Genomic DNA, 55270 nt, shown 5'->3' on the forward strand with positions numbered 1-55270 from the left:
CGCAAGGGCTGCGGGACAGCCTGCCCGTCGTGGTCGCGGCCGCGCCGTTCGGCGTTCTGTTCGGGGCGCTGGCGGCCGACAACGGGTTGACCGCCTTCGAAGCCATGCTGATGAGCGCCACGATCTTCGCCGGCGCCAGCCAGATGGTCGGCATCGAGCTGTTTGGTCAGAAGGTCGCGCCGTGGCTGATCGTCGTTTCGATCTTCGCTGTCAATTTCCGCCATGTGCTCTATTCAGCCACACTGGGACGGAAGATCACCCATTGGAGCCCGGTGCAGCGGCTTCTCGGCTTTTTTCTGCTGGTCGACCCCATGTTCGCGGAAGCGGAGCGCCGCGGGGAGCAGGGCAAGCGCATCTCCTTCCTGTGGTATCTGGGGGCGGCCCTGCCGGTCTATGTGACATGGGTGGCCGAGGCATGGGTCGGCGCCCTGTTCGGGCGAATGATGCCCGACACACATGCGCTGGGTATCGACTTTCTGCTGCCGATCTACTTCCTCGGCCTGGTGATGGGATTCCACAAGCGTCCGCTGTGGCTGCCCGTCGTTGCCGTCAGCGCCGTCGCCTCGATCATCGCCTACAAGACGGTCGGCTCTCCCTGGCATGTCTCGATCGGTGCGTTCGCCGGGGTGCTCCTGGCGGCGGTGATGGCGCCGACCTCGGGCGGGCAGGAGGAGCAGCCATGAGCACTACCGTATGGATCATCCTGGCTGCTGCGGTCATGACCTACCTGACACGCATCGGCGGCCACATGATCCTGTCACGCTTCGAGCGCATTCATCCGCGCGTCGAAGCGGGCCTCAATGCCGTGCCGGCGGCGGTTCTGACGACGCTGGTGGCGCCTGCCGCCATGAGCGGCGGCGTGGCGGAGCTCGCCGCGCTGGCGACGGGCGCTGCCGTCGCCTTCCTCGTCGGCGGCATGATGCCGATGTTCCTCACATCGGCAGCCGTGCTGATCCTGCTGCGCCACCTGATCGGCTGATCGTTTGGACCCGTTCAACGTTTCACAGAAGCGCTGAACGTGTCTGTCTCGTTGTTTTTCCGTGCTTATGTGAGCGTCAGGTGTTTCCACCTGACCGCAAAACGCTATAGCGGTCGGGTTGCCTGTTCCAGCCAGGCCGCGACCTCGCCGTCGACCAGCGGAGCGATCTCGTCGCGCACACGGGCATGATAGGCGTCGAGCCAGGCCCGCTCGCCGTCTTCCAGAAGCGTGACGTCGATCAGGCGCCGGTCGAACGGTACGAGCGTCAGCGTTTCGAAACCATGCATCTCGATCTCGCCGCCGTCGATGGGCGAGGGCGGTTCGACGACGATCAGGTTCTCGTGGCGGATGCCATAGCTGCCGGTCCTGTAGTAGCCCGGCTCGTTCGAGAGGATCATGCCCGCTTCCAGCTTCTGCGTGCCCGTCCGGGCGATGCGTTGCGGGCCTTCATGCACGGCAAGATAGGAGCCGACCCCGTGGCCGGTGCCATGGGCGTAGTCGAGGCCCGCCTGCCAGAGGGCGTGGCGGGCGAAGGGATCGATGTCCATGCCGCGCGTGCCGGGCGGGAAGCGCAGCCGCGATAGCGCCACGAGGCCCTTGAGGACGCGCGTGGAGCGCACGCGCATCTCCCGGTCGGCTTCGCCGATGACGATTGTGCGGGTGATGTCCGTGGTGCCGTCCTCATACTGCGCGCCGGAATCGATGAGGTACAGCTCGTTCCTGCCGAGCACGCGGTTGGTCTTCGTGTTGGCCCGGTAGTGGACGATGGCGCCGTTGGGGCCGGCGCCGGAGATCGTGTCGAACGAGATGTCGCGGAGCGGCATCTGCATGTCCTCGCCCGTTTGTGCGCGACAGGCTTCAAGCTTGCGCGCCACACTGATCTCGTCCAGCGTTCCCGCTTCCTGCGCGTCGAGCCAGCACAGGAAGCGCGCCATGGCGGCGCCGTCCCGCTTGTGCGCTGCACGCGCGCCGCGCAGTTCCGCAGCGTTCTTGATGGCGCGGGGCAGGCGGGCCGGGTCGGCAAGGTCGACGCTCTTGCCGCCGGCCTTCTCGACCAGCAGGCGCAATTGTTCGGCGGCAAGAGCCGGGTCCAGAGCAAGGCTCGCTCCGGACCGCCCGATGCGCGCGATTTCATCATCGAGCGCTGCCGGCGGATGCAGGTCGGCGAGCTGCGTCAGATAGGCTTCTGTCTCGCGGTCGAGCTTGCGCCTGTCGAGGAAGAGCAGCGGACGGCCTTCAGCCCTGATCAGCGCGAAGCCCAGCGGCAGCGGCGTGTGCGGCACGTCCCTGCCGCGAATGTTGAACGCCCAGGCAAGGGAAGAGGGGTCCGTCAGCACCGTGCAGTCGGCATTGGCCGAGGCGATCACCATGGCGAGGCGGGCAAGCTTCTCGAGGGCGGGCTCGCCCGCGTAGTCGAGAGGCTGGATACGGGTCGGCTCCAGCGGCGGGGCGGGCCGGTCCGCCCAGATGGCGTCGACCAGGTTCGCCTCGACCGGCACCAGTTCGGCGCCGCACCCCTCCAGCGAGGCCGCAAGTGCCCGGACGTCGCCGATCGTGTGCAGCCATGGATCGAAGCCGATGCGCGCGCCCTTGTGCAGATGGGTGGCCATCCAGTCCTTCGGCGGGTTGTCGATCAGGCTCTCGATGGTGAATGTCGAGGGATCGGTCTGTTCCGGCGCCTGCAGCGTGTAGCGGCCGTCGACGAAGAGCACCGCCCGCGTCCGCAGGATCAGCGCGACGCCGGCCGATCCGGTGAAGCCGGTCAGCCAGGACAGGCGCTCCGAGGCGGCGGCGACATACTCGCCCTGGTGCTCGTCCGCGCGGGGCACCAGATAGCCGTCGAGCCCGGTTTCGACGAGAAGCCGGCGGAGTTCGGCGACGCGGCCGATGCCCTGCGCGGGCTCGGATATCACCTCGAAAGATTGAAACATGGCGGTCCTGAACCTTCATTCTGATCCGCCCGGACCCTACAGCACAGGTCGGGGGAGCGAAATCTGTTTCACCGGGGAATGCTGATTTTGATGCAATGCACCATTTCTGCTGCGATGCAAAATAAGATGGTAGCCATGCGCAAACGGCTCTGGTTGAGCGGCGGAGGCAGGCTTATCTTCAGCGCCATGGAGGACGGACGGCCCGTCCCCGCACAAGGAGAACTCAAATGGCCCAATCCGCAGGAAAGCGCGGCTTTTTCCGTGGCGCATTCGATGCGCTGATCGAGGCACGTCAGAAGCAGGTCAGAAGCTACGTCAACGGCGCGCTTCTCATGCTCGACGATGAGACCTTGCGCGCCCACGGCTACAATCGTGACGAACTGAAGCGTAGCCGCAGCGTTTCCCACATGTTCTGATCGCGTTCATCGCGAGCGTTCCCAGAATAAAGCCCCGGAGACCGATGCTGGTTTCCGGGGTTTTTCTTTGCCGGGCCCGTGGCGGGTCAGCGCTTCATGTGGATCGTCACCCAGCCCTCGCGCGCATCGGTCCGGATGTGGCGGAAGCCCTGGCCGTTATAGGCGGCAATGACCGAGCGGCGCTGCCGCTCCAGTATGCCGGACAGGATCAGCGAGCCGCCGGGCGCCAGATGCCGCGCCATGCCCGGCGCCAATCCCATCAGCGGGCGCGCCAGGATGTTGGCGACGATCAGGTCGAACGGCCGCCATTCGGAGAAGACCCGGTGATGGAAGCCGGTGGCCGTGTGCGCGTCGATGAGGCTCTCGACCTCGTTCAGCCGTACATTCTGCTTCGCCACATCCACCGCGACGGGGTCGATGTCGGTGGCAAGGACAGGGATGCGCGCGGCCCTGGCGATGGCGATGGCAAGCACGGCGCTGCCGGCGCCGAGATCGAGCGCCAGGCGGGGCGCCTCGCTCTGCAGGACGCGGGCGATCGCCTGCAGGCAACCGGCCGTCGTGCCATGGTGCCCCGTGCCGAAGGCAAGGCCGGCCTCGATCTCGATGGCGATGTCGCCGGGCCGGCGCAACTGCCGGTCATGGCTTCCATGGACCAGAAAGCGGCCGACCCGCACCGGCGTCAGCCCGGCCAGCGAATGGCTGACCCAGTCGATCTCTGGAACAGGCTCCAGGGTCAGTGCCGGCGCAGTACCCAGGGCAGCCAGCGTTTCGCGAACCTGCGTGGCGACCGTCTCGACATCGTCTTCGGCGTAGAGCGACACTTCGAACAGGCCGCGCTCCTCGTCCGTCTCGAAGATGCTGATCGGCAGGCCCTGGTCGTCGAAACGGGCGTCGAGAAGCTTGAAGATCGCTTCCGCGTCGGCGCGCGGCGCGGTCAGGAAAAGGCGTGTCTGGCCCATGAGGATCCGTGCGGTCAGGTTTCGTTCGCCAGGCGCTTCAGCTTGGCCAGGGCGGTGTCGGGATTTTCCTCATAGGCGATGGTGCCGAAAAAGTCTCCGGCGCTGTCCAGAAGAATGATCGAGGCGGTGTGGTCCATCGTGTAGTCGCCGCCTTCCAGATCGACCTTGCGCGCGTAGATGGAGAAGCCTTTCGCCATCTCCGCGATCTGCTCGGGTGTGCCGGTGATGCCGGTGATGCGGTCGGAGAAATTGCCGAGATAGGCCTTCATCACTTCCGGCGTGTCGCGCTCGGGATCGACGGACACGAAATAGGCCTTGATGTCCTCGCCTTCGCTGCCCATCTGGTCGAGCCAGCCATCCAGTTCAAACAGGGTGGTCGGGCAGACCTCCGGGCAGTGGGTGAAGCCGAAGAAGACGGCGGTGGGGCCGCCCTTGAAGGCGGCCTCGGTGATCGTCTGTCCGTTCTGGTCGACAAGCGCGAAGGGCACGCCGAAGGATCTGGGCGTGTTCTGCTGCTGGTACCACTGGAACGTCAGGAAGCCGATACCGACCGCCATGACAGCGAGAATGCCGACAAGAATGGAGCGCATCATTGCAACGAACCTAAGCTGATTGGGATGGATCAAGCCAGAGCATCGGGCCGAGAATTGGCCTCCGGTTTTCGGTTGTACCGATGCTCCATCAATGGGTTGGATCGTCCATTGTGCGTCCGGATGGACGCATGGCGATCTAGAAGCACCAGGCGAGGCCGGATTGCGCCATGGCGATGAATATGCCGGCGCCGTTCTCCAGCCACATGGCAAACCCAACCCCGGTCAATGCCGCAGCGACAAATACTGCCGCGCTTGCCTTGAGCCATGCGTTCGCCTGCCAAGTCTGCTGTCTCTTCATGGTTCACGATAGCGCGGAAGCGCCCCACAATGCAAAGCTGCATCTTGTCGCAACGGGCGGGTATGGCCGACCCGGCGGACTCCCGCCAGTCGTGACTGGCGGGGGGGGGGGGGCAGGGGAATTGCTGGAGGCAATTGCGTGGACTATACGTCCACAAGGGCACGATATGGCAACATTATCCCCAAATCGTTATCGCACTATACGCTTATAGCGTGTATCAGGTTGTGTGCGTTTCGAAACGATTCTGGGTATTGCCTTTTTAAAACAAAAGCATATTCCGTTCGTGGATTCGCCTTATGGGTGAGTGGTTCATTCTTTTCCGGTTGAATAGATTTTTCCGGGCGTTCTTGTAGTTCTGCAATTATCGCGTGTATGCAGGATGATGTGGACTGTGGGAGATACGCGGCGCGTTTAGCATATACTCGATGTCCGCGGCACTTGACTTCCTGTTCACTTCTATAGAGATATGTATCCAGCCAGCTGGTTTATACATGTCTTCCGGCAGGTTTTGGGGCGAAGTGAATGATCAAGGAATTCGACAAGCTGAAGCAGCAGCTCATCGAGCTTTCGGAGGCGGTAAACAAGTTCGAGTCCGAAGCCGTGCAACTGCGCGTCGTGGAACTCGTTCTCGACCACAATCTGGGCCGGGGGCACAATTTTTCCGAGAGCGGGATCGAGCGCTATATCGCCGGCCCGGGCCTGTCGGAGATCGTTCACGGCGCACGGTCGGGGCGCAGGAAGAAGACGACGGACAGCGCGAGGGGCGCCGTGGCGGCGCTGAACGAGCTGATCGGCAGCGATTTCTTCGCCGCACCGCGCACCATCAGCGATATCGTCAGCCATTGCGAGGAGAGTTTTGGCGCGCGCTACAAGTCGAACGCCTTCTCCGGCCCGCTGTCGCGCCATGCGCGCACCGGCGTCCTGGCGCGCGAGAAGAACGAAGACGGAAAGTTCGTTTACTTCAAACCCTGATCCCGGGGCGACTGACCGTTTCCGGGGAGTGCGGCGTTGTTCCATCCCCCGCGTTTACGTGGACGTGGGTTAGAGGACGCGGGCGGGTCGTCCACTCAGACGCGCTCGACAAAGCCATCCAGGACGCGCTTCTGGCCGGCCTTGTCGAAGTCGATGGTCAGTTTGTTGCCGTCGACCGAGGCGACATTGCCATTGCCGAACTTCAGGTGGAACACGCGGTCGCCGATCCGGAAGGCGGAGGGCGTTTCCGACACCGATTTCGCCACCAGCTCGCCCTCGATGACGCGTCCCTTCACCGAGCCGCGGCCGGCGCCGTAGCCCGAATCGGCCTCGCCATAGCCGATGCGCTCCACCTGGTGGCCGGAGCGCGTCCCCCAGTTGCGGCTGGTCGCCTCGGTGCGGTTCTTCTGCGCCCGCTGCCAGCCGGGGGTGGCGTAGGTGTTGGAGAAGGCTTCTGCATCGTCGAAGCGTGATTTGCCATAGGGATTGGGCCGGCCAACACCCCCGCCGGCACCATAGCCGCCGTAGCCGCTGCCGCCGTCCTCAGCCACGTCGACATGCGCTTCGGGCAATTCGTCGAGGAAGCGGGAAGGGATGGTGGACTGCCACAGGCCGTGAATGCGCCGGTTGGACGTGAACCACAGATGCAGGTTCTTCTTGGCGCGCGTCAGGCCGACATAGGCGAGGCGGCGCTCCTCCTCCAGGCCGGAGCGGCCACCCTCGTCGAGGGCGCGCTGATGCGGAAACAGGCCTTCCTCCCAGCCGGGCAGGAACACGGTCTCGAATTCGAGGCCCTTGGCCGAATGCAGGGTCATCAGGCTGACGGCATCAAGATCCTCGTGCCGCTCGGCATCCATGACCAGCGCCACATGTTCCAGGAAGCCGCGCAGGCTTTCGTAGTCCTCCATGGAGCGGATCAGCTCCTTCAGGTTTTCCAGCCGTCCCGGCGCTTCCGCCGAACGATCGTTCTTCCACATGTCGGTGTAGCCGGACTCCTCGAGGATCGTCTGGGCCAGTTCCGTATGCGGCGTGTTGTCCAGCATGCCCTGCCAGCGCTCGATGCTCTCCGCCAGGTTGCGCAGGGCGGCGCGCGGCTTCGGCTTCATCTCCTCGGTGCCGACCAGATCGCGGGCGGCCTGCAGCAGGGTGATCTCGCGCATGCGGGCCACGTCGTGGATCTGGCGGACGCTGGCTTCGCCCAGCCCGCGCTTGGGCACGTTGACGATGCGCTCGAAGGCGAGATCGTCGGCTGCCTGGGCGACGATGCGGAAATAGGCGAGGGCGTCGCGCACCTCCATCCGCTCGTAGAAGCGCGGACCGCCGATGACGCGATAGTTCAGGCCGAGCGTGACGAAGCGGTCCTCGAATTCGCGCATCTGGAAGGAGGCGCGCACCAGGATCGCCATGTCGTTCAGCGCGTGCTTCCTGGTCTGAAGGGCCTCGATCTCCTCGCCGATGGCGCGGGCCTCCTCCTCGGAATCCCAGGCGGCGTGGACGCGCACCTTGTCGTCGTCGGGATCGGCATGGTCGGTGAAAAGCGTCTTGCCGAGCCGGCCTTCATTGTGGGCGATCAGGTGCGAAGCCGCGCCAAGAATATGCGCGGTGGAGCGGTAGTTGCGCTCCAGCCGGATGACCGCGGCGCCCGGAAAATCCTTCTCGAAGCGCAGGATGTTGTCGACCTCCGCGCCGCGCCAGCCATAGATCGACTGATCGTCGTCGCCGACGCAGCAGATGTTGACCCTGCCGTCGCTTCCCGCCGCCCTTGGCCGCTGGGCGAGCAGGCGCAGCCACATATACTGCGCGGTGTTGGTGTCCTGATACTCGTCGACGAGGATGTATTTGAACTTGCGGTGGTAATCGGCGAGCACGTCGGGATTGTCGCGCAGGATGCGGATCGGCAGGCACAGGAGGTCGCCGAAATCGGTGGCGTTGAGCGTCTTCAGGCGCTCCTGATAGGCTGCGTAGAGCTCGCGGCCCTTGCCGCCGGCGAAGGCGCGGGCGTCGCCCTCGGGAATTTCCTTCGGCGCCAGGCCCTTGTTCTTCCAGCCGTCGATCATCTGGGCGAACTGGCGCGGCGGCCAGCGCTTGTCGTCCAGGCCCTCGGCCTGGATGATCTGCTTGATCAGGCGGATCTGGTCATCCGTGTCGAGGATGGTGAAGGAGGATTTGAGGCCGGCAAGCTCGGCATGACGGCGCAGGATCTTGACGCCGATGGAGTGGAAGGTGCCGAGCCAGGGCATGCCCTCGATGGCTTCGCCGACCAGCGTGCCGATGCGCGTCTTCATCTCGCGCGCGGCCTTGTTGGTGAAGGTGACGGCGAGGATCTGCGACGGGTAGGCGCGGCCGGTCGCCAGGATATGGGCAATGCGGGTGGTGAGAACGCGCGTCTTGCCGGTGCCGGCGCCGGCCAGGACGAGGACCGGCCCTTCGGTTGTCTCGACCGCCAGGCGCTGCTCGGGGTTCAGCGCATCGAGATAACGCGCCGGGGCGGCCCGCGCCGCCATGGCGCGCGCGGCGATGCCCGATGGCTTTGGCACAGCCGGCGCATCGCGGGCGGGCTCGTCCTCGTCGAAGAATGGAATATCGTCAGGAAATCCGGACATCGCTTCTGCATATGGTGATTCGGGCTCCAAAGCCCAAGGATGTTTTCCATTTGTACCGGTTTGCGAGAGCGGAACCAAGGGGGCGTTGCCGGCCGGCGCTTCGGCAGGCGGAACCGGGAGTATTGACGGCGGAGATGAAATCGCCGACTTTCCCGACCGGCCGGGCGCAGCCGGCAGTCCGCACTCCCTCGGGGAGCATGGCGAATGCGCCCTCATTCCTTTCCAAGGCTCCTTTCATGGGCGGCGAAGGCATCGGCAACGCGGACACTGATCGTTTCTTTTGCCGCGAAGAGGAACCTGGAACATGCGTACATTCATGGATTCCAAGGCGATGGCGAAAGCCATGCGCACGGCTCTGGCCGAGCGGGACGTCACCGTCACCCAGAGCGAGGCCCTGGAGATCGTAGCCCGGCAATTCGGCTTCGACACCTGGAACATTCTCGCCGCGAAACTGAAGGCGGCGGACGATGCGGCCATGTCGTTTGAGGCGGCCATCCCGATCTTTCGCATCTTCGACGAGGCCAAGGCACGGGAATTCTATCTGGATTTTCTGGGTTGCAAGGTCGACTGGGAGCACCGCTTCGGCCCCAACGCACCGCTCTACATGCAGGTCTCGCGCGGCGATCTCGTGCTGCATCTGAGCGAGCATTCCGGCGATGCGACGCCGGGTGCCAATGCCGTTGTCTTCATGCAAGGCATCGAGGCGCTGCACCAGGAACTCGCCGCGCGCAACTACAAGTACAACCGCCCCGGGCTGGAGAAGCAGGAATGGGGACTGGAACTCGGCGTCATCGACCCGTTCGGCAACCGCCTGCGCTTTATCCAGCGGTCCCGGAAATAGGCCTTCGTTAGCGTCCTGCTGGCAGGCGGAACCACCTGACGCCCGCATCAGCGCTTCGGTGAACGGGTCGAGAGCATCGGACCGGAAACGGGATCCGGTCTTCGGTTGTTCCGATGTTCCGTCAATGATCGAGATCGCCGGGCGTCCGAGAGGACGCCCGGCGATCTAATGCTCGCTTTCGCAGAGCGAGTGATCAGAGAGCGCCCGCAGCACGTAGCAGTCGCAGATCGCATCGCCGTTGCAGTTGTCGGCGATGCGTTCGAGTTCGTGTTCGAGCCGCTTCAGGCGGGCGATGCGCGCGCGCACCTCGACCAGATGCTCGCGCGCGATGCGATCGGCGCTCTCGCAAGGTTTCTCCGGGTGGCCGCTGAGGTCGATCAGCTCGCGGATCGCCTCGATGCCCAGGCCAAGGTCGCGGGCGTGGCGGATGAAGCCCAGCCGCTCCAGCGCATCCCTGCCATATCGGCGCTGATTGCCGGCGGAACGCTCGGGGGGCTCTATCAACCCTGTCTGCTCGTAATAGCGGATGGTGGGAACCTTCACCCCCACGCGCTCCGACAGTTCTCCAATCGACCACATGATGCCAACCATCGACGTTTCCGTTGTTACCGATATAGGCCGGATCGCCCCAAATGATAAGCCACGGGCGGTCGCGAACCGGTTTCACGAGGCTGTGAATGGACGTCCGTGCCTCATGCCTTACCTTGCCTTGCGGCGGGAACCTACAACCGCAATGGGAGTGTTCGCGATGCAGGGGAAGCTGGAGAAGAAACCGATAATCACCCAGGCGATGATCGACGCCTATGACGAATACACGCATCTGACGCTGGATCGGCGGGCCTTCATGAACCGGCTGACGATGCTGGCCGGGTCCGGCGCGGCAGCCGCGGTCATCGCGCCGATGCTGGCGGCGAGCTCCGCGCAGGCGGCGATGGTCGCCGAGGACGACGAACGGCTGACGGCCGAGGATGTCACCTATCGCGGCGACGGTGGCGACATGACGGGTTATCTGGCGCGGCCCGCGGGCGCCTCGGACAAGCTCCCCGCCGTGATCGTCATCCACGAGAACCGCGGCCTCAATGCGCATATTCGCGACGTCGCCCGGCGCATGGCGCTGGAAGGCTTTCTCGCGCTGGCCCCCGACTTCCTGTCGCCGGACGGCGGCACACCCGCCGACGAGGACAAGGCGCGCGAGATGATCGGCGGTCTCGACGCGGCGCAGACGGTGCGCAACGGCGTGGCGAGCGAGGCGTTCCTCGCCGGTCACGAGGCAGGCAACGGCAATGTCGGCGCCATCGGCTTCTGCTGGGGCGGCGGCATGGTGAACCAGCTTGCCGTCAACGCAGAAGGGCTGGACGCGGGCGTCGCCTATTACGGGCGGCAGGCGGACGCGGCCGATGTGCCGAAAATCCAGGCGCCCCTGATGCTGCACTATGCCGGTCTCGACGAGCGCATCAATGCCGGCATCGACGCCTATCGCAGCGCGCTGGAGGCGGCTGGCAAGACATTCACCATCCATGTCTATGAGGGCGTCAACCATGCCTTCAACAACGACACGTCGGAGGCACGCTACGACAAGGATGCGGCGGATCTCGCCTGGCAGCGGACGGTGGATTTCCTGAAGGAGACCCTCGCTTAGGCCGCCATGCGCCCATTCGGGGGTGCAAGGACGATAGACCATTGACGGAGCATCGGGCTGGGGCGCGGCCGGCGCCTCAGTATGCCCCGTAAGGGTAGGGATCGTAGCCGGAGAAGATGCGCTGCTGGCGTGCGCTGCGGACGATGGCGCGGATGAAGATCAGGTCGATCGGGATCGGCTCCCGCTTCCGCTCGAGGCTGTAGAGTTCGTCGTCGAGCGATTTCAGCGCCCGCCAGAAATCATAGTCGCTTATCTCGGCCGACCGGGCGAGCGTCTCCGACAATTCCCTGGCTTCCGCGTTCAACACTGCCTTCCTCGCGCCGACGAATCGAATTCATCCTTCGCGAAAATCGTCGGCCCGGGGCAGGCCGCCTTCAAGCAGGGGGCATGGTTAAAGTTGTGCAAACACCGCCATGGTTAACGCGCCGTTACGCCGCGAGGCACCGATCAAGTCATTGATCAGGCAAGCTTAACGGTGCTCTTCCTCGCTGAGCTCGACCAGCGCCTTGTTGAAAGAGCGCAGGGCGCGGACATGGCTGGCAAAGGCGATGACCCGGGTGTTATCGGCGGGATCGACGACCGGCAGCCGGTCGTGTCCGCCCTTGTCGAAGGCGCGCAGCGCGGCTTCCAGCGTATCGGTCGGTTTCAGGGCCTGCGCTCCGGTTTCCGGATCGTGGGTCACCGGTTCGGCATCGTCGTCGAGCACCTCCATGAAGTCCATCACGCGGGTCACCTGGCCGAGCGCCCGGTGCGGGCCTTCGACCAGGAACAGGCCGCGCATTTCGAGCTGCCACTGGAACCAGGAGTGCCCGTGGGTGGCCTGGTTGATGCCGTGCGCCACCGCCACGGTCAGGAGGAGGGCGATCGACAGTTCGTACCCGCCTGTCAGTTCGAAGACGATCACTGTGGTGGAGATCGGCGCGCCGAGGACGGCGCCGGCGACCGCGCCCATGCCGAGGATCGCGTAGAGCCCCTGGCTGGAGGCCATGGTGGGAAAGACCGAGGCGGCGATGATGCCGAAAGCGCCGCCCGTCAGCGCGCCGAGCAATAGCGCCGGAGAGAAGATGCCGCCGCCGAAGCGCATGGCGAGCGTGATCGCCGTCGCGACGGTCTTGACGACGATCAGCGCCAGCATGATCGCGAGGGGAAGCTGGTTCCACAGCGCCATGTCGGTGATTTCGTAGCCGACGCCGAGCACCTGCGGAAAGACGACGGCGATGCCGCCGACGAGGATGCCGCCCGCCAGCGGCCGCGTCCACAGGGGGATGTGGATGGCGCGTGCTGCATATTCGGCGGCGAACAGCGCAAACTGGAACAGGATCGCGACCACGGCCGCCGTGACGCCGAGGAGCGCGAAGGCCGGGAACTCCCAGAACGAGGTGATCTGGTGCGTCGGCACCAGGAAGGCGGCGGCGCTGCCGAACCAGAGCCGCGAGACCACTGCGCCCGCGGCGGAGGCGATGACGATCGGCACGAAGGAGCGCATCGCATAGTGGCCGAGAATGACCTCATGGGCGAAGAGAACACCCGCGATAGGGGCGTTGAAGGAGGCGGAGATGGCGGTGGCGACGCCGGCGCCGAGCAGGGTGCGGCGGCCCCATTCGGGAAGGCTGGCGCGCCATGCGATGGCGGTGGCCAGAACGGCCCCCAGATGCACCACCGGCCCCTCGCGGCCGGCGCTGGCGCCGGAGCCGAGCGACAGGGCGGTGACGAAGGCCGACAGCAGGCCCTGGCGCAGCGACAGCTTGCGGCCGGACAGGGCGCGCGCCTCGATGACGTCGGCCACCGCGCCGGTGCGGCGTGCCTCCAGCCGGGTCAGCAGGAGGCCGACCAGCAGGCCGCCGACCGTCGGGCCGGCCATGATCCAGTACCAGGGAAGCGACTGGGCGGCGGAGAAGACCAGCTCGGAACTGGTGCCCAGCCAGAACAGCTGGAAGATGCCGATCAACTCGCGAAACACGATCGCCGCCACGGCGACGCCGAGGCCGAGCAGCAGCGACAGCAGCCAGATCAGCGGCAGCCTTGCCTCAAGGAAGGCGTTGAGATTCGGTTCGACCCAGGTCCAGACCACCCGCGGCAGGCGCTGGATCAGCCGGAATGCTGCCTCTATACGCGCTGTGAGCACGGCTAGGCCCGCCGCCGGCTGATGCCGATGATACTGCCGGCCTGTTCCGGGCGGGGCAGCGCCGCGTGCGATGCGCGCATCGTCTCGATGCGCTCGAGAACGTCGCCGGGGAAGGGAGCGGCCCGGGGGCCGTTCATGTCGACATGCAGGGTCAGGGTCTCGCAGGTGGCCGCCAGCCAGCCATCATCGGCATGGCGGAGTTCCTGAAAACTGTGCAGGCGCTTTGCGTCATTGTCGAGAAGCTGGAACGTGGCGCGCAGCCGGTCATCCAGATGGAGCTCGCGCAGATAGCAGACGTGGATCTCGACCGTGTAGGTCGTCAGCCGGCGGGCCGCGGCATATTGCGGTCCCATGCCGAGCGTGGCCCAGACCGAATCCACGGCCCGGTCGAACAGCACCGTATAGTAGGCCATGTTGAGATGGCCGTTATAGTCGATCCAGTCCCGCTCGATGGAGAGCTGGTCCGAGACATGTGGCGCGCGATCAGGCATTTCCTTATTCCGCTTAGGGTCCTGGCCGTCGCCGGTTCTGGGCCTGGCGGACAGCAAAGCGTTCCTAAACCAGAATGCGGCTTCATTGAACCGTTATCCTGGCCTATCTTTTTGTTTCACCGTGATCTTTTCCGGAAAATTCCGGCTTCCGGCATTTCCGGTCATGCATAAGGGCAGCGGTTTCGGGTAGAAGTGAGCGGCGATGCCGGCACGCGACGGGCCGGACGGACCGTACTGGAGGACATTCATGGCGCTGGCCGAACTTGAACAGGTTGCCCGCAATGGCGAAGGCATCGACGCGGTGCTCGGGATTCTGCGCCAGCGTTATGGCGAACGACTGATGACCGGCCATTCGATCCGCGAGCAGCATGCGCATACGACGAGCTACATTCCGGCGCAATTGCCGGATGGCGTCTTCGCGCCGGCCAATGTGGAGGAGATTCAGGACGTGGTGCGGATCTGTTCCGAGCACCGCGTTCCCATCATTCCGTTCGGTACAGGCACCTCGCTGGAAGGGCATGTGAATGCGCCCGGCGGCGGCATCTCGCTCGACCTGATGGGCATGAACCGCATCCTGTCGGTCAATGCCGAGGATCTCGACTGCACGGTGGAGCCGGGCGTGACGCGCGAGGACCTGAACCGGCACCTGCGCGATACGGGGCTGTTCTTCCCGATCGACCCCGGGGCCAATGCCAGTCTCGGCGGCATGGCCTCGACGCGCGCCTCGGGCACCAATGCGGTGCGCTACGGCACGATGCGCGAAAATGTTCTCGGACTGACGGCGGTCATGCCGGACGGGCGGGCGATCACCACGGCGCGCCGCGCCAAGAAGACCTCGGCGGGCTACGACCTGACCCGGCTGATGATCGGCGCCGAAGGCACGCTCGGCATCATCACCTCGATGACGCTGAAGCTGCAGGGCATTCCGCAGGCGATCTCGGGCGGCGTCTGCTCGTTTCCCGATGTGGAGCGGGCTTGCGAGGCGGTTATCGCCACCATCCAGATGGGGGTTCCCGTGGCGCGCATCGAGTTCGTCAATGCGCTGGCGATGAAGGCGATCAACGCCTACGCACAGCTCAGCTACCCCGAAAGCCCGTGCCTGTTCCTCGAGTTCCACGGCAGCGAGGCGGGAGTCAGGGAGCAGGCCGAGACCTTCGGAGAGATCGCCGGTGAGTTCGGCGGGGGACCGTTCCAATGGACCAGCGTGGCGGAGGAGCGGAGCAAACTGTGGAAGGCGCGGCACGATGCCTACTGGGCGTGCCTGACGCTCAGGCCCGGCACGCGCGGTCTGTCGACCGATGTCTGCGTGCCGATATCGCGGCTTGCCGAATGCATCGTCGAAACGGAGGCGGATATCGCGGAGAGCGGATTGCTGGCGACGGTGCTCGGCCATGTCGGAGACGGCAATTTTCATGTTCTGGTCCTAATGGACATGCATGATCCCCGGGAGATCGCGCAGGCGGAGGCTTTCGTCGCGCGGCTCAACAGAAGGGCGCTGTCGATGGACGGCACCTGCACCGGCGAGCATGGGATAGGGCAGGGCAAGATGCGTTTTCTCGAAGAGGAACTGGGCGGCGCGGTCGATGTCATGCGCGCGATCAAGCAGGCGATCGACCCGCTCAACATCATGAATCCCGGCAAGATCCTCGGCGCAAGGCGCTCATAAGCCGAATGTGTGCGATGATGGGCCTCGATGCCCGCCGGATATCGGCGAGACTTTAGGAGCAGCAACTGGCACGTCTGTTTGTTTTCTTCGGTGGACTGGTGGTCTTGGCGCTGACGGCGGCGCTGGTGGCGCCCTATTTCATCGACTGGAACCATTACCGCTCCGCGTTCGAGCGCGAGGCGGAGCGGGTGCTCGGCCGCGAGGTCAGCGTCGAGGGGACGGCGCGCGCGCGGCTGCTGCCGTTTCCCTCGCTCACTTTCACCGATGTGGTGGTGGCGGGCGAGACGCCCGAGGCTCCGGGCATGACCGTGGAGGAATTCTCCATGGACGCCGAACTCGCGCCGTTCCTGCGGGGCGAGGTGCTGATCTTCGACATGCGCCTCGTCCGGCCGTTCGCGCGACTGTCGGTGGCGGAGGACGGCGGTATCGACTGGGCCGTGCGCCCGTCCGGCCCGTTCGATCCGCGCCAGGTGACGCTCGAGAAAGTCAACATCGTCGATGGATCGGTGGCGCTGCATCACGCGGCGAGCGGGCGGGCGCACCGGCTGACCGGCATCAACGCCAACCTCTCCGCCCGGACGCTGGCCGGTCCCTGGCGCATCGACGGGACGCTGGCGGTCGACGACATCCCCATGGCGCTTTCGGTGTCCACCGGCGGGGCCGATGCCGATGGGACCATGCGCGTCCGCCTGGAGGCGCTGCCCGACGAACTGCCGGTCAGGATATCGACAGACGGGCAGGCCCGTCTGGAAGACGGCGTCGCGCATTACAGCGGCGGTTTCCTGTTCGACACGTTCGGCGAGGCGGAGATCGCCAGGCTGCGCGGCGATCAGGGCGCCACCTTCGCGCTGCGCGACACGGTGGCGACCAATCGCCTGTCCGGCCGCTTCGACCTCCGGCATGACCGCCTGTCCATCGAGGAGTTCCGCTTCGAAACGGGGCCGGCCGACGCGCCCTACCATGCGGAGGGTCAGGCAAGCGTGGAGCTGGGCGGCACGCCGCGCTTCTCGATCACGGCGGACGGCGCGCAATTGCGGTTCGATCCGGAGGAGGGCGCGCAGGGCGCGATCGCCGGCATCGACCTGCAGAAGCGCTTCGATGCCTTCGCAAAAGCCGTCGCCGCGCTGCCGGCTCCGACCATCCCCGGGCGGGTCTCGATCAATCTGCCGGCCATCGTCGCCGGGGACACCACCATCCGCAACATCCAGCTCAGGGCGGAACCCGCCGATGGCGGCTGGCAGGTCGGCTCTGTGGCCGCCACCCTGCCGGGGCGCACCCGCTTCGAGGCAAGCGGGCTCCTGACGACACGCGGCAAGCTCGCCTTCGACGGCTCCGTGCTGCTGGCGATCGCGCAGCCCTCGGGTTTTGCCGCATGGATCGCGCGCGACGTGGACGATGCGATCCGCCGCCTGCCCGCGGCGGGCTTCAGCGCCGATGTGGCCCTGTCTGACACGGCGCAGCGCTTCGACGCGCTGGAGCTCATCCTCGGCGATGCGCGCTTCAACGGCAGTCTGGAGCGCCGGCAGCCCGAGAATGCGCGACCGTCTCTTGCCCTGACGCTCGACGGCGATGCGCTCGATCTCGACGGCATCCGTGCCTTCATCTCGCTGTTCGTCAGCGATGCGGGAACCAACAGGCTGGCCGGGCATGATGTCGATCTCAACGTGAAGGCAGGTCCCGTGACGGCGGCTGGCCTGGCGGCGCAGACGCTCGACAGCGCGCTCCGGCTGCGCGACGGCGTGCTGGAGATCGACCGATTGACCCTCGGCGGGCTGGCCGGGGCACAGATCAGCGCGACGGGGCAGGTGAGGGATTTTGCCGGCGGGCCAACCGGAAAGATCGACGCCACCATCCTTTCGCCGGACCTGTCGGGCCTCGCAGGCGTCATGGCCGAGCGGTTTCCGGAGAACCCGATCCTGGCGGGTCTCGCGCGGCGAACGGCGGCCTTTCCCGGACTGCTCGCGGATGCGGAGATCAACCTCGTCGCGAGCGCCGCGGACAATGGCGACGATACGGTCGGGCTGGCCATCAGTGCCGAGGGCGCCGCGGGCGGCACGGATCTCAGCTTTTCCCTGTCCGACAGGAGCCCGCGTGCCGATCCGTTTGCGGGCGACTTCAAGATGTCGGTGACGGCGCGCAATGACGATGCGGCGGCGCTTTACGGCCTTGCCGGCCTGCCGGCCCTGCCGCTCGGCCTCGCCGGCGAGGCGCGGCTGGAACTGTCCGCCGCCGGCTCGCTCGCCGGCAGCGTCGCGACGCAGGCGAACGTGACCGGCGATGGGCTGCAGGCGGGCTTCGAGGGGACCATGCGCCTGGCCGAGGGCGAACCATCGCTGACCGGCAGGACGAGCCTGAAAAGCGATGATCTGGAACCCTGGCTCGCGGTTGCCGGGGTGGTGCTGCCCGGTTTCGGCCTCGGCATGCCGGTCGACCTTTCCACGGAACTCGAATGGAGCGAAGCGCTCGCCGTTCTTTCCGGCCTGACAGGGATGGTGTCCGGCAGCGACGTATCGGGCGACCTGACGGTTTCCCTCGATGGCGAGAAACCGCGTTTCGAAGGGGCGCTCGAACTGTCCCGCCTTGATCTGGCGCCGTTCGCCGAACTCGTTCTGGGCAGCGGTGTCTTCTCCGGCGAGGATGGCGCCGTCTGGCCGGAAGTCCCCTTCAGCCAGGATGTCCAGATCCCGTTCTCGGCAAATCTGGACCTGCGCGCGGAAACCCTGTGGGCGGGATTCTGGGCCGGAGCGGAGAAGGGCGCGATGAAACTGCGGCTGGATGCCGAGGGACTGGCGCTTTCCGACCTTCGGGCCGAGATCTACGGTGGCACGGTCGATGGGTTCGCCACCTTGCGCAACAATGAGGGTACGGGCCTTCTGTCGGCACAGCTCGGCCTCGACGGGGCGGCGCTCGACGCGCTGCTGCCCCAAGCCGGGCTTTCCGGGCGCATCACCTCGCGGGCCAGCGTCAGCGCCAGCGGCAAGACGGTGAACGGCATGGCGGCGGCGCTTTCGGGTTCCGGCTCGGCTGGGCTGAACGGCCTGGTGATCGACGGGCTCGATCCCGGCGCGCTGGCGGCGATCCTGCAACGGGCCGACGAGGCCGGCAATGCCATCGACGCGGAGCGCACCGCGGCGTTCGCCCCGTCGCTGGTTCGCGACGGAGCGTTTGCCGTAGGCGACACGGAAGTTGCCTACACGATCGCCGGCGGGGTGGCGCGTACGCCGCCCGTGCGCCTGACGGGCGACGGCGCGACGCTCACGGCGGAAGCCTCCGCCGATCTGCGGATGATGGGGTTCGAGGCAAGCGGGACGCTTGCTTTCGATCCGGGAACCGAGGCGGTCATCGGCTCGGAGCCGGCCGTCGGCTTCGAAACCAGCGGAGGGTTCGACGCGCCGCGGACGCAGATCGTCACCGCTCCCTTGGCGCAGTTTCTCACCCAGCGCGCGCTGGAGCGGGAGCAGGCGCGTGTCGAGCGCATGCAGTCCGTGCTGCTCGAGCAGCAGCGCCTGCGCCGGGAGGCGCGTTACTTCGTTGCGCTCGCCGATGCGCGCGAGGCGGCCGAGGCGGAGCGGCTGCGGCTCGAACGGGAGATGGAACTGCAGAGGGAGCGGGAGCAGCGGGCGCGGGCCGAGGAGGAGGAGGCGCAGCGCAGGGCGGCGGAGCAGGAGCGCGCGGAACGCCAGCGCGCCGAGGGAACGCGCGAAGCTGTCGAGCGGGCGCCACTTTCCGCGCCGAACACCGCCGGGCAGCCGAAAGAGGCGCCCTCGGACGGAGCCAATTCACGCGACGCGGTATCGGAGTTCTTCCGTGCGAAAAACCTGTCGAGCGACCGCCTGCTGGAGCTTCTGGGGCAGGGCGAGTGACGGGCTCCGCCATGGCGACCGGGGCAATCAGCAGAAAGGGCGCGTCGCGCGGCGACAAGGCTCCGTCAGTCTCCGGCGCGCTTCTTGACCTGTTCGAGGACGAAGAGCCTGAGCGCGGAGGACAGGTTGGTGTCGTCATCGCGCGCATTGTCGATCATGGCGATCACGGCCGCGACCGTCTGGCCCCGCGCGCCGGCAATGCGTTCCAGCTCCTGAAAGAAGGGCGGTTCCAGCGACACGCTGGTTCGGTGGCCGCGGATGCTGACGGAGTGCTTGTGAACGGGCGTCATGGGCTGTCGGCGCCATCGGGGGGCACCCGGCGGTGCGCCTCGATCTGCGCTGCCGAAGCGGCCTTGCGGGCGGCCTCAAGGTTCTTTTCGGCTTTGCTGCGGCCATGCAGCAGGCGGTTTTCGGCGGCGCGGCTCTCTTTGTCCTCGCGCGCTTTTTGCTTGCGTCGCTGGCGAAGGTTGATCAGGTCGCCCATCGTCACCTTCCTTGGCCTTGTCGCGGGACCGGTGCGAAACTTCATGGAAACGCCGCCCGGTTCGCCTTCACTCTCCTGTCGCAGGTCTGCCCGAATCCCTGCGGATGCCGGATGCGATCACCCCGTCGCTAGACGCCTCACTTCTTGCGGAAGGCGTCGAGGGAAACAACCTCCGCGCCCTTGCCGTCGGGCTTGTCGTCCGCCTCGTCCTTCTTGTCCGCGGTGACCCTGGTGCTCTTCTTCTTTTTCGCCGCGGCGACAGGCTTGTCCTTGGCGCCGGCTTCTTCCGTCACGGCGGTGGAAGCCTCGGGAACCGCTTCCAGGTTCGCGGGCAGCACCTCCTCGTCGGGCTTGACGTCGAACTCCAGCTCGAAATTGACCGAGGGATCATAGAAGCCGCGCACGGCGGAGAAGGGGACGCTGAGCATTTCCGGCACGTCGGCAAAGGACAGGCCGACCTCGAACCCGGTCTCGCTGACCTTCAGGTCCCAGTACTGGTACTGCAACACGATCGTCATCTGCTCGGGATAACGTTCGCGCAGCCGGCTGGAAACGCGTACGCCGGGCGCCGTGGTCAGGAAGGTGATGAAGAAATGGTGTTCGCCCGGCAGGCCGGTGCGCGCCACCTCGGCCAGCACCTTGCGCATGACGCCGCGCAAGGCGTCCTGGGCGAGAATGTCATATCTGATGCGGTCTTCGGCCATTACTCGAACCGGTTGGAGTCACGATATCCTACCTCTAATCAAGGACCGTGCTCAGGTAAACCGGCAAAAGGCGCTGCGGGTTCCGCTTATGCGCGCGAGCGCGTCATCCGGGCGTCTCGCCACCCGCTTCCCGGCGACCATAGGCGCGCAGGAAGGTGACGACGGCGATGCGTGCGGAACGGGCCACCTCCTTGTCGCTCAGCACCTCCCCGAACAGCGCGGGAATCTGCAGATCGGTAAAGATCAGGGAGAAGAACTGCCGCGCGGCGACGTCCGGATCGTCGATGTCGAGAAAGCCGGCGAAGGCGAGGCGGGCAAAGCGCGCCGCGAGCGCCGACCAGACTTTTCCGGGGCCGCCGACCCGCCAGCTGGCGAACAGCTCGGGGTGGCGTTCGCCCTCCATGTGGATCAGCTTGCGGAGGAACTTTCCGTCGCGATCGCAGATGCAGTTGCGGATGAAGCGGATCGCGAAATCCGTCAGATCGGTCTCAAGGTGTTTCGGGTGGTCGGGAAACGTGCCGAGCACCGCGAAGGCGCCCGCGGTGCAGCGATCGGTGATCTCGCCCACCACGGCGGCGAACAGTTTCTCCTTGTCGCCGAAATTGTTGTAGACGGTCTGCCGCGAGACGCCGGCTTCCGCGGCGATCAGGTCGATGTTGGCGCCGGCAAAACCCTCGCTGCAGAAGACGCGTGCGCCGGCGTCGAGCATGGACAGGCGCTTGGCCATCTGGCCGCGTGGCGGGAGGATGTCAGGAACAGTCTGTGGCTTCATGGAAAAATTTATAGTTCTGATTGACGAATTGGACAAGGCTGTCTAAAAAAATTGCCGGACATGGGGTCAGGCCCGGCACGGGGGATGTCGGTTCGTCTGTTTCCCGCTCGTCCTTGGATCGGCGCTCCGCGTCGCGACATTTTCTTGAAAGAGCAAACCATGACTACCAGCTTCCTCCGCATCGCGGTCGTGCTCGGCCTCCTGACCGCCGTCGGTCCCTTCGCGATCGACATGTACCTCCCGGCCCTGCCGACCATCGGCGAAGACCTGAATGCCGGCACCGTGCCGGTTCAGATGTCCCTGCTCGTGTTCTTCCTGTCGATGGGCTTCGCGCAGATCATCGTCGGGCCGATCTCGGACATGGTCGGACGCAAGGCGCCGCTCTACATGGGGCTGGGGCTTTTCATCATCGGCAGCATCGGTTCGGCGCTGGCCGGCAGCATCGAGACGCTGATCGCCTTCCGCTTCCTGCAGGGGCTCGGCGCCTCCGCCGGCATGGTCGTGCCGCGCGCCGTGGTGCGCGACCTGCATACGGGAACCGAAGCCGCGCGGCTGATGTCCATGCTGATGCTGGTGTTCTCGATATCGCCCATTCTGGCGCCGCTGACGGGCAGCCTGATCATCGAGGCGCTGGGCTGGCGCTCCGTGTTCTGGTCGGTGACCGTTGCCGCGCTCCTGGCGGTCTTCCTGCTGGCCACGTCCCTGAAGGAGACAAGGCCGGTGGAGGAGCGGCGGGGCAGTTCGCTGCGCAGCGCGCTCGCCGGCTATCGCTTCCTGATGGGCGACCGCAAGTTCCTCGGCCTCACGCTGATCGGCGGGTTCGGCATTTCGAGCTTCTTCGTCTACCTGTCGAACTCGTCCTTCGTCCTGATCAATCACTACGGTCTTTCGCCGTCGCTCTACAGCGTCTTCTTCTCCCTGAATGCGGTGGCGTTCTTCGCGATGTCCCAGCTGACGGGCGTTCTGACGGAGCGTTTCGGGCTGCGCCGCGTGGTGCGGGTCGCGGTGGCGTCCTACGCGACCGTGATGGTGGCGATGCTCGCCGTGATGATGGCCGGGCAGCAGTCGCTGTGGGTCCTGGCGTCGTTCCTGTTCGTCGGCTACGGCTTCTTGGGCCTGGTGATCCCGACGACTTCGGTGCTGGCGATGGACGATCACGGCACGATCGCCGGAACCGCATCGGCGCTGATGGGCACGCTGCATTTCGCCACGGGCGCAACGGCGATGGCCGTCTCCGGGCTGTTCTTCGACGGCAGGCCGCTGCCGATGGTGATCAGCATCGCGACCTGTGCCGTCCTGGCGCTGGCGCTGACCCAGCTGACGCTGGGGCGGGCAGGCGACGCCGAGCGGGCGCCGGCCGAATAACACCTAGCGAACAGAAGCTGGGATTTGAAAAGGGGCGGTTATCCGCCCCTTCTTCCTGCCGCCGCTTCTCCTCGAAGCCGCCGCGGCAGGCCAGATCATTGACTGGGCATCGGAACAACTGAAAGCCGGATTCCACTTTCCGGTCGGCTGTTCAAGGACCGGCGGCATGGATGGTGACGGAAAATCGGAGAGAAGTGGAGGCTTCTGTTGCCAGGTGCCTCCGAACCCCGCTTAGACCTGCGACGGCCTAAGGCTTGATTTGAAGCTATCGCACTGCATTAAGCAGCGAGACGTGCTTCCGCATAGTTGTCGTTGGCAACTATAAAGATAGCCCGATAACGGTGGTACAATGCCGAGCGAAAGTCCGATCTTTACACCCTCGTCGATCCTGTTTCGCCCCCATCAGAAGCCGCCCTTTCCATCTAAGCAGCCTGCGGTTTCTGGTGGAGGCGCCGGGCACTGCCCCCGGGTCCGAATGGTTTATTGCACCGGCAGTTTATCGCCATAGTCGGTCGAGCCGACGCGTCGAATATAGTGAGCGCGCGAAGGCAAGAAAAGGGGCATTCGGGGGAAAAGGGAATTCGGGATTGACTTGACGTCAAGCATTGCGGAATGTCGATATCCAGTATGGCGACGTTCCGGCAAGCGCAGGTTGTATTGCTGCTTGCAGGGCGCCGGGGCGAGCCGCGATCCTTAACGAGGGGAGAAATCATGGCCGACTATCTCGCAGATGTGCGCAAGTATGATGCAACCGCCGATGAAGGTGCCGTCAACAAGATCGTGAAGCATCTCGGTATCGCCTTGCGCAACCGCGATTCATCTCTGGTATCCTGCAGCGACCAGAGCGAGCTCGACCGCGTCCGCGAGAAATGGTGCATGAAGAAATTCGGCGAAACCGATGCGGCCAAATGCGATTCGGTGATCGAGAAGGTTTGCCAGAGCATGTCGGGCGACAATTCGAAGAGCCGCGTGACCTTCTACTATCTGGTGGCCAAGCATCTGGGCAAACTCTCCGCCCTCTGATCTCCCCTCATCCGACGACGGAAAAGCTCCTGCCGCCCGGCGGGAGCTTTTTTCGTCCTGGACCCGACGGTGCAATAGCTCCGGCAGACGTTTTTCGCCAGGCTGCGCTGGACTATGATAGGGCCACCCCGACAGTCTGAAGCGATTCGCCATGCGCCAGTATCTCGACCTTCTCTCCCACGTGCTGGAAAACGGCGTCGACCGTGACGACCGGACCGGAACGGGGACGCGCGGGGTGTTCGGCTACCAGATGCGGTTCGATCTGGGGCAGGGCTTTCCCGTCCTGACCACCAAGAAGCTCCATCTGAAGTCGATCATCCACGAGCTTCTGTGGTTCCTGAAAGGCGATACCAACATCGCCTATCTGAAAGAAAACGGCGTCTCCATCTGGGATGAATGGGCGGATGAGAATGGCGATCTCGGCCCCGTCTACGGCGCGCAGTGGCGTTCCTGGCCGGCGCCGGACGGACGGCGGATCGACCAGATCGCGAATCTTCTGAACGCCTTGCGCGCCAATCCTCACTCGCGGCGCCATGTGGTTTCAGCGTGGAACCCGGCGGAGGTCGATCATATGGCCCTGCCGCCCTGCCATTGCCTGTTCCAGTTCCACGTGGCCGATGGCCGGCTCTCCTGCCAGCTCTACCAGCGGTCCGCCGACATTTTCCTCGGCGTGCCGTTCAACATCGCTTCCTACGCGCTGCTGACGGCGATGATGGCGCAGGTGATTGGGCTCAAGCCCGGCGATTTTGTCCACACGCTGGGCGATGCGCATCTTTATGCAAATCATTTCGAGCAGGCGCGGGAGCAGCTTCTGCGGACGCCCAAGCCGCTGCCGACGCTCTGGATCAACCCCGAAATCGATGACCTGTTCGCGTTCCGGTTCGAGGATTTCCGGCTGGACGGCTATGTCGCCGATCCGACCATCCGCGCGCCGATCGCGGTCTAGGTTCGGGCGGTCCCGCAGTGCAGGAAGGAACACGATGAGCGTCGCACTGGTGGTGGCCATTGCCGAAAACGGGGTTATCGGTCGGGAAGGGGGGCTGCCTTGGCGTCTCTCTACCGACCTCAAGCGCTTCAAGGCGGTGACGATGGGCAAGCCCGTCATCATGGGCCGCAAGACCTGGGAGAGCATCGGCAGGCCCCTTCCGGGCCGCCGCAACGTGGTCATCACGCGGAACGCCGGTTTCGTCGCGGAGGGTGCCGAATGCGCGCCCTCGCTCGATGCGGCGCTGACGCTGACCGGAGCCCGGCAACCGGGTGTGGAGGTCTGCGTGGTCGGCGGCGGGGAGATCTATCGCGAGGCGCTGCCCCTGGCGGACATCCTCCATGTCACCCATGTCCATGCCGCGCTCGACGGCGATGCGTTTTTCCCGCCGATCGACCCCGAACGATGGGCCGAGGTTTCCCGCGAGGCGGTTCCCGCCGGCGAAAAGGACGTTTACGCCACCAGCTATGTGGTCTACCAACGGCGTTAGGCATGTTGGGCGATTGCCCTAATTTGGCAGAAAACAACGGGAAAGCGGCACGCTGCCGCGTTGAAAGCCGTCCTGCCGCTACCTATAACTGACCGGATGGGAGAACTGGCCCGCCCAAGGGTCTGACCCGGATCGAGAAAAGGAACAATAATGCCCTGGAATAATCAAAGTGGCGGAGGCGGCCCTTGGGGTGGCGGCAATAACGGTGGTCCCTGGGACCAGGGGCCGCGCGGACCGAGCGGACCGCAGGGGACGCCGCCCGATCTGGAAGAGATCATCCGGCGCGGCCAGGATCGCCTGAAGAACGCCCTTCCGGGCGGCGGTCGGGCCAGTCCGGCGATGATCGCCGTGGTGCTTGTGGCGCTGGCGGGCCTCTGGCTGTTCAAGGCCGTCTACACGGTTCAGCCGGACGAGCTTGCCGTCGAACTGCGGTTCGGCAAGCCGAAGCCGGAGCTTTCCGAACCGGGCCTGCATTTTCACTGGTGGCCCGTCGAGACCGTCGAGAAGGCCTCCGTGGCCGAACGGCTGGTCGATATCGGTGCGGTCAGGGGCGGCGCCTCGAGCGGCTTGATGCTGTCCGGCGACCAGAACATCGTCGACGTGAAATTCTCCGTCGCTTATCAGGTCGCCGACCCTTCGGCCTATCTGTTTAACGTGGCCAATCCCGACGAGACGCTGCGCCAGGTGGCGGAAAGCGCCATGCGCGAAGTGGTCGGCCGCAGGCCCGCTCAGGATATTTTCCGCGACGACCGTCAAGGCATCGCGGAGGGCGTCCGGGCGACGATCCAGACGGCGCTCGACGACTACGGCACCGGCCTGACGGTCAACGCCCTGTCGATCGAGGATGCGGCGCCGCCACGCGAAGTGGCCGACGCGTTCGACGAAGTGCAGCGCGCGGAGCAGGACGAGGACCGGTTCGTCGAAGAATCGAACCAGTACTCCAACCAGAAGCTGGGCCAGGCACGCGGTGAGGCAGCGGGGCTGCGCGAAGAAGCGGCCGCCTACAAGAACCGCGTCGTGCAGGAAGCCGAAGGTGAGGCGCAGCGCTTCATCTCCGTCTACGACGAATATGCCAAGGCTCCCGACGTGACGCGCAAGCGCCTGTTCCTCGAAACCATGGAAAACGTCCTGCGCGGCTCCAACAAGATCATCGTGGAGCAGAATGGCGGCACGGGCGTGGTTCCCTACCTGCCGCTGCCTGAACTGAGACCGCAACCGCAGCCGAACCAGAGCGCTGGCCAGAACGCGGGAGGGAGCAACTGATGTCCAACCGACTTCCCATTCTCGCCTTTATCGGCGCGGTACTGCTGTTCCTGCTCTACTCGGCGATCTTCGTCGTCAACGAGCGGCAGCAGGCGATCGTCCTTCGCTTCGGTGAGATCGTCGATGTGAAGACCGAACCCGGCCTCTACTTCAAGATGCCGTTCGCCTTCCTGGAAGCGGACAATGTCCAGATCATCGAGGACCGCATCCTGCGCTTCGACCTGGACGATATCCGCGTGCAGGTTTCGGGCGGCAAGTTCTACGAGGTGGATGCGTTCATCGCCTATTCGATCAGCGATCCGCGGGTGTTCCGCCAGGCGGTTTCCGGTAGCGTTCAGCTTGCCGAGCAGCGCCTGAGGACGCGTCTCGACGCGGCTCTCCGCCGTGTCTACGGTCTGCGCGGCTTCGAGGCGGCGCTCTCGGAAGAGCGTGCATCGATGATGCGCGAAGTGGCCGAGGACCTGCGTCCTGCCGCCGCTTCTCTCGGGCTCGAGATCAAGGATGTGCGCATTCGCCGGACCGACCTGACGGCCGAGGTTTCGCAACAGACCTACGACCGCATGAAGGCCGAGCGTCTTGCCGAGGCGGAGCGCCTGAGGGCGCGTGGCCGCGAGGCGGCCGCCCGCATTCGCGCGCGCGCTGATCGTGAGGTGGTCGAGATTACCGCGGCCGCTCAGCGGGAAGCCGAGATCCTGCGCGGTGAGGGTGAAGGTGAGCGCAACGCTATCTTCGCCGAGGCTTTCTCGCGCGACGCGGACTTCTTCGAGTTCTATCGCTCGATGGCCGCTTATCGCGAAGCGCTCAACGCGTCGGGCACGACCATGCTGCTGTCGCCGGATTCGGAGTTCTTCCGCTTCTTCAACGATGCGCAGGGTACGGCGCCTTCCGGGGCGGCATCGCAAGGCGGAGCCGCCAACCAGTAGGGGGCGCGTCGCATGAGCGATTTCATTGCCGCCCTCGGCCTGGTTCTGGTCGTCGAGGGGCTGGTCTATGGCGGTATGCCCCGCTTGGCCAAGCGCCTCGCCGAACAGGTGATCGAGATGCCGGAGAGCACGCTGCGCGGCGCCGGCATCGGCGCCATGATCGCGGGGGTCCTGATCGTCTGGCTCGTTCGAGGATGATCGAAATCATGCGGCCCGCCGGGGAATGCCCGGCGGGCCGCAAACACGCCGCATTCACACCGGATCATGCAGAAGTGAAGCGCGTTCTCGTGGAAACCGCGCCTTCCACAGCCTAAGATGATCCGCATGCGCCTTCGCGAAACGACACGCCACCTGGAGAATTGCCCTCAATGACGCCGCTGAAGATTTTACGCGCCACGCGGGTGGCTCCGATGGCCCTGATGCTCGCCGTAGGAACGCTGGGCACGGCACCCGTCCTGTGGCCCCGCCCGGCGATGGCCGAGGGGCCCGCATCGGTCGCCGATCTCGCCGAGCGCCTTGCCGGCGCTGTGGTGAACATCTCGACATCGCGCTCGGCGGCGGGTTCCGGCTCCGGCCGGGTGCCCATGCCCAAGTTGCCCGAGGGGTCGCCCCTCCAGGATTTCTTCGACGACTTCTTCCAGGAACAGCCCGAGGAGGAGCGGACGCCGCGACCGGCCCAGTCGCTCGGCTCAGGCTTCGTCATCGATGCCGAGGAAGGCATCGTCGTCACCAACAACCACGTGATCTCCGGGGCTGACGAGATCGTCGTCAACTTCTCCGACGGCGGCAAGCTCGACGCCGAGCTTCTCGGCGTGGACACGAAGACGGATATTGCCGTTCTTAAGGTCGACGCCAGCAAGCGCACGCTGCAGGAGGTGCCGTTCGGCAATTCCGATGCGATGCGCATCGGCGACTGGGTGATGGCGATCGGCAATCCGTTCGGCCTCGGCGGAACGGTCACGGTCGGCATCGTCTCGGCTCGCAACCGCGAAATCGGCTCGGGTCCCTATGACGACTTCATCCAGACGGACGCCGCGATCAACCGCGGCAATTCCGGCGGTCCGCTGTTCAACATGAACGGCGAGGTGATCGGCATCAACACAGCGATCATTTCGCCGACCGGCGGCTCGATCGGCATCGGCTTCTCGATCCCTTCGACGCTGGCCGTCAACGTGGTCGACCAGTTGCGCGAGTTCGGCGAGACGCGGCGCGGCTGGCTCGGCGTCCGCATTCAGGAGGTCACCGACGAGATCGCGGAGAGCCTCGGCATGCAGAAGGCCGCCGGCGCGATGGTCAGCGGCGTCATCGAGGGCGGGCCGATCGACAATGGGTCGATCATGCCCGGCGACGTCATCATCCGTTTCGACGGCAAGGATATCGAGCACATGCGCGACCTGCCGCGCATCGTGGCCGAAAGCCCCGTCGGCAAGGATGTGGCGGTGACGATCGTCCGCAAGGGCGAGGAGCAGACCGTGCAGGTCAAGCTCGGGCGTCTGGAGGACAGCGAGAAGCTGGCCTCGGCCGAAACCAAGGACGATGCTGCCGAAGGAGAGGAGGGGCCGGTCTCGTCTGCCTCCGTTCTGGGCATGCATCTCGCGGCGCTGGATGACGAGGCGCGCGATCGCTTCGAGATTTCCGCCGATGTTTCGGGCGTGGTGATCAACGAGATCGATGCGGATTCGGTCGCTGCCGAGAAGGGCGTCGCGCCCGGCGACGTGATCGTGGAGATCGCGCAGGCGACGGTTTCAACGCCGAAGGAAGCGCTCGACCGGCTTGAGGAACTCAAAAGCCAGGGGCGCCGCAACGCCCTGCTGATGCTCGCTTCCAAGACCGGCGAGCTGCGTTTCGTCACGCTGCGGATGGATTGATCCGTCCGATTTGACCGCAGGGCCGGTCAGGTGGCCGGCCAGTTCCGCCGCGACAGGCGGTACAGCACATGCGGCTTCAGATGCGGGTGGCTGTCGGGCACGGAAGGGTGGCTGAAATCGCCCTCCGCGTCGCGGGTCATGCCGATGCGGCGCATGACGGCGATGGAGCGCCTGTTGTGCGCAACCGCGAAGCTGACGATCTCGTCCAGTCCGAGGGTCTTGAACCCGTATTCCAGCCAGGCCGCCGCCGCTTCGGTGACATAGCCCTTGCCCCAGTATTCCGGCGCGAGCCGCCAGCCGATCTCGATAACGCCTGGTCCGAGGGCAGGCAGGTCTCCCGTGGCGTGCAGGCCGACGAAGCCGATGGTCTCGCCGGTGGCGCGGATCTCGGCCGCGGCAAAGCCGAAGCCGCGCTCGGCGATGCCGTCGCGCAGGCGGTCCATCAGGGCATCCGCTTCCGCCCGGCTGCGGCGAAACGGAAAAAACTCCATCACCGTTTCATCGGCGTTGATGCGGTGGAACAGCGCCCGGTCGCCTTCCTGCCAGTTGCGCAGGATCAGGCGTTTCGTTTCGATGGTCGTCATCGGACGAATTCCCGTTCGCGGTAGCCCTGGAGGTAGAGGAGCGCGGTCAGGTCGCCATGATCGATGCGCACGCGCGCCTCGGCGGCAACGGCAGGCTTGGCGTGCAACGCAACGCCGAGGCCAGCCATCGCCAGCATGTCCAGATCGTTCGCGCCGTCGCCGACGGCGATCACCTGGCTCGCGTCGAGCGAACGGGCCTCGGCGAAAGCATGCAGGGCTTCCGCCTTGGCGGCACGGCCGAGGATCGGCTTGGCGACCATGCCCGTCAGCTTGCCATCGGCCACCAGAAGGCGGTTGGCCTGCTGCGTCTGGAAGCCGAGCCGGGCTGCAATCGGCCCGGTGAAATGTTCGAAGCCGCCCGAGACGAGCGCCGTGAAGGCCCCGTCGGTATTCATGGTGGCGACCAGCGCAGCCCCGCCGGAGGCGAGGGTGATGCGGCGCTCGATGACGGTGCCGATCACCTCGGTCGTCAACCCGGCAAGCAGGGCGACACGTTCTTCGAGCGCTGGTTCGAAGGCGATCTCGCCATTCATGGCGCGGCGCGTGATGGCCGCGACCTGATCCTTCAGGCCGAGTTCGGCGGCCAGTTCGTCGATGCATTCCTGATCGATCATGGTGGAGTCCATGTCGGCGATCAGCATTTTCTTGCGCCTGCCGGCAGTCTCCTGAACGGCGAGATCGACCGGCTTTCCCTTCAGCACCCGGCGCGCGGTCTCTTCTGCAGCGCCGGCGTCTTTCCCATCGGGGAGATGAATGTCGCAGGCCACGCCTTCGCACAGCCAGTCCAAGCCGCTTGCATCGAGCGCTTCCATGACCATAGTCGCAACCGATGCGCTGACGGCGCGTGTCGACGGGTGAGAAATGAGGGTCGCGACGAGGGACATGAGCGTTTCCGGAGCAGAGAACAGGAACGGGAGGCTGAAGGATGCGATCCTGATAGCCGGGCCGACCGCCAGCGGCAAGTCCGCGCTGGCGCTGGCGCTGGCGCGGGAGATGGACGGCGTGATCATCAACACCGATTCCATGCAGGTCTATTCGGTGCTCAGGGTGCTGACCGCGCGGCCGGGGCCGGAAGATCTGCGGCAGGCGCCGCACCAGCTCTACGGCCATGTGCATCCCGGCGAGGCCTATTCGACGGGCAGGTGGCTCGGCGAGGTGTCGGCGCTGATCGACGAGGGCGTTCTCGCGGGGCGCCGGGCGATCTTCGTCGGCGGCACCGGGCTTTACTTCCGTGCACTGACGGAGGGGCTTTCGCCAATGCCGAGCGTCCCCGTGCCGATCCGCGATCACTGGCGCGCGCGGCTGGCGGAGGAAGGGCCTGCGACGCTGCACGCCTTGCTCAGGGAACGCGATCCCGCGACCGCCTCCGCCCTTCAGCCGGCGGACGGCCAGCGCATCGTCCGTGCGCTGGAGGTGCTGGAAGCGTCCGGACGGCCGCTCAGCGCCTGGCAGGGGGAGGCGTCGGGCGGGTCGCTGGTCGATCCGGCATCGTGTCGCTGCCTGGTGCTCGAACCGGCCCGCCCGCTCGTGACCCGGCGCATTGAAGCGCGTTTCGAGGCGATGGTCGAGCAGGGAGGGCTCGACGAGGTCCGCGCGCTTCTGGCCCTCGATCTGCCGCCCGACCTGCCGGCGATGAAGGCCATCGGCGTGCGTGAACTCGCCGCGTTCCTGGCCGGAACCCAGTCGCGTGACGAGGCGATCACCCAGGCGAAGGCGGCGACGCGGCGCTATGCCAAACGGCAGATGACCTGGTTCCGCAACCAGTTCGGAGCGGCCTGGCGGCGGGTAGCTTTCGACGATGGCGAGGCGCCGTTGAATTCTGTTCGGGACATGCTCGGTCTCGCCCCTTGAAAGCCGGGTGATAGGGCCATTCAGGCGGCCCAGGTTAACCTTGCGTAAGTGAGACTATGCGAGAAGAGCGGAAAGGGTGTCGTTCGGGGCCAGAATGCGTTTCCACAAAGCAGAGTCGGCGTTTTTCGTCTTCGTGTCGCTGGTGTTCGGCGCCGGCGCCCTGCTGATCTATGCCTATGTCTACTTGCGTGGCGGCGCCTTTACGTCCGGAGCCCAGGGGCATCTGGTCTATTTTACTCAGATCCTGTTCGTCATCGGCGTCCTGCTGGCCACCGCGATCCTGTTCGGAATGTTCTTCATCTATCCGCTGATCCGAACCCAGGCGCGGGAGGAGGGGAAACTGCGGGCGATGACGGAATCGCTCAGCGCCCGCTCGGAGTCGCTGCAATATGCCGCCCTGACCGACAGCCTGACCGGCACGCAGAACCGCCGTTTCTTCGACGACGCCCTGCGCGAGTATCTGCAGGAGTTCGGCCGCATCGAGAAGCCCGTCGGCCTGATGGTGCTCGATCTCGATCATTTCAAGCAGGTCAACGACACGCATGGCCACGACATGGGCGACGAGGTGCTGCGCGAGGTGGCCCGCTGCCTGAAGGACATGACGCGCTATCATGACGTGGTGTCGCGCATGGGTGGCGAGGAGTTCGCCATCGTCGCGCCGAACATGAGCCACGACGCGCTGGTGAAGCTCGCCGAGCGCATCCGCAAGGCCGTCTCCTCGCTGGTGATCGATGCCGGGAACGTCCGCATCCGAGTCACGATCAGCGTCGGCCTGTCGATCTGGAACGGGCGCGAATCCGCGGAGGAGTTCTTCCGCCGCGCCGACAAGATGCTCTACGAGGCCAAGCGCCTCGGCCGCAACCGCGTCTGCGCCTAGGCCCGTTCAACGGTTCACCGAAACGCTGAACGTTTCATCTCTCTGTTTGCTATAGCATTTTGCAGTCAGGTGGAATCACTTGACGCTCGCAGAAATGCAGAAAAAACAAATAGATAGAGCGCCGTGCGTCCAGATGGACGCACGGCGCTCTAGCGTCTATGCGGCTGTTGGGTGATTGTGCCTGACAAAAAACGACCAAACCTGCTTCAGCGGTTGCCGAAGCGGTTCCGTTGGGCCAGCGCGGCACTGTTGCCGGCGTTGCGCGCGGAGGATTGCTCGCTGCTCGGCCACTGGGGAGGCGAGGACATGAGAGGCGCGGAGGGTTGGCCCGCGGGTGGCGGGCTGTATCCCTTGTCGCCGGCCTGCACGTCTGCGGAGACGGGTTCGCCCAGTTCGCGGGCGGACGGTGCGCGGCTGACGCGGCCGGTGCTGCGCAGGCGCTCGACAATCGCGGCGATGTCTACCTCGCGGTCGGCGTCCCCGGGAAGATCGTCCGTCTTGCCGCCGCTGCCGAGCCTGCCGGGCAGGGCTTCCGTGGGCAGTTCCTCGAATTTCAGGCGCATGGTGGTCGCCACACCCTCGCCGAAGGCGATGGCCTCGCGGCGGCCCATGGCCGACAGGAATGACAGCATGGAGGCGGACGAATCGGCGATCGCGGAACGGATGATCGCCTGATCCTGATCGTTGGCGAGCCGCATCGCGAAGACGGTCGAGCACTGCGACAGGACCGTCGGGTCGAGCTCGCCCGGGCGCTGCGTGACGACGCCGAGATAGCAGCCGTATTTGCGGCCTTCCTTGGCGATGCGGGCCAGCGCGTGGCGGGTCGGCGCGAAACCGAGCCGCGGATCGGCCGGCATGTAGCGGTGCGCTTCCTCGCAGACGACGAGCAGCTTGAGCTTGCCCTGGCTCCACAGCGCCATGTCGAAGGCAAGGCGCGCCAGCACCGAACAGACGGAGTTGACGACTTCGGGTGGCATTCCCGCCATTTCGAAGCAGGTGACCGTCTTGCCGTGGCTGGGAATGCGGAAGATGTTGCCGACGGTCTGGTGGATCGTGTCTTCGATCAGCCGCGATGCGAACATGAAGCGGTAGCGCGGATCGTTCAGCGCCGATTCGATGCGCGCGCGCAGGCTGCGGTAGATCGGCCGTTCGGCCTTGGTGTCGAGCTGGCCGAGGCGCTCGTCGATTTCCTTGATGACATCGGCCATGCGATAGGGGACCGGCGTATCGGCGGTGACGGACGTGCTGTCACCGGCACGGCGCAGCAGCCCGCCCGACGCCGGATTGCGGTAAATGTGTTTCGCCAGCGGGATCAGGTCGCGCAGAAGCTCGACCTCCTCGGCGACGGCCTCGCGTCCGCGGAAGAGGACCTCGACGAACTCCTCGAGGCGGAACAACCAGAAGGGTAGGTCGAGCGTGTCAGTGTCGATCCGGGTGGCGTGTTCGGGAAGTGCGGAGGCGAACTCGTTGTGCGGGTCGAGGATGAGGACTCGCAGGTCCGGCCGCGAGGCGATCGTCTTGCGCAGGAGCAGCGACACGGCCGAAGACTTGCCGACGCCGGTGGTGCCGACGACCGCGAAGTGGCGGTTCAGCGTGTCGTCGACCGCGATGCAGGCGTCGATCGCCTCATCCTGCGAGAGCTTGCCGATGACGGCCGGATGGCGGCCGCCGAGATCGTAGACCGCCTGAAGGTCGCGCGAGCGGATGCGGTGCGCCGGCGCGCCGATATGCGGATATTCGGTGATGCCGCGGTCGAAGACCGGAGCGCTGCCGCGGTCGCGGACCTCACCGATCAGCTCCACCGAGATTGCGATGGGATTGGCCTCGCCGTCGATCCAGCGATGGTCCGGCCGCTCGACGGCGTAGACCAGGCCGACGGTGCGGGTGGCGCCGAGATTGATCGAGATCATCTTGCCGACGGTCCAGTGATTGCCGGACGTGGTGTCCTCGGTCCCGGCGTCGGCGGCGATGGTGGCGCGTGCGCCGTCGCAGTGAACCACGTGGCCGAGCAGCCGCCTTTGCGGCTGCGCCATCGCGCGCCGCTCCTGAGACGTTGCCTCGCCCTGTGTCGTTCCGCCTTCCACAAACATCGGCTACCCCTTTTTCCCCAGTCGACCATTAGCGCAGCGGGGTTAAGGGCGGGTGTGGCCGGATGGTTGAGAGGGAGTTAAGGCGGCCACCATGCTGTTCCGCTGAAGCCGGTTGACAGCTGCGCAGGAGCAACCTTATTGTGCACCGCGATGATGACACGAAACATTCTTATCGTAGGAAGGCGCATGGGCAAGGCGGCGTAGCCGTCTGGCGGAAGCCACTCATGCGCAGAACACAGGCTCCTTCGGGGGCCTTTTTTATTGGCCCGGTGTTCCTTTGAGCATCGGGGACGGCTAAACCACCTTCGCCGGGTACAAGGAACGGATTGAGCAGATGAACAAGGCAGAGTCAGAGCGTGCAGCGGATGCGTCGGCCCATCAGGAGATGACGGGCGCCGAAATCGTCGTGCAGGCGCTCCGGGACAACGGGGTCGAGCATATTTTCGGATATCCGGGTGGCGCCGTACTGCCGATCTATGACGAGCTCTTCCAGCAGGACAATGTCCGGCACATTCTCGTGCGCCACGAGCAGGGCGCGGGGCACGCGGCGGAAGGCTATGCCCGTTCGACCGGCAAGGCCGGTGTCATGCTGGTCACCTCCGGTCCCGGCGCGACCAATGCGGTGACGCCCCTGCAGGATGCGCTGATGGATTCCATCCCGCTCGTTTGCATCACCGGTCAGGTGCCGACCACCCTGATCGGCTCGGACGCCTTCCAGGAGTGCGACACGGTCGGCATCACCCGGCCCTGCACCAAGCACAACTGGCTGGTGAAGGACGTCAACGAGCTGGCCGCGACGATCCATGAGGCGTTCCATGTGGCGACCACGGGTCGGCCAGGCCCCGTCGTCGTCGACATCCCAAAGGATGTCCAGTTCGCCAAGGGAAGCTACACGCCGCGGCAGACGGCGCCGCGCACCAGCTATCAGCCGCAGGTGCAGGGCGAGATGGAGCAGGTCAAGGCAGCGATAGCCCTGATGGCGCAGGCGAAGAAGCCGGTCATCTATTCCGGCGGGGGCGTGATCAGCGCCGGGACGGAAGCCTGCCACCTGCTGCGTGAACTGGTCGACCTGACGGGCTTTCCCATTACCTCGACGCTGATGGGCCTTGGCGCCTATCCGGCTTCGGGCGCCAACTGGCTCGGCATGCTCGGCATGCACGGCACCTACGAAGCCAACATGGCGATGCACGACTGCGACGTGATGGTGTGTATCGGCGCGCGCTTCGATGACCGCATCACCGGCCGCCTCGATGCGTTCTCGCCGCATTCCCGCAAGATCCACATCGATATCGACCCGTCCTCGATCAACAAGAATGTCCGCGTCGACGTGCCCATCATCGGTGATGCCGGCCGCATTCTGGAGGACATGGTGCGCCTGTGGCGGGCGACCGCCAAGGCCGACAAGTCGGCCCTGAAACCGTGGTGGACCCAGATCGACATCTGGCGTGCGCGCGACTCCCTCGCATACCGGCCGAATGACGACGTGATCATGCCGCAATACGCGATCCAGCGCCTGTATGCGCTGACCAGGGACCGCGACGTCTACATCACCACCGAGGTGGGGCAGCACCAGATGTGGGCGGCACAGCATTTCGGCTTCGATGCGCCGAACCACTGGATGACCTCGGGCGGTCTCGGAACCATGGGTTACGGGCTGCCCGCGGCGCTCGGCGTCCAGATCGCGCATCCGGAAGCGCTGGTGATCGACATTGCCGGCGACGCGTCGGTGCAGATGACGATCCAGGAGATGAGCGCGGCGGTCCAGCACAATGCGCCGATCAAGATCTTCATCCTGAACAACCAGTATATGGGCATGGTGCGCCAGTGGCAGCAGCTGCTGCACGGCAACCGCCTGTCGCATTCCTACACGGAGGCGATGCCCGATTTCGTCAAGCTGGCCGAGGCCTATGGCGGCCATGGCATTCGCTGCGACAAGCCGGGCGAACTGGACGACGCCATTCGCGAGATGATCTCCATCGACAAGCCGGTGATCTTCGACTGCCGGGTGGCGGCGCTGGCCAACTGCTTCCCGATGATTCCCTCGGGCAAGGCGCATAACGAGATGCTGCTGCCGGACGAGGCGAGCGACGAAGCGGTGGCCAATGCGATCGACGAGAAGGGCCGGCAGTTGGTGTAATAGCAGCCTTTAGGGCCTGTGATTCCAACGTTTTAGACGAATTTTTGCGAGAAGAGATTCATCCATGAACGCTCAGCTACAGCCGACCGGTTCGGCCTATTTCATCACCAAGGAAACCGAGAGCAACGAGCGCCGGACGCTCGCGGTGCTCGTCGACAACGAACCCGGTGTCCTTGCCCGGGTCATTGGCCTGTTCTCGGGACGGGGCTACAACATCGACAGTCTCACGGTTTCCGAAACCGAACACGAAAAGCACCTGTCGCGCATCACCATCGTGACGAGCGGCACGGCGCATATCCTGGAGCAGCTCAAGCATCAGCTCGAGCGCATCGTGCCGGTGCATCGCGTGGTGGACCTGTCGATCATCGCCGACCAGCGCGGTCATGACCGTCCGATGGAGCGCGAGCTGGCGCTGGTCAAGGTGCGCGGACGGGGCGACAACCGGGTCGAGGCCCTGCGGCTGGCAGAGGCATTCCGGGCGCAGGTGATCGACGCCAACACCGAGCATTTCATCTTCGAGATCACGGGCCGGGTGTCGAAGATCGAGCAGTTCATCGCCATCATGACGCCGCTCGGTCTGGTCGAGGTGTGCAGGACCGGCGTTGCGGCGATGAACCGCGGCCCGGAAGGCATGTAACCGCGCGGCCGGGAGACAATTCTCCGGCTCCGATGAGACAAGTTTGCGGTGGCGCAGCCGCATTTTCATGTCAATAATGCTGACCTAATCCCGTTTGCGGGAGGCCCCGCCCGCGCTCGGGATCGCGCTTCGAAGGGTTCAAGCCATGTCGCCGGATGTTTTTCTCGCCTTGCTGGTCTTCTCCTTCGTCTCTTCGGTGACGCCGGGGCCGAACAACTTCATGCTGCTGGCGTCCGGGGTGAACTTCGGCTTTCGCCGGACGATCCCGCACATGCTGGGCATCGCTGGTGGGTTCGCGTCGCTGCTTCTGGCGGTGGGCTTCGGCCTCGGCACGTTGCTGACGGCCTTCCCGGCGCTGCATACGGTCCTGAAGATCGCCGGTGGCGCCTATCTGCTCTATCTTGCCTGGCGGATCGCCATGTCGCGGGCGCTGGGTCAGGGCGGCGAGGGCGACGGGGAGCCGATGACCTTCCTCGCCGCCGCCGCCTTCCAGTGGGTCAATCCGAAGGCCTGGGTGATGGCGCTGACGGCAATGGCCGTCTACACCGACCCCGCGGCGCCCTTCCTGACGGTGTGCCTCGTGACGCTGGCCTTCGTCATCGTCAATTTTCCGAGCGTTTCGGTCTGGGCGGGGTTCGGCGTTGCCCTGCGCGGTTTCCTGTCCGACCCGGTCCGGCTCAAATGGTTCAACATCGCCATGGGGCTGGCGCTCGCCGCCACCCTCTGGCCGATGCTGAGCTGAACCGCCCGGACGCCCGGAGCTGTCGATCAACCCGGGCTCATCCGTTGACGATGGCGTGGATATTGCCGTCGGGATCCTTGAACCAGGCGACGCTGATCCCTTCCATGGTGTAGACGTCGCCGTCCTTGGTCGATCCGGGCATGTCGTAGCTTTCGAAGGCGACGCCCTTGGCGGCGAGACCGGCTGCCAGTTCGGCTACCTCGTCGCCGACGATCCACGTGACCGCTGTCGCCCGGTTGCTGCCGGCCGTGTCCGACTCATAGACGAACAACGCGCCGAGACCGCAGGGATAGATCGCCATCGGCATGTCCGTGAGGGCTTTCGGCACGAGGCCGAGCTTGCCTTCATAGAAGGCGCGTGCCTTCGCGAGGTCGCTTACGGCGACGGTGGCGCGGGGTTCCTTGGCCTTCAACATCGGTTCCTCCTCAATACTGGCCTCGTCCATCGGCTGATGAACGCATTCGCAGGACGATCGACCATGCCGCGATCCGACAGCGTCGGGTTTTTCAACGCGGGGTAGCAATCAGGCACATTGTATGCTTAGGTGACGCTGCGTTAGCAAAGAGGTGATACGATGACACGTTCATTCGTCTCGGTTACGCCTCAACGCATCGTCCTCGCCAGCTGCGCGATGCTTTTCGCGTTTCTCGCCATCGGTTGGATGACACGTGAGGATCCCGGTGAAGGACCGCTGCTCCAGGTTCTGGACGGCGGTTTCGTCAACAACTTCCGCATGACTGAAATGCACCATGGCTTCGCGGCCGCCAAGCCGCTGGCCTCCGATTCGACCATTGAAGCGTCCGTTGAGCGTCCCGCCAGCAGTGCGGATCGTGGGGTGCGGGGGCGGACCCGCGCACCCGACCAGTGGAAAGAGGTGGTTCCGTGGTCCCGCGCTGCCGATCTTGCCGGCCCGCTGGGCGGTCCGGTCGTCGGTTCGGGCCAGGAGTCCAACGCCGCCAATTTCAGGAACCGATGCACGACGTGGTCGTGCCTGGGACTGTGCATCAGATATCCGCAGAGGTGCAGATATTGAACCCTGCCGGCCGGGCAGGGGTGAATACACCTCCCGGCCGGTATGGAGTCCTAGCGGCAGCAAGATGGGGACCTCGAGGCGACCACCCCTCGTTTCCGCATCCCGGCCACCGCGGGCGATCCCAAGACGTCCGGCCTTGGCGCCGGGTGGCGATCGTCCGCACGATGTGCCTATATGACGCCGCGTTAGCAAAGAGGTGATACGATGACACGTTCATTCGTCTCGGTTACGCCTCAACGCATCGTCCTCGCCAGCTGCGCGCTGCTTGCCGCGCTTTTCGCCATCGGTTGGATGACACGTGAGGATCCCGGTGAGAAACCGTTGCTCCAGGTGCTGGGGGGCGGTTTCGTCTACAACTACCGCATATCGGAAATGCACTACGGCTTTTCGGCCGCGGTGGCCAAGCCGCTTGCCTCCGGCTCGATCATCGAAGCATCCTTCGAGGATCCCGCCGGCGGTGAGCCGCACACGGTGCGCGAGCGGGTGACCCCGCGCAGCACGCGCTACGCCCTGCATTCGCCGCCCATACGCGGCGTCGAGGCGAGGCGGCCCTATCGGGTTGCCGTTCGTGTCCTCGACCGGCAGGGGGAAGCCGTCCTGTGGTCCCGCGACCTCGATTTCGTCAGCCAGGTGGACGACCGGATCGTTGCCGAAGCGCCGCTGATCGTCGGTCCGGGCCATCATCCCAGCGTCGCCGACTTCTGGTGGCGTTGCAGGGCCTGGTGGTGCAGGAGACGGTGCGAAAGGTTTCCGAAATCGTGCAAAGGATGAACCCATCTGGCCAGAAAGCGGCGAATCTGCTTTCTGGCCAGAATGGAATTCTCCCCGCAGCAGGATCAGGCACTCAAGGCCGTCGCCCGTTGGCTCAAGGCCGGCGAGACGCAGCTCTTCCGCCTCTTCGGTTATGCCGGAACGGGCAAGACCACGCTGGCGCGCTATTTCGCCGAGCACGTGGACGGCGAGGTGCAGTTCGCCGCCTTCACGGGCAAGGCCGCGCAGGTGCTGCGCTCGCGCGGGGCGACCAACGCCCGCACCATCCATTCGCTGATCTACCGGCCGCGCGGCGAGGAGGAGGTGGAGAACGAGGTGACGGGAAAGACGTCCATGTCGCCGACCTTCTCGCTCAACCGGCAGAGCCCGATCGCCAGGGCGGCGCTCGTCATCATCGACGAATGCTCCATGGTGGACGAGGCGCTGGGGCGCGACCTGATGTCGTTCGGCACGCCGATCCTCGTGCTGGGCGATCCCGGCCAGTTGCCGCCGATTTCCGGCGGCGGTTTCTTCACCGAGCACGACCCGGACCATCTGCTGACGGAAATCCACAGGCAGGCGCGCGACAATCCCATCATCCGGCTGGCGCTCGACGTGCGCGAGGGGCGCGAGATCGAGCCGGGGGATTATGGCGCCGCCAGGCTGATCTCGAAATCCGAGGTCGATCAGGACATGGTGCTGGAGGCGGACCAGGTGCTGGTCGGCACGAACCGCACGCGGCGGCGCTATAACCAGCGCCTGCGCCAGCTGAAGGGTTTCGACGCCAGCTATCCGCAGGCCGGCGACAAGCTGGTCTGCCTGCGCAACGACCCGGCAAAGGGGCTGCTCAATGGCTCGCTGTGGAAGGTGATGACCTCGTCGCGCGAGACGGTGAAGCCGGGTATCAATCTTCTGGTCTCGCCGGAGGAGGACGATCCCGATCGCGGCGTCGCCAAGATCAAGCTGCTGAAGGCTGCGTTCGAGGATCCCGACAGCGACATCCCGTGGCAGACCAAGAAGCGCTATGACGATTTCGACTACGGCTATGCGCTGACGGTGCACAAGGCGCAGGGTTCGCAGTGGGACGAGGTGGTGTTGTTCGACGAGAGCTTCGCGTTTCGCGACACGCGCCAGCGCTGGCTCTACACGGCTATCACACGCGCCGCCGAGCGCCTGACCATCGTCAGGTAGCGGTCTCGACGGGACGCGCGCCGAGCCAGGCCCATGCCTGGTCGATCTCGTCAGGGCCGAAATGCTTCATCTCCATGGAGAGGAACGGCTTGAACAGGCCGACCATCGTCCCCATCCAGCCCGGACCGCCGATGAAGGCGTATTTCCGGATATGCTTCAGCGCATGGGTCTTGCCGATCATGGTCTGCTCCTTGAAGGCCGCCTGCCAGTCGAAACCTTCGTAGCCGCGCAGGATGACCAGCACGTCGATCCTTTCATGGATCTCGTAGGCGCCCTCGAGAAGGCCGTAGAGGTTTTCCATGTCGGCGGCGGTGATGTGGCCGACGAGTTCGAAGGCATAGGCATCGTCCCGGTCGGTCTCGATCTGCCGGACATGGGGCGGGTCATCGTTGAGGGGCATGATCTTCTCCCTGCTTGTGCCCCACCACAACGCCGATTGGTCCTGTCCGTTCCGGGCGGGACCGGTTATGCAGCAAGGTGAAACCATCACGGGACACCATCGGGCCCGACCAAGGAAGCAGGACAGAACATGCCGGCACGTCTCTCCGTCAATCTCAACGCGGTTGCCATGCTGCGAAACCGGCGGGACCTTCCCTGGCCGAGCGTTACCGGGCTTGGCCGCGTCGCGCTGGAAGCCGGCGCGCACGGGCTGACGGTGCATCCGCGCCCGGACCAGCGCCATATCCGCTTTTCGGATCTGCCGGAGCTGCGGGCGCTGCTGGACGATTCCTTCCCCGACCGGGAGTTCAACATGGAGGGTTATCCCACCGAGGCTTTCCTGGCGCTGGTGGAGGAGCACCAGCCGGAGCAGGTGACGCTGGTGCCGGACGAACCGGCGCAGGCGACATCCGACCATGGCTGGAACTTCGCCGAGCAGGGCGCCTTTCTGGCTCCCATCGTCGCGCGGCTTAAGAAGAAGGGTTTCCGGGTGTCGCTGTTCGCCGATCCCGACCCGGCGCAGATGGCGGCCGCGCAGGCGCTGGGCATCGACCGCGTCGAACTCTATACGGGGCCGTACGGCGCTTGCCATGACGATTCCGGAAAAGCCTCTATCGAGCTGGAAAGTCTGGGTAAAACGGCCGACGCGGCGATTGCGCTGGGCCTCGGCGTGAATGCCGGCCATGATCTGACGGTTGCCAATCTTCCGGCGCTGGCGCGCCGCATTCCGGCTCTGGCGGAGGTCTCCATCGGCCATGGGCTGACGGCCGACGCGCTGGAACACGGTATGGCGCAGACGGTTCGCCGCTTCGTGGCGGCCTGCGGGGGCTGACGGGATGGTTAACCGGAGCCGATAAGGAATCTTAGGATTTTATCCATTAATCACGGGCGCAGAGCATGAGGTTCGTGATGCGCGTCGTGGTTTTGGTGTTGTTGTTGTCGGTGCTGTCGGCCTGTGGTTCGACGCCCAGCCAGATCAACAATGTCTGCTCGGTGTTCGACCAGAAGCAGGGGCTGTTTGGCGGCTGGTATAGCGCCGCCAAGAGCGCCGAGCGCGCATATGGCGTGCCGGCTTCCGTGCTGATGGCGACGATCCGCATCGAATCCGGCTTTGCCGGCCGGGCGCGCCCGCCGCGCAAGAAGATCCTCGGCTTCATACCCTGGAAACGCGCCTCCAGCGCCTATGGATATTCGCAGGCGCTCGACGGAACCTGGGACCGCTACAAGCGCGAAACCGGCAAATGGGGCGCGCAGCGCAGCCGGTTCTCCGACGCGGTCGATTTCGTCGGCTGGTATCACGCGACCAGCAACAGGACGAACGGCATCGCGCTGAACGATCCCTACAATCTCTATCTCGCCTATTATGCCGGCCACGCGGGGTATTCGCGGGGCGTCTGGCGCAACAGCCTGCAGATGCAGAAATCCGCCCGGAAGGCCGCCAGCATGGCCAACAGCTACGCCGAGCAGATGCGCCGCTGCGGCCGCTAGGGCGGTTCATCCCTTCATGGAAACGCTGAACCGCTCTATCTCGATGATTTTTCGCCTTTGCGCCGACGTCCGCTGATTTCGCGTGACTGCAGATGCTCCAAAGCGACGTCCGGCGCGCGTCGCGACATTTCTCTTTTCCAGGACGGGCTTGAAATAGCCGGGCCGCTGTGACAGAACCGTACCGTACGGTACGATCTTGTTTGGACAGCGCCTTGGACGACGGTTTCGACGATCCCCATTCCTTCACGCCCCGCCAGCGGGCCGTTCTCGATCAGGCGCTCCAGCTGCTTTTGGAAGGCGGGGAGCGGGCGTTGACGACCGCAGGGCTGGCGCGAGCGGCCAATTGCTCCAAGGAGAGCCTCTACAAATGGTTTGGCGATCGCGACGGGCTTCTGGCCGCCATGATCGCCCATCAGGCAAGCAAGGTGCGCGCGCAGATCGATAGTGGCGAACGGCTGGATCTCGGCCGCTTCCGCGCGCATCTGGTGGATTTCGCAAATGACCTCTTGCAGGTTCTCGGCGGTGATGTATCGCTGGCGCTCAACCGGTTGGCCATTGGACAGGCCAGCCGGGAAGGCAGCCGGCTTGGAGCGCTCCTTATCGAGCGGGGTCGGCATGGTATTGATAAACGTGCCGGCGCGCTTTTGGAGGCCGGCAGGCAGCGCGGCCTTATTGCCTATCCCGACCGCGATTCTGCCTATCACACATTATATGGCCTGATCGTGCGCGACCTTCATGTCCGCATGCTTCTTGGCGAGGCCGGTGTGCGCCGGCCTGAACATTATCCCGCCCTTGCAGAAGAGGCGGTGGACCAGTTTTTCGTGCTCTTCGGGGTGCGAAAAAACGAGACGACCGGCCGCGACAGCGTCTGAGGCGGTCGAAGGTGAACATAGAGAGTCAATTGGATCAGGAAAGGAATTGAGTATGCGGGTGTATTATGATCGCGATGCCGATCTCAACCTCATCAAGGGCAAGAAGGTTGCCATCATCGGTTATGGCAGCCAGGGTCGGGCGCATGCACTCAACCTGAAGGATTCGGGCGCCAAGGAACTGGCTGTGGCGCTGCGCGCCGGCTCCGCGACGGCCAAGAAGGCCGAAGCCGACGGGCTGAAGGTGATGACGGTGGCGGAAGCTGCCGGCTGGGCCGACCTGATGATGATGGCGACTCCGGACGAACTGCAGGCGGGCATCTACAAGGAAGAGATCGCGCCGAACATCCGCGACGGCGCGGCGATCGCCTTCGCGCACGGCCTCAACGTGCATTTCGGGCTGATCGAGCCGAAGAAGACCATCGACGTGCTGATGGTCGCGCCGAAGGGACCGGGCCACACGGTGCGCGGCGAATACCAGAAGGGCGGCGGCGTGCCGTGCCTGGTCGCCGTCCATCAGGACGCATCGGGCAATGCGCTCGATCTGGGCCTCAGCTATGCCTGCGGCGTTGGCGGCGGCCGTTCGGGCATCATCGAGACGACCTTCCGCGAGGAATGCGAGACGGATCTGTTCGGTGAGCAGGTGGTGCTTTGCGGCGGCCTGGTGGAGCTGATCCGCGCCGGTTTCGAGACGCTGGTCGAGGCCGGCTACGCGCCGGAAATGGCCTATTTCGAGTGCCTGCACGAAGTGAAGCTGATCGTCGACCTGATCTATGAGGGCGGCATCGCCAACATGAACTACTCGATCTCCAACACTGCCGAGTGGGGCGAATACGTCTCCGGTCCGCGCATCATCACCGCCGAGACCAAGGCCGAGATGAAGCGCGTGCTGCACGACATCCAGTCGGGCCGTTTCACCTCGGAGTGGATGCAGGAGTGGCATTCGGGCGCCGCGCGCTTCAAGGCCACCCGCCGCCTCAACGACGAGCACCAGATCGAGGAAGTCGGCGCCAAGCTGCGCGGCATGATGCCGTGGATCTCGAAGAACAAGCTGGTCGACAAGGACAAGAACTGATCCGATCCCCGGTCTTGCCGGTTTCAAACGGGGCCGCGACATTGTCGTGGCCCTTTTGCGTTCCGCCCGCTTGTATCGTTTCGGTACAATCGGGCTGGCACGGTTCTCGCTTCTACGGTGTGTTCACCAGAGGAGGCGAACCATGATGGCGATTACGGAAAAATCAATCGGCCTGGATAGCAAGGTGTTTCCCGAGCGGCGTGGCGCGTTGCGGCGAAGGGTGCTGAAGGGCGCGCGGCTGCGCTGGAAGGACGGCTTTTGCACGCTGGCCGGGACCATGCGCGACCAGTCGGAAACCGGCGCGCGCATCCGCTTCGGCGACATCTGCGCGGTGCCCGCGGATTTCATGCTGGAAATCGCCGGAGGCGGAAAGCCGCGCCGCGCGAGGATCCGTTGGCGCAGCCTGACGGAGATCGGGGTCACCTTCGAGGGGTGAGTGCGGAGGATGAGGGCCGGCGCCGGCCTGCCTTCACCTCACCAGGGCTGCAGCCCCAGCAGTTTCTCGCCGAGCAGCGTCAGGCTGGCCGTCCTGGCGTTCTTCTTCTCCCAGTCGCGCGGGTCGCCTGGAAAGGCGTCGCGCCTCGGGTGATCCAGCTCGCGCCACAGGCGGATGCGCTCGAGCCGGTCGGCTTCGTCCTCCCATTCGGCCGGATACATCGAGACATATTGCGCCATGCGGACGCGCCCATCGGAATGATTGGGCCGCACGCCATGGGCCAGAAGCGAGTTGAAGATCAGGAGGTCGCCCGCTTCCATGTCGACGTTGGTGATGGTCAGGCCCGTTATGTCGGGATGCATGGGATCGCGGTCTTCGGGCTGGGTTTTCACCCATTCATCGAAATTCTCGAACAGCTCGGGAATGCACTGGAAGCCGCCGACATCTCCGTCCTGCTTCTTCAGGCTCAGCACGCCCTGCACGCCGATCGGCAGCGGGTCGAGCGAGGTATCGGCATCCCAGTGGATGAAACCCTGCGGGTTCCCCCTGACGCGTTTGGGGGGATTGAGGTTGGCGCGGTCGATGGTGACCCACAGATCCTCGCGGTCCCAGATGTCGACGAAGGCGTCGTAGATGCGGCGCTCCATCCGGTTGTCCCACAGATACTGGTGATTGTAGATCTCCAGCATCCCGGTGTTGTTCAGCTCCTTCATCTTGTGCTCGCGCCGCTGCGGCGCGTACCAGGTCTCCGGATCGGCGGGGTTCTTCTCGTCGAACTTCCACAGCAGATCGACCAGCCGCTCGACATTTTCCTGCGGCACCGCCTGGCGGACGATGACATAGCCCCTGGTGATCCAGTGCTGCCAGTCGTCGGCTGAAAGCACCCGCAGCGGCAGCTCCTTGCGGATGTCGCGTAGCTGCGTGGTCGTGCGGCGGCTGGCGGGATGCGTGTCGCGTTTCATGGCGTTGGCTTGCAAGGTCTCCTCCCTCGTTTCCCGACGTGGCTGTCTGTTCCCTGTGAGCTTACCCGGCGCATCCGTTGAATGTTGTACTCAGAGCGCTTCTTCCAATATTATTCTGGCGTTGCTTGATTGGATGGCGCTGGATGAAACCCTATCTGGAGCGATTACCGGCCGTTCCCGGCGCATCGTGGAGCATGCTCAACCGGCAGCTCGACGATGCCATTCCCTTCGAATGGCACCATCATCCCGAGTATGAACTGACGCTGACCCTGAACTCGCGCGGGCAGCGTTTCATCGGCGACCATGTGGGCCGCTACGACGACGGCGATCTGGTGCTGATCGGGCCGAACCTGCCGCATACCTGGGCCTCGCGCGACAGGCCGGATCCAGCGCAGCCGCATGTGGCGCTCGTGATGTGGTTCCGGCACGATTGGGCGGCGCGCCTGAGCGAGGGGTTCGTCGAGCTGGCGCCGATCGCGCAGCTTCTGGCGCGGGCCGGGGCGGGTTTGAGCTTCGGCGCGGACGTGGCGCAGAGGTTGCGCCCGCGGATCGCGGCGCTGTTCGAGGCGCCCGCGCCGGAAAGGCTTCTGGCGCTGATCGGCATCCTGATGACGCTGGCCGACGATGCCGAGGCGCGGCCGCTCGCCAGCGCCCCTGTGGGGCGCGGCGCCTCGGGCGATGACGGGCAGCGCATCGACCGTGTCCTGACGCATATCCATGCGCATTATGCGCGGGGCGTCGGCAACGAGGAACTGGCGTCCATCGCGGCGCTCAGCCTTTCGGGTCTGCACCGGCTGTTCGTGCGCCACACCCGGACGGGGATCGCCGATTATGTGATGCGGCTCAGGATCGGCGACGCATGCGCCCGTCTGTCGGGCGGCAACCAGCCGATCCAGCACATCGCCGAGGCCGTCGGTTACAATTCGCTTGCCAACTTCAACCGGCAGTTCAAGGCACTGCGGGGCATGACGCCGAGCCAGTACCGCGCGCGGTTCAGGGTGCACGAGGCCGCGCGCGGCGCGGGGACGGGCCGGGGCGTTGTGCGGTCAGGTAATTCCACCTGATTGCAAAACGCACTTAGCGGCCGTAGGGCGACTGGCAGCGCTTTCGTCCGCCCCGGTTGGGCTGGAAACTGTTGTCGCTGGCCCTGTAGGAGCGATATTTCTGGAAGCACCAGGTCCGGTGCGCCGACTGTGTCTGAAGGCTCGGATAGACGCGGAGGCTGCGCGGACGCAACTCTTCCTGCCATTCCAGCCGCAGGGAGTGCGGGACGCGGCGGTGGTGGCGCCGCCAGAAGTGGGTTCCGGATTCGAACCACGGATCGTAGCGGTCGAACCTGTGCCTGGACCAGTGCCGGTAGCGGAAGGGGCGGTCCCAGAACGGGTCGTCATACCGGCTCCGCAGATGCGGCCAGTGGCGATAGCTGCGATAGCGGTAGCGGTCGCGGCCGAAGTCATGGGCGGCGCCGATGCCGAGCGTAAGCCGCATACGGCCGCCGCGCAGCTCGCTCACGGGGAGGACCGCGGACCTGCCCGTCTCCATCGTCGCGGATACAGGAATCCTCGGAAGGGTTCCGGCCTTCGCCGGGCCGATGGCGGGACCGGCGAGCAGGGCCATCAGGCCGAGTTTCACGATGAGCTTCATGACATACTCCTGCATAAACTGTATACGTAAACAATACAGTGGCGCAGATGTATGAAAAGCCCAGTTTTACTCAATGTATCGACGAGCCATTCTGCCTTCCAGATGCAGAAATGGCGCGGACAGGCCGCGCCATTTCACATCCGGAACCAACGCGCCTATCGGTAGTAGGGCGAGATGCACAGCCGGCGCGGGCCGTTATACGGCTGGAATGAATTGTCCATCGCGCGATAGGACCGGTAGCGGTTGTAGCACCAGTTCACATGGGCGCGGGAGAGGGAAACGCGCGGCCGGTAGTAGGGGCGGGCGGGCCGCGGCCGGGCATAGTAGTAGGGCGAAGGCCTGCCGAACTCGAAGTAGAATCCGGCGCGCGGGCCATGCCGCCGCCAGTGGCGATCCCGGCGGTAGTGCCGCCGCATGCGGCGCTCGTAGCGATCGACCTTGACGATCGGCCCCTGACCGGCCGTCTTGTCGACGGTGTTGACCAATGCGCCGCCGGCGCTCAGTGCGCTGGCGTTTGCCGGTGCGCCGGCGAAGGCGAAGCCCAGGGCGATAAGGCCCGAACAGGCGAATGTGGTTAGCGTGCGTTTCATGTCAACCTCCTGACTTTCAAGCCCTCTCAACCCCGTCGGTTTCTGCCCGTATCCGTTATGACTGTATCATACTATGCGGACCGGCGATGAACTGGCGATGAACGCACCCGCCCCGCATCCGGTTGCCCCTAGGGGCAGGCGCATCGGCGCCTCGGATGCGCCGATGGATGCCGGTTGGGCTTGTAATTGACGCAAGGCCGGGTAACGTGCCGCGCATGTCGCTGCGGCTCGCCACCTTCAATATCGAAAACCTGATGAACCGGTTCGATTTTTCCGGTTTCCGCAATGAGCTCCATCAGGACAGGGCGCTGGCCCTCTATGAAATCGCCGACGAGAAGGAGTATCGCGCGCTGGAGCGGGCGCGCGCGATCGCCCTGACCGACGATGCGCGCCAGCTGACCGCGCTCGCGATCGCCGCGACGCGCGCCGACATCCTCTGCCTGCAGGAAGTGGACAATCTCGCCGCGCTGAAAGCGTTCGAATACGGTTACCTGTTCAAGATGGTGGGCAGCGGATACCAGGAGAAATACTCCACCTCTGGCAATGATTCGCGCGGCATCGACGTGGCGGTGATGATGCGCCGCGAGACGATGCACGGGCAGCCGATCGAATTCGTCCGCATGACCAGCCATGCGCATGTGACCTTCGCCGATCTAGGCCTGCACAACGCGGCGCTGGCGGAACTCGGGATCGAGCCGCACGAGCGTGTCTTCCGGCGCGACTGCCTGGAAATCGACATCACGGTCGGCGGCCGCCCGCTGACCCTGTTCGTCGTTCATTTCAAGGCGATGAGCCCGCCGCGCAATGGCCTCGACGGGCGTGCGGCTTCGATGCCGGTGCGCATGGCCGAGGCGGGTGCGGTGCGCCGCATCATCGAACAGCGGTTCGGCGCCGACAGGGCGGCGGACAAGCGCTGGGTGATCTGCGGCGACCTCAACGATTACCGCGAGCGCGTGGTCATCGACGGCGACGAGCATGAAGGCTATCGTTTCCAGCCCATGGGCGAGGAGCTGTCATGCATCAACGTGCTGACGGAGGGCGGATTTTGCGAGAACATCGTCGAAAGACGACCCGAAATGGACCGCTGGACGCTGTATCACACGCGCGGCCCCGCCGAGCGGCATCTGTGCCAGCTCGACTATCTTCTCCTGTCGCGCAGCCTGGCGCGGCACAATGCGCGCGCCGTGCCCGACATCGTGCGGGGCGGGCAGCCCTGGCGCACCGTGTTTCCGCCGGGGCAGGACGTTCCGCGTTTTCCCCGGGTGGGCTGGGATCGTCCCAAGGCTTCGGACCATTGTCCCGTCGCTGTGACGCTGGACATCGCCTGATCGGACAGCGGCTTTGCGAGGTGCTTGAATGAAGCGGGCATACCGGATCTACGATGTTTTCGCGGACAAGCCGCTGGCCGGCAATCCGCTCGCCGTCGTGTTCGACAGCGCGGGGCTGGACGATGCGTCGATGCAGCGCATCGCCGGCGAGTTCAACCTGTCGGAGACGGTGTTCGTGTCTCCGCCGGCCGATGCGCGCCACAGCGCCCGGCTCAGGATATTCACGCCGCGCCAGGAACTGCCGTTTGCCGGGCATCCGACCGTCGGCGCGGCGGTGGCGCTGGCGGAGCGCGAGGGCGCTTCTGAGCGGCGCATGGCGATCCTGATGCTGGAAGAGGCGGTTGGGGCGGTGCGCTGCGCCGTCACCGTGGGCGGGGGCGCAGGCTTTGCCGAGTTCGATCTGCCGCGTCTGCCTGAACCGGTCGCCTTCGGCGGCGAACCCGAGGCGGTCGCAGCGGCGCTGGGGCTCGGGTATCACGAGATCGGCTTCGAGAATCACGGGATCACCGCATGGAGCGCCGGCGTTCCCTATGTCTGCGTTCCCGTTTCCGATCTGCGCGCGGCCGGGAAGGCGCGGCTCGATGCGGCCCTGTGGCGGCGCATGGCCCCGCAGGCGGGCGGCATCGCCGGCGCGCCCTATGTCTATTGCCGCGAGACGATCAACCATGACCACGCGTTCCACGCGCGCATGTTCGCTCCCGATGACGGCATCGTGGAAGATCCGGCAACCGGCTCGGCGGCCGCCGCCTTCGCCGGCGCGCTGGTGCAGCACGACCAGCCGGTGGACGGATCGCACCGCTTCCTGATCGAGCAGGGCATGGAGATGGGCCGGCCCTCGAGCATCCGCCTTGAGCTCGATTTGAGCGGCGGCGCGATCGATGCCGCGCGGATCGGGGGTGCGGCCGTCTGCGTTGCCGAGGGGCATCTTTTCCTCTGACGGCCGCCGGCCGGGCGGCAGGGCGATGCATCGGTGTTTTAATCACATTCCTTTGCCGGAGTGTCTTGCATGCGCTCCAGAAACCGTTTAAGGAGCGCGTCATTCGGTCGACGCAGCCACTGCGCCGAACGAAACGGTCGGGTGATTAGCTCAGTTGGTAGAGCAGCTGACTCTTAATCAGCGGGTCCACGGTTCGAGCCCGTGATCACCCACCATTCTCCCCAAAAGCTTGTGATGAATGCGGTGCCGCGCCGGGTCGGATGCGGCCGAATGACGTGCTGGAAAGCTGCGCGCTCTTCCGAATCGCATGCGTCCCATCGGATGCAAACGGACGATCCAGGCCGGGGTGACGTCCCGGTACATTACCAAGCATCGCGACGAAACTGAACGCAATCCAGGGGGCGCTGGAATCGTGGCCAAGCTGTGAGCGCCTCTTCGGACTGAACGGGCCGGCCGAAGCGCGCCGATCCTCTGCACCGGCCTCGCCTTGAGCGGTTCCGTCGATGCAGCATTCCCGCGCCGTCGCCGCGATGGTGCTTTCGGGGCCATCTCTCTATTTCATATTTATGGACCTTGGTCCATTTTTGTTGACGCAACTTGGCGACTGTGCGATTTTGCCGGAAATGGAGTGGCCCTCGGCTTTCGCCCGACGGCGCCTAACCGGCCAAGGGAGGATTTTCGTGACATCAGCCGAGCAACAGGTCACCACCGAGCTCTTCATCAACGGCGAGGCGCGGCCCGCGGAGAACGGCCGCACCTACGCGATCCATAACCCGGCGCGGCCCGAGGAGTGCGTCGGCCATGCGGCGCGGGGTTCGGTGGCGGATGTGGATGCCGCGGTGCGGTCCGCCCATGCAGCCTTTCCGGCCTGGGCGGGGCGTTCCTATGAAGAGCGCGCGGCGTTGCTCAGGCAGATCGCCGAGGTTCTCGTCGCCGACGAGGACGATGTCGCCTTCCGCTCCAGCCTGTTCTGCCGCGAGCACGGCAAGATCCTGAAGGAGACCCGGCTGGAGATGACGCGGCTCGGCGACCGCTTCCTGCTCTCGGCCTCCTATGCGGACCGATTGCAGGCCCACGAGACGCTTTCCGGACCGCCCTTCGACACGATCATCACGCGCCAGCCGCGCGGCGTCGCCGCCCTGATCGTGCCGTGGAACTGGCCGCTGTCGATCCTCGGCGCCAAGCTGCCGCAGGCGCTGATCGCCGGCAATACGGTGGTGGTCAAGCCGTCGCAGAACTCGGCGCTGGCGCCGACGCTCACCCTGCACAAGATGGCGCGGCTCCTGCCGCCCGGCGTGCTCAACGTGGTGACGGGCAGTTCCGGCGAGATCGGCGATGCGCTGGTGGGGCACGAACTCGTCCGGCGGGTCAATTTCACCGGCTCCATTGAGGTCGGCAAGCATGTCATGCGCACGGCAGCCGAGCGCCTGACCCCGGTGACGCTGGAGCTGGGCGGCAATGACGCCGGCATCGTGCTGCCCGACGCGACGCTCGACGCCGGTGCCTTCATGCGCATGTATTTCGGGGCGTTCATGTCGACGGGCCAGATCTGCATGGCGCTGAAGCGGCTCTATGTGCATCGCTCGCGCTATGACGAGGTGGTGGACGGCCTTTCCGCCGCCTGTGCCCGTCAGGTGGTCGGCGACGGCATGCTGCCGGACACGACCATGGGGCCGCTGAACAACCGCAAGCAGCTCGGCATCGTGCAGGGCATGATCGCCGAGGCGCGCGGCGCCGGCGCGGAGGTGAAGGAGTTCGGCGCCGTGCCCGATGCGGAACTCTACGCAAGCGGCTATTTCCAGAAGCCGGCGCTGGTCTTCAGGCCGGAGCCGGGCCTCAGCGTCGTGCGCGACGAGCAGTTCGGCCCGGTTCTGCCGATCATCCCCTTCGACGACGAGGCGGAAGCCGTGCGGCTCGCCAATGACAGCGACTTCGGCCTCTGCTCCTCCGTCTGGACGGAGGACCGTGAGAAGGCGCTCGCGATCGCCCGGCAGCTCGAGGCCGGCTATACCTATATCAACGGGCATGGTCCCACGGCGCAGGACAGCCGGGGGCCGTTCGGCGGGTTCAAGCAGTCGGGCATCGGCCGCAATCTGGGCTACGAAGGCGTGCTCGAGTTCCAGGGATATCATTCGATCTCGGCGCCGGCCGGCTGGCTGAACGGCGCCTGACGACATCCGCGCCCCTGCCGGCCTGAAATGGCCGGCAGGGGTATTGCTTACGCGTTTGAATTTGTGGACCTTGGTCCATTTTATATCAAGATGATGCGCGGCAGAAGGCCAAAGGAGCGCGGCGCATCCATGGAGGAGACGTTCATGCGCCTTTTTTCTCATGCCCAACGCCCGGTTCATCTCGGCCCATATCCCTCGGAGAGGCTGGGCCGCACGCAGGACCTGCCGGACCTGACGCGGGTGAGGGGCAACGGCACGCTGCGCGAGAGCTTCGACAACGACCCGCTGCACCTCGGCAAGACCGTCAGCGACTATATGTGCGCGCTCGATGCCGTGCGTGACGGCGACCACAACCCGCTGGGCGCGGATATCCCCGAAAGCCCGCGCGAGCGCGCACAGCACATGAAGGCCGCCGGCTATTTCCTCGACAGCGCGCTGGTTGGCATCTGCGCGCTGGACGATGCGCACCGGCTGGCCGAGCCTGTCGAGCACCCGCTGCTGCGCACCACGTCCTATGCGCATTCGGAGGAAAAGCTGCGGCTGCGGTTCAATCCCGGCGCGGTGATCCGCCAGATGGGCCGGGCGCTGGAGCTGGCCGACAGGCCGCTCGATCATCACACCCATGCCGTGGTCTTCCTGGTCGAGTATCCGCGCGATCCCGGCATCGACGAACCGGGGGCGGAGTGGATCACCGACCTGCAGGAGTGGCGCGCGGCGCTGCGCAGCGCCGAGACGGCGGCGGTGATGGCGAATTATCTGCGGGTGCTGGGCTACGAGGCGCGCAGCCACACGGCCACCACGACGAATTTCGACTTGAACCGGCTGGCCGTGTCAGCGGGCCTCGCGCGCGTCGGGCAGGACGGCGAGATCGCCAACCCCTTCATCGGCCCGCGTTTCGGCCTGGCGGCCGTGACGACGACGCTGGAGATGGAGCCGGACGCACCGCTCAGGGCGCAAGGCCTGGCCGACCGCATGCGGGCCAAAGGCGCTGCCTGGTGGGTCGGCTACGGCAGCCCCAAGAACGCCCGCAACAGCGTCGATTTCGCAAAGCGCAACTTCAAGGACAGCCGCTACCCCGTCGAGAAGCTGAAGCGGGTCGAGAAGACGACGACCTATATCGACGAAGACCGGATTCCGCGGGTGCCTAAAAGCAGCGAGTTCTTCCTGCGCGCCGCCTTCGGCGATCTAGGCAAGGCGCCGATGGAGGCGTCGAAGGACGGCTATTCGGTCGCCAAGGCGCCGCTCGCGGCGGCGCTGCGCCTGGCGCTCAACACTTATTCGCTGCTGCAGCGGGGCGAGGAAGCGTCGGAGCGCGCCAAGGGTTATGAGGATCCGAAACGCAATGCCGATCTGATCAAGGCGACGATGCACTTCCTCGGAGCGGATATCTGCGGCATCTCGCGCGCGCCCGATTGGGTCTGGTACTCGCATCGCCAGGACGGCAGCGAGATGAAGGTCCAGCATCCGCTGGCGGTATCCGTGATGATCGACCAGGGCTACGAGACGATGGACGGCGCCAGCGGCGATGACTGGATTTCCAGCGCCCAGTCGATGCGCACCTATATGCGCGCCGGCCTGATGTGCGGGGTGGTGGCGCAGCATCTGCGCTATCTCGGCTTCTCGGCGACCGCCCATTCGGCGGCCGACAGCGACGTGATCCAGACGCCGCTCGTGCTTCTGGCGGGGCTGGGCGAGGTGAGCCGCATCGGCGAGACCATCCTCAACCCGTTCCTCGGGCCGCGCCTGAAGACAGGCATCCTGACTACGGATTTCCCGATGGACGTGGATCAGCCGATCGATTTCGGCCTGCAGAAATTCTGCGGCTCCTGCAACAAATGCGCCCGGGAGTGCCCTTCGGGCGCCATCTCGTCCGGCCCGAAGGTGATGTTCAACGGCTACGAGATCTGGAAGGCGGATGTCGAGAAATGCACCCGCTACCGGGTGACCAATCTCGGCGGCTCGATGTGCGGCCGCTGCATGAAGACCTGCCCGTGGAACCTCGAAGGGCTGGTGCGCGAAGCCCCGTTCCGCTGGGCGGCGATGAATTTCCCGTCGGCCGCCAAGCTGATTGCCCGGCTCGACGACGCGGTGGGGCGCGGCAAGATCAACCCGGTCAAGAAATGGTGGTGGGACATCGCCAATGACGGAACCGGCAAGGTCGTGAAGGCGGCGGAGACGAACCGCCGC

Annotated in this window: 55 protein-coding genes, 1 tRNA gene and 1 other RNA gene (2 of these 57 running past the window's edge); 35 read left to right on the forward strand and 22 right to left on the reverse strand. The window is 65.2% G+C overall.

Annotated elements, in window-relative coordinates:
* Positions 1-683 carry the 3' portion of an AzlC family ABC transporter permease gene (locus NA2_RS00515; RefSeq protein ID WP_040676385.1) on the forward strand. 46 nt of this gene lie to the left of the window's left edge, so 683 of the gene's 729 nt are visible here — the last part of the coding sequence; its start codon lies off the left edge, out of view; it ends in the stop codon at positions 681-683.
* Positions 680-979, forward strand: coding sequence for an AzlD family protein (locus tag NA2_RS00520; RefSeq protein WP_008593005.1), 300 nt, complete (start codon positions 680-682; stop codon positions 977-979). The genes NA2_RS00515 and NA2_RS00520 overlap by 4 nt, the downstream gene beginning before the upstream one ends.
* A gap of 104 nt (positions 980-1083) precedes the next feature.
* On the opposite strand, the gene NA2_RS00525 is transcribed toward NA2_RS00520, so the two are convergent.
* Complete coding sequence (locus NA2_RS00525) at positions 1084-2910, reverse strand: aminopeptidase P family protein (protein ID WP_008593007.1); 1827 nt, start codon at positions 2908-2910, stop codon at positions 1084-1086.
* A 227-nt stretch (positions 2911-3137) separates the two neighbouring features.
* On the opposite strand from NA2_RS00525, the gene NA2_RS00530 reads away from it, so the two are divergent.
* Complete coding sequence (locus NA2_RS00530) at positions 3138-3326, forward strand: hypothetical protein (protein ID WP_008593009.1); 189 nt, start codon at positions 3138-3140, stop codon at positions 3324-3326.
* Between the two features lie 86 nt (positions 3327-3412).
* Here NA2_RS00530 and NA2_RS00535 read toward each other — a convergent pair whose 3' ends face one another.
* The 3 genes from NA2_RS00535 to NA2_RS21835 form a co-directional block, all read right to left on the reverse strand.
* On the reverse strand, positions 3413-4285 hold the full coding sequence (locus NA2_RS00535; protein ID WP_008593010.1) for a 50S ribosomal protein L11 methyltransferase: 873 nt from the start codon (positions 4283-4285) through the stop codon (positions 3413-3415).
* Positions 4286-4299: 14 nt separating this feature from the next.
* Positions 4300-4878 carry an SCO family protein gene (locus NA2_RS00540; protein WP_008593013.1) on the reverse strand — a complete coding sequence of 193 codons (579 nt, stop codon included), beginning with the start codon at positions 4876-4878 and terminating at the stop codon, positions 4300-4302.
* 136 nt (positions 4879-5014) lie between these two features.
* Positions 5015-5176 (reverse strand): hypothetical protein, encoded by a 162-nt coding sequence (locus tag NA2_RS21835; RefSeq protein WP_157188089.1) that lies wholly within the window; start codon positions 5174-5176, stop codon positions 5015-5017.
* Positions 5177-5698: 522 nt separating this feature from the next.
* Here NA2_RS21835 and NA2_RS00545 point away from each other — a divergent pair.
* Positions 5699-6148, forward strand: a complete 450-nt coding sequence (locus NA2_RS00545) for a hypothetical protein (protein ID WP_008593015.1) — start codon at positions 5699-5701, stop codon at positions 6146-6148.
* Positions 6149-6243: 95 nt separating this feature from the next.
* Here the strand turns inward: NA2_RS00545 and NA2_RS00550 are convergent, their stop codons facing one another.
* On the reverse strand, positions 6244-8751 hold the full coding sequence (locus NA2_RS00550) for an ATP-dependent helicase (protein WP_008593016.1): 2508 nt from the start codon (positions 8749-8751) through the stop codon (positions 6244-6246).
* Positions 8752-9055: 304 nt separating this feature from the next.
* On the opposite strand from NA2_RS00550, the gene NA2_RS00555 reads away from it, so the two are divergent.
* Positions 9056-9592, forward strand: a complete 537-nt coding sequence (locus NA2_RS00555; RefSeq protein ID WP_040676325.1) for a glyoxalase superfamily protein — start codon at positions 9056-9058, stop codon at positions 9590-9592.
* Between the two features lie 165 nt (positions 9593-9757).
* On the opposite strand, the gene NA2_RS00560 is transcribed toward NA2_RS00555, so the two are convergent.
* Entirely contained in the window at positions 9758-10171 is a 414-nt protein-coding gene (locus NA2_RS00560) for a MerR family transcriptional regulator (RefSeq protein WP_040676386.1), read from the reverse strand.
* A gap of 169 nt (positions 10172-10340) precedes the next feature.
* Between NA2_RS00560 and NA2_RS00565 the strand changes: the two genes are divergently transcribed.
* Entirely contained in the window at positions 10341-11231 is an 891-nt protein-coding gene (locus tag NA2_RS00565; protein WP_040676387.1) for a dienelactone hydrolase family protein, read from the forward strand.
* A 76-nt stretch (positions 11232-11307) separates the two neighbouring features.
* On the opposite strand, the gene NA2_RS00570 is transcribed toward NA2_RS00565, so the two are convergent.
* The 3 genes from NA2_RS00570 to NA2_RS00580 form a co-directional block, all read right to left on the reverse strand.
* Complete coding sequence (locus tag NA2_RS00570) at positions 11308-11535, reverse strand: hypothetical protein (RefSeq protein WP_008593023.1); 228 nt, start codon at positions 11533-11535, stop codon at positions 11308-11310.
* Positions 11536-11700: 165 nt separating this feature from the next.
* Positions 11701-13356, reverse strand: coding sequence for a chloride channel protein (locus NA2_RS00575; RefSeq protein ID WP_008593025.1), 1656 nt, complete (start codon positions 13354-13356; stop codon positions 11701-11703).
* Between the two features lie 2 nt (positions 13357-13358).
* Entirely contained in the window at positions 13359-13847 is a 489-nt protein-coding gene (locus NA2_RS00580) for a thioesterase family protein (RefSeq protein WP_008593027.1), read from the reverse strand.
* A gap of 247 nt (positions 13848-14094) precedes the next feature.
* Here NA2_RS00580 and NA2_RS00585 point away from each other — a divergent pair, with 247 nt between their 5' ends.
* Both NA2_RS00585 and NA2_RS00590 read left to right on the forward strand, forming a co-directional pair.
* The gene (locus NA2_RS00585) at positions 14095-15513 is read left to right on the forward strand and encodes an FAD-binding oxidoreductase (RefSeq protein ID WP_008593029.1); all 1419 of its coding nucleotides are present in this window, start codon (positions 14095-14097) and stop codon (positions 15511-15513) included.
* A 65-nt stretch (positions 15514-15578) separates the two neighbouring features.
* A complete protein-coding gene (locus NA2_RS00590) occupies positions 15579-19376 on the forward strand; it encodes an AsmA family protein (protein ID WP_420798684.1) in 3798 nt (1265 codons plus the stop codon).
* 65 nt (positions 19377-19441) lie between these two features.
* Here the strand turns inward: NA2_RS00590 and NA2_RS00595 are convergent, their stop codons facing one another.
* From NA2_RS00595 to NA2_RS00610, 4 genes are all read right to left on the reverse strand, one after another.
* Complete coding sequence (locus NA2_RS00595) at positions 19442-19666, reverse strand: ribbon-helix-helix domain-containing protein (protein WP_008593033.1); 225 nt, start codon at positions 19664-19666, stop codon at positions 19442-19444.
* Positions 19663-19860: a DUF4169 family protein gene (locus tag NA2_RS00600; RefSeq protein WP_008593035.1), complete on the reverse strand. Its 198-nt coding sequence runs from the start codon at positions 19858-19860 to the stop codon at positions 19663-19665. Before NA2_RS00600 ends, NA2_RS00595 begins: the two co-directional genes overlap by 4 nt.
* Positions 19861-19997: 137 nt before the next feature.
* Complete coding sequence (locus NA2_RS00605) at positions 19998-20564, reverse strand: SspB family protein (protein WP_008593037.1); 567 nt, start codon at positions 20562-20564, stop codon at positions 19998-20000.
* A gap of 103 nt (positions 20565-20667) precedes the next feature.
* On the reverse strand, positions 20668-21336 hold the full coding sequence (locus NA2_RS00610) for a TetR/AcrR family transcriptional regulator (RefSeq protein ID WP_040676329.1): 669 nt from the start codon (positions 21334-21336) through the stop codon (positions 20668-20670).
* 159 nt (positions 21337-21495) lie between these two features.
* Between NA2_RS00610 and NA2_RS00615 the strand changes: the two genes are divergently transcribed.
* Positions 21496-22701: a multidrug effflux MFS transporter gene (locus tag NA2_RS00615; protein WP_008593040.1), complete on the forward strand. Its 1206-nt coding sequence runs from the start codon at positions 21496-21498 to the stop codon at positions 22699-22701.
* Between the two features lie 193 nt (positions 22702-22894).
* Here the strand turns inward: NA2_RS00615 and ssrA are convergent.
* Positions 22895-23262, reverse strand: a transfer-messenger RNA (tmRNA) gene (gene ssrA / locus NA2_RS21400).
* A gap of 150 nt (positions 23263-23412) precedes the next feature.
* Between ssrA and NA2_RS00620 the strand changes: the two genes are divergently transcribed.
* From NA2_RS00620 to NA2_RS00650, 7 genes are all read left to right on the forward strand, one after another.
* A complete protein-coding gene (locus NA2_RS00620; RefSeq protein WP_008593042.1) occupies positions 23413-23724 on the forward strand; it encodes a DUF2853 family protein in 312 nt (103 codons plus the stop codon).
* Between the two features lie 151 nt (positions 23725-23875).
* The gene (locus tag NA2_RS00625; protein ID WP_008593044.1) at positions 23876-24670 is read left to right on the forward strand and encodes a thymidylate synthase; all 795 of its coding nucleotides are present in this window, start codon (positions 23876-23878) and stop codon (positions 24668-24670) included.
* 34 nt (positions 24671-24704) lie between these two features.
* On the forward strand, positions 24705-25199 hold the full coding sequence (locus NA2_RS00630) for a dihydrofolate reductase (protein WP_008593045.1): 495 nt from the start codon (positions 24705-24707) through the stop codon (positions 25197-25199).
* 150 nt (positions 25200-25349) lie between these two features.
* Positions 25350-26462 (forward strand): FtsH protease activity modulator HflK, encoded by a 1113-nt coding sequence (hflK, locus tag NA2_RS00635; RefSeq protein ID WP_008593046.1) that lies wholly within the window; start codon positions 25350-25352, stop codon positions 26460-26462.
* Positions 26462-27385 (forward strand): protease modulator HflC, encoded by a 924-nt coding sequence (gene hflC / locus NA2_RS00640; protein WP_008593047.1) that lies wholly within the window; start codon positions 26462-26464, stop codon positions 27383-27385. The genes hflK and hflC overlap by 1 nt, the downstream gene beginning before the upstream one ends.
* A gap of 12 nt (positions 27386-27397) precedes the next feature.
* A complete protein-coding gene (locus NA2_RS00645) occupies positions 27398-27583 on the forward strand; it encodes a DUF2065 domain-containing protein (protein WP_008593048.1) in 186 nt (61 codons plus the stop codon).
* 170 nt (positions 27584-27753) lie between these two features.
* Positions 27754-29253 carry a DegQ family serine endoprotease gene (locus tag NA2_RS00650; protein ID WP_008593049.1) on the forward strand — a complete coding sequence of 500 codons (1500 nt, stop codon included), beginning with the start codon at positions 27754-27756 and terminating at the stop codon, positions 29251-29253.
* A 26-nt stretch (positions 29254-29279) separates the two neighbouring features.
* Here NA2_RS00650 and NA2_RS00655 read toward each other — a convergent pair whose 3' ends face one another.
* Entirely contained in the window at positions 29280-29837 is a 558-nt protein-coding gene (locus tag NA2_RS00655) for a GNAT family N-acetyltransferase (protein WP_008593050.1), read from the reverse strand.
* The gene (gene serB, locus NA2_RS00660) at positions 29834-30721 is read right to left on the reverse strand and encodes a phosphoserine phosphatase SerB (protein WP_081582568.1); all 888 of its coding nucleotides are present in this window, start codon (positions 30719-30721) and stop codon (positions 29834-29836) included. The genes NA2_RS00655 and serB overlap by 4 nt, the downstream gene beginning before the upstream one ends.
* Between serB and miaA the strand changes: the two genes are divergently transcribed.
* On the forward strand, positions 30720-31688 hold the full coding sequence (gene miaA / locus NA2_RS00665; RefSeq protein ID WP_008593052.1) for a tRNA (adenosine(37)-N6)-dimethylallyltransferase MiaA: 969 nt from the start codon (positions 30720-30722) through the stop codon (positions 31686-31688). The two genes, serB and miaA, sit on opposite strands and share 2 nt — an antisense overlap.
* Positions 31689-31782: 94 nt before the next feature.
* A complete protein-coding gene (locus tag NA2_RS00670; protein WP_008593053.1) occupies positions 31783-32565 on the forward strand; it encodes a GGDEF domain-containing protein in 783 nt (260 codons plus the stop codon).
* Positions 32566-32771: 206 nt separating this feature from the next.
* Here the strand turns inward: NA2_RS00670 and NA2_RS00675 are convergent, their stop codons facing one another.
* The gene (locus NA2_RS00675) at positions 32772-34655 is read right to left on the reverse strand and encodes an ATP-binding protein (protein WP_008593054.1); all 1884 of its coding nucleotides are present in this window, start codon (positions 34653-34655) and stop codon (positions 32772-32774) included.
* Between the two features lie 334 nt (positions 34656-34989).
* Between NA2_RS00675 and NA2_RS00680 the strand changes: the two genes are divergently transcribed.
* From NA2_RS00680 to NA2_RS00690, 3 genes are all read left to right on the forward strand, one after another.
* Positions 34990-36792: an acetolactate synthase 3 large subunit gene (locus NA2_RS00680; protein WP_081582569.1), complete on the forward strand. Its 1803-nt coding sequence runs from the start codon at positions 34990-34992 to the stop codon at positions 36790-36792.
* Positions 36793-36856: 64 nt separating this feature from the next.
* Complete coding sequence (gene ilvN, locus NA2_RS00685; protein WP_008593056.1) at positions 36857-37429, forward strand: acetolactate synthase small subunit; 573 nt, start codon at positions 36857-36859, stop codon at positions 37427-37429.
* 145 nt (positions 37430-37574) lie between these two features.
* A complete protein-coding gene (locus NA2_RS00690) occupies positions 37575-38171 on the forward strand; it encodes a LysE family translocator (protein WP_008593057.1) in 597 nt (198 codons plus the stop codon).
* A gap of 37 nt (positions 38172-38208) precedes the next feature.
* Here the strand turns inward: NA2_RS00690 and NA2_RS00695 are convergent, their stop codons facing one another.
* Entirely contained in the window at positions 38209-38586 is a 378-nt protein-coding gene (locus NA2_RS00695; protein ID WP_008593058.1) for a VOC family protein, read from the reverse strand.
* Between the two features lie 159 nt (positions 38587-38745).
* On the opposite strand from NA2_RS00695, the gene NA2_RS00700 reads away from it, so the two are divergent.
* The 3 genes from NA2_RS00700 (at position 38746) to NA2_RS00710 (ending at position 41145) form a co-directional block, all read left to right on the forward strand.
* Complete coding sequence (locus NA2_RS00700; protein ID WP_008593059.1) at positions 38746-39204, forward strand: hypothetical protein; 459 nt, start codon at positions 38746-38748, stop codon at positions 39202-39204.
* Between the two features lie 204 nt (positions 39205-39408).
* Positions 39409-39975 carry a hypothetical protein gene (locus tag NA2_RS00705; protein ID WP_008593060.1) on the forward strand — a complete coding sequence of 189 codons (567 nt, stop codon included), beginning with the start codon at positions 39409-39411 and terminating at the stop codon, positions 39973-39975.
* A gap of 42 nt (positions 39976-40017) precedes the next feature.
* Positions 40018-41145 (forward strand): ATP-dependent DNA helicase, encoded by a 1128-nt coding sequence (locus tag NA2_RS00710; RefSeq protein WP_008593061.1) that lies wholly within the window; start codon positions 40018-40020, stop codon positions 41143-41145.
* Here the strand turns inward: NA2_RS00710 and NA2_RS00715 are convergent.
* Complete coding sequence (locus NA2_RS00715) at positions 41138-41545, reverse strand: SpoIIAA family protein (RefSeq protein ID WP_008593062.1); 408 nt, start codon at positions 41543-41545, stop codon at positions 41138-41140. The two genes, NA2_RS00710 and NA2_RS00715, sit on opposite strands and share 8 nt — an antisense overlap.
* A gap of 129 nt (positions 41546-41674) precedes the next feature.
* Here NA2_RS00715 and NA2_RS00720 point away from each other — a divergent pair, with 129 nt between their 5' ends.
* From NA2_RS00720 to NA2_RS00740, 5 genes are all read left to right on the forward strand, one after another.
* On the forward strand, positions 41675-42415 hold the full coding sequence (locus NA2_RS00720) for a pyridoxine 5'-phosphate synthase (RefSeq protein ID WP_008593063.1): 741 nt from the start codon (positions 41675-41677) through the stop codon (positions 42413-42415).
* Positions 42416-42492: 77 nt separating this feature from the next.
* Entirely contained in the window at positions 42493-43071 is a 579-nt protein-coding gene (locus tag NA2_RS00725) for a transglycosylase SLT domain-containing protein (protein WP_008593064.1), read from the forward strand.
* A 212-nt stretch (positions 43072-43283) separates the two neighbouring features.
* Complete coding sequence (locus tag NA2_RS00730; protein WP_008593065.1) at positions 43284-43943, forward strand: TetR/AcrR family transcriptional regulator; 660 nt, start codon at positions 43284-43286, stop codon at positions 43941-43943.
* 52 nt (positions 43944-43995) lie between these two features.
* Entirely contained in the window at positions 43996-45015 is a 1020-nt protein-coding gene (gene ilvC, locus NA2_RS00735) for a ketol-acid reductoisomerase (RefSeq protein WP_008593066.1), read from the forward strand.
* A gap of 142 nt (positions 45016-45157) precedes the next feature.
* The gene (locus NA2_RS00740) at positions 45158-45451 is read left to right on the forward strand and encodes a hypothetical protein (RefSeq protein WP_008593067.1); all 294 of its coding nucleotides are present in this window, start codon (positions 45158-45160) and stop codon (positions 45449-45451) included.
* A 38-nt stretch (positions 45452-45489) separates the two neighbouring features.
* Here the strand turns inward: NA2_RS00740 and NA2_RS00745 are convergent, their stop codons facing one another.
* A complete protein-coding gene (locus NA2_RS00745; protein WP_008593068.1) occupies positions 45490-46413 on the reverse strand; it encodes a phytanoyl-CoA dioxygenase family protein in 924 nt (307 codons plus the stop codon).
* A 143-nt stretch (positions 46414-46556) separates the two neighbouring features.
* Here NA2_RS00745 and NA2_RS00750 point away from each other — a divergent pair, with 143 nt between their 5' ends.
* Positions 46557-47477 carry a helix-turn-helix domain-containing protein gene (locus tag NA2_RS00750; RefSeq protein WP_008593071.1) on the forward strand — a complete coding sequence of 307 codons (921 nt, stop codon included), beginning with the start codon at positions 46557-46559 and terminating at the stop codon, positions 47475-47477.
* Between the two features lie 13 nt (positions 47478-47490).
* Here NA2_RS00750 and NA2_RS00755 read toward each other — a convergent pair whose 3' ends face one another.
* On the reverse strand, positions 47491-48057 hold the full coding sequence (locus NA2_RS00755) for a BA14K family protein (protein WP_008593073.1): 567 nt from the start codon (positions 48055-48057) through the stop codon (positions 47491-47493).
* 155 nt (positions 48058-48212) lie between these two features.
* The gene (locus NA2_RS00760; protein WP_008593076.1) at positions 48213-48647 is read right to left on the reverse strand and encodes a BA14K family protein; all 435 of its coding nucleotides are present in this window, start codon (positions 48645-48647) and stop codon (positions 48213-48215) included.
* A 215-nt stretch (positions 48648-48862) separates the two neighbouring features.
* Between NA2_RS00760 and NA2_RS00765 the strand changes: the two genes are divergently transcribed.
* From NA2_RS00765 to NA2_RS00785, 5 genes are all read left to right on the forward strand, one after another.
* Positions 48863-49975 carry an endonuclease/exonuclease/phosphatase family protein gene (locus tag NA2_RS00765; RefSeq protein WP_008593078.1) on the forward strand — a complete coding sequence of 371 codons (1113 nt, stop codon included), beginning with the start codon at positions 48863-48865 and terminating at the stop codon, positions 49973-49975.
* A gap of 28 nt (positions 49976-50003) precedes the next feature.
* Positions 50004-50912, forward strand: a complete 909-nt coding sequence (locus NA2_RS00770; RefSeq protein ID WP_008593080.1) for a PhzF family phenazine biosynthesis protein — start codon at positions 50004-50006, stop codon at positions 50910-50912.
* Between the two features lie 139 nt (positions 50913-51051).
* Positions 51052-51127, forward strand: a tRNA-Lys gene (locus tag NA2_RS00775).
* Between the two features lie 465 nt (positions 51128-51592).
* Complete coding sequence (locus NA2_RS00780) at positions 51593-53083, forward strand: aldehyde dehydrogenase family protein (protein WP_008593082.1); 1491 nt, start codon at positions 51593-51595, stop codon at positions 53081-53083.
* A gap of 144 nt (positions 53084-53227) precedes the next feature.
* A protein-coding gene (locus NA2_RS00785) for a 4Fe-4S double cluster binding domain-containing protein (protein WP_008593084.1) crosses the window boundary here: on the forward strand, positions 53228-55270 show its 5' portion. 1176 nt of this gene lie beyond the right edge of the window; the window shows 2043 of its 3219 coding nt (coding positions 1-2043); its start codon is at positions 53228-53230; the stop codon falls past the right edge of the window.

Origin of the sequence: Nitratireductor pacificus pht-3B, from assembly GCF_000300335.1 — a bacterium.
In the GTDB taxonomy this organism is placed as follows: domain Bacteria; phylum Pseudomonadota; class Alphaproteobacteria; order Rhizobiales; family Rhizobiaceae; genus Nitratireductor; species Nitratireductor pacificus.

Bases quoted from the DNA above. Each gene is read 5' to 3' on its own strand.
- NA2_RS00520 (WP_008593005.1), top strand. From the start codon at position 680: ATGAGCACTACCGTATGGATCATCCTGGCTGCTGCGGTCATGACCTAC.
- NA2_RS00525 (WP_008593007.1), bottom strand. From the start codon at position 2,910: ATGTTTCAATCTTTCGAGGTGATATCCGAGCCCGCGCAGGGCATCGGC.
- NA2_RS00530 (WP_008593009.1), top strand. From the start codon at position 3,138: ATGGCCCAATCCGCAGGAAAGCGCGGCTTTTTCCGTGGCGCATTCGAT.
- NA2_RS00535 (WP_008593010.1), bottom strand. From the start codon at position 4,285: ATGGGCCAGACACGCCTTTTCCTGACCGCGCCGCGCGCCGACGCGGAA.
- NA2_RS00540 (WP_008593013.1), bottom strand. From the start codon at position 4,878: ATGATGCGCTCCATTCTTGTCGGCATTCTCGCTGTCATGGCGGTCGGT.
- NA2_RS21835 (WP_157188089.1), bottom strand. From the start codon at position 5,176: ATGAAGAGACAGCAGACTTGGCAGGCGAACGCATGGCTCAAGGCAAGC.
- NA2_RS00545 (WP_008593015.1), top strand. From the start codon at position 5,699: ATGATCAAGGAATTCGACAAGCTGAAGCAGCAGCTCATCGAGCTTTCG.
- NA2_RS00550 (WP_008593016.1), bottom strand. From the start codon at position 8,751: ATGTCCGGATTTCCTGACGATATTCCATTCTTCGACGAGGACGAGCCC.
- NA2_RS00555 (WP_040676325.1), top strand. From the start codon at position 9,056: ATGCGTACATTCATGGATTCCAAGGCGATGGCGAAAGCCATGCGCACG.
- NA2_RS00560 (WP_040676386.1), bottom strand. From the start codon at position 10,171: ATGTGGTCGATTGGAGAACTGTCGGAGCGCGTGGGGGTGAAGGTTCCC.
- NA2_RS00565 (WP_040676387.1), top strand. From the start codon at position 10,341: ATGCAGGGGAAGCTGGAGAAGAAACCGATAATCACCCAGGCGATGATC.
- NA2_RS00580 (WP_008593027.1), bottom strand. From the start codon at position 13,847: ATGCCTGATCGCGCGCCACATGTCTCGGACCAGCTCTCCATCGAGCGG.
- NA2_RS00585 (WP_008593029.1), top strand. From the start codon at position 14,095: ATGGCGCTGGCCGAACTTGAACAGGTTGCCCGCAATGGCGAAGGCATC.
- NA2_RS00595 (WP_008593033.1), bottom strand. From the start codon at position 19,666: ATGACGCCCGTTCACAAGCACTCCGTCAGCATCCGCGGCCACCGAACC.
- NA2_RS00600 (WP_008593035.1), bottom strand. From the start codon at position 19,860: ATGGGCGACCTGATCAACCTTCGCCAGCGACGCAAGCAAAAAGCGCGC.
- NA2_RS00605 (WP_008593037.1), bottom strand. From the start codon at position 20,564: ATGGCCGAAGACCGCATCAGATATGACATTCTCGCCCAGGACGCCTTG.
- NA2_RS00610 (WP_040676329.1), bottom strand. From the start codon at position 21,336: ATGAAGCCACAGACTGTTCCTGACATCCTCCCGCCACGCGGCCAGATG.
- NA2_RS00615 (WP_008593040.1), top strand. From the start codon at position 21,496: ATGACTACCAGCTTCCTCCGCATCGCGGTCGTGCTCGGCCTCCTGACC.
- NA2_RS00620 (WP_008593042.1), top strand. From the start codon at position 23,413: ATGGCCGACTATCTCGCAGATGTGCGCAAGTATGATGCAACCGCCGAT.
- NA2_RS00625 (WP_008593044.1), top strand. From the start codon at position 23,876: ATGCGCCAGTATCTCGACCTTCTCTCCCACGTGCTGGAAAACGGCGTC.
- NA2_RS00630 (WP_008593045.1), top strand. From the start codon at position 24,705: ATGAGCGTCGCACTGGTGGTGGCCATTGCCGAAAACGGGGTTATCGGT.
- hflK (WP_008593046.1), top strand. From the start codon at position 25,350: ATGCCCTGGAATAATCAAAGTGGCGGAGGCGGCCCTTGGGGTGGCGGC.
- hflC (WP_008593047.1), top strand. From the start codon at position 26,462: ATGTCCAACCGACTTCCCATTCTCGCCTTTATCGGCGCGGTACTGCTG.
- NA2_RS00645 (WP_008593048.1), top strand. From the start codon at position 27,398: ATGAGCGATTTCATTGCCGCCCTCGGCCTGGTTCTGGTCGTCGAGGGG.
- NA2_RS00650 (WP_008593049.1), top strand. From the start codon at position 27,754: ATGACGCCGCTGAAGATTTTACGCGCCACGCGGGTGGCTCCGATGGCC.
- NA2_RS00655 (WP_008593050.1), bottom strand. From the start codon at position 29,837: ATGACGACCATCGAAACGAAACGCCTGATCCTGCGCAACTGGCAGGAA.
- miaA (WP_008593052.1), top strand. From the start codon at position 30,720: ATGAGCGTTTCCGGAGCAGAGAACAGGAACGGGAGGCTGAAGGATGCG.
- serB (WP_081582568.1), bottom strand. From the start codon at position 30,721: ATGTCCCTCGTCGCGACCCTCATTTCTCACCCGTCGACACGCGCCGTC.
- NA2_RS00670 (WP_008593053.1), top strand. From the start codon at position 31,783: ATGCGTTTCCACAAAGCAGAGTCGGCGTTTTTCGTCTTCGTGTCGCTG.
- NA2_RS00675 (WP_008593054.1), bottom strand. From the start codon at position 34,655: ATGTTTGTGGAAGGCGGAACGACACAGGGCGAGGCAACGTCTCAGGAG.
- NA2_RS00680 (WP_081582569.1), top strand. From the start codon at position 34,990: ATGAACAAGGCAGAGTCAGAGCGTGCAGCGGATGCGTCGGCCCATCAG.
- ilvN (WP_008593056.1), top strand. From the start codon at position 36,857: ATGAACGCTCAGCTACAGCCGACCGGTTCGGCCTATTTCATCACCAAG.
- NA2_RS00690 (WP_008593057.1), top strand. From the start codon at position 37,575: ATGTCGCCGGATGTTTTTCTCGCCTTGCTGGTCTTCTCCTTCGTCTCT.
- NA2_RS00695 (WP_008593058.1), bottom strand. From the start codon at position 38,586: ATGTTGAAGGCCAAGGAACCCCGCGCCACCGTCGCCGTAAGCGACCTC.
- NA2_RS00700 (WP_008593059.1), top strand. From the start codon at position 38,746: ATGACACGTTCATTCGTCTCGGTTACGCCTCAACGCATCGTCCTCGCC.
- NA2_RS00705 (WP_008593060.1), top strand. From the start codon at position 39,409: ATGACACGTTCATTCGTCTCGGTTACGCCTCAACGCATCGTCCTCGCC.
- NA2_RS00710 (WP_008593061.1), top strand. From the start codon at position 40,018: ATGGAATTCTCCCCGCAGCAGGATCAGGCACTCAAGGCCGTCGCCCGT.
- NA2_RS00715 (WP_008593062.1), bottom strand. From the start codon at position 41,545: ATGCCCCTCAACGATGACCCGCCCCATGTCCGGCAGATCGAGACCGAC.
- NA2_RS00720 (WP_008593063.1), top strand. From the start codon at position 41,675: ATGCCGGCACGTCTCTCCGTCAATCTCAACGCGGTTGCCATGCTGCGA.
- NA2_RS00725 (WP_008593064.1), top strand. From the start codon at position 42,493: ATGCGCGTCGTGGTTTTGGTGTTGTTGTTGTCGGTGCTGTCGGCCTGT.
- ilvC (WP_008593066.1), top strand. From the start codon at position 43,996: ATGCGGGTGTATTATGATCGCGATGCCGATCTCAACCTCATCAAGGGC.
- NA2_RS00740 (WP_008593067.1), top strand. From the start codon at position 45,158: ATGATGGCGATTACGGAAAAATCAATCGGCCTGGATAGCAAGGTGTTT.
- NA2_RS00745 (WP_008593068.1), bottom strand. From the start codon at position 46,413: ATGAAACGCGACACGCATCCCGCCAGCCGCCGCACGACCACGCAGCTA.
- NA2_RS00750 (WP_008593071.1), top strand. From the start codon at position 46,557: ATGAAACCCTATCTGGAGCGATTACCGGCCGTTCCCGGCGCATCGTGG.
- NA2_RS00755 (WP_008593073.1), bottom strand. From the start codon at position 48,057: ATGAAGCTCATCGTGAAACTCGGCCTGATGGCCCTGCTCGCCGGTCCC.
- NA2_RS00760 (WP_008593076.1), bottom strand. From the start codon at position 48,647: ATGAAACGCACGCTAACCACATTCGCCTGTTCGGGCCTTATCGCCCTG.
- NA2_RS00765 (WP_008593078.1), top strand. From the start codon at position 48,863: ATGTCGCTGCGGCTCGCCACCTTCAATATCGAAAACCTGATGAACCGG.
- NA2_RS00770 (WP_008593080.1), top strand. From the start codon at position 50,004: ATGAAGCGGGCATACCGGATCTACGATGTTTTCGCGGACAAGCCGCTG.